At 74.6% G+C, this 55,370-nt stretch carries 59 protein-coding genes, 1 tRNA gene and 1 pseudogene (1 of these 61 running past the window's edge); 32 read left to right on the top strand and 29 right to left on the bottom strand.

Going from position 1 to position 55,370, the window contains the following annotated elements; translation table 11 throughout:
* The 6 genes in view from ACI799_RS16790 to coxB are tightly spaced (each overlapping or abutting the next) and all read right to left on the bottom strand, a layout consistent with a single transcriptional unit that may run on beyond the window.
* Nucleotides 1-704 carry the 5' portion of a c-type cytochrome gene (locus ACI799_RS16790; RefSeq protein ID WP_456613510.1) on the bottom strand. 130 nt of this gene lie to the left of the window's left edge, so 704 of the gene's 834 nt are visible here — the first part of the coding sequence; the start codon lies at nt 702-704; its stop codon lies beyond the left edge, outside the window.
* A complete protein-coding gene (locus tag ACI799_RS16785) occupies nt 701-1,087 on the bottom strand; it encodes a c-type cytochrome (protein WP_456589319.1) in 387 nt (128 codons plus the stop codon). Before ACI799_RS16785 ends, ACI799_RS16790 begins: the two co-directional genes overlap by 4 nt.
* Nucleotides 1,084-1,554, bottom strand: coding sequence for a hypothetical protein (locus ACI799_RS16780; RefSeq protein WP_456589318.1), 471 nt, complete (start codon nt 1,552-1,554; stop codon nt 1,084-1,086). Before ACI799_RS16780 ends, ACI799_RS16785 begins: the two co-directional genes overlap by 4 nt.
* Nucleotides 1,551-2,159 (bottom strand): cytochrome c oxidase subunit 3, encoded by a 609-nt coding sequence (locus tag ACI799_RS16775; protein ID WP_456589317.1) that lies wholly within the window; start codon nt 2,157-2,159, stop codon nt 1,551-1,553. The genes ACI799_RS16780 and ACI799_RS16775 overlap by 4 nt, the downstream gene beginning before the upstream one ends.
* Nucleotides 2,156-4,060 carry a cytochrome c oxidase subunit I gene (ctaD, locus tag ACI799_RS16770; protein ID WP_456613509.1) on the bottom strand — a complete coding sequence of 635 codons (1,905 nt, stop codon included), beginning with the start codon at nt 4,058-4,060 and terminating at the stop codon, nt 2,156-2,158. The genes ACI799_RS16775 and ctaD overlap by 4 nt, the downstream gene beginning before the upstream one ends.
* Nucleotides 4,057-5,013, bottom strand: a complete 957-nt coding sequence (gene coxB / locus ACI799_RS16765) for a cytochrome c oxidase subunit II (protein ID WP_456589315.1) — start codon at nt 5,011-5,013, stop codon at nt 4,057-4,059. Before coxB ends, ctaD begins: the two co-directional genes overlap by 4 nt.
* Before the next feature lie 146 nt (nt 5,014-5,159).
* Here coxB and ACI799_RS16760 point away from each other — a divergent pair, with 146 nt between their 5' ends.
* The 9 genes from ACI799_RS16760 to ACI799_RS16720 all read left to right on the top strand — a co-directional run bounded on the left by ACI799_RS16760 (nt 5,160) and on the right by ACI799_RS16720 (nt 12,851).
* Nucleotides 5,160-5,810: an ABC transporter ATP-binding protein gene (locus ACI799_RS16760; RefSeq protein WP_456589314.1), complete on the top strand. Its 651-nt coding sequence runs from the start codon at nt 5,160-5,162 to the stop codon at nt 5,808-5,810.
* A complete protein-coding gene (locus ACI799_RS16755) occupies nt 5,807-6,484 on the top strand; it encodes a heme exporter protein CcmB (RefSeq protein ID WP_456589313.1) in 678 nt (225 codons plus the stop codon). The genes ACI799_RS16760 and ACI799_RS16755 overlap by 4 nt, the downstream gene beginning before the upstream one ends.
* Before the next feature lie 77 nt (nt 6,485-6,561).
* The gene (gene ccsA / locus ACI799_RS16750; RefSeq protein WP_456613508.1) at nt 6,562-7,299 is read left to right on the top strand and encodes a cytochrome c biogenesis protein CcsA; all 738 of its coding nucleotides are present in this window, start codon (nt 6,562-6,564) and stop codon (nt 7,297-7,299) included.
* A gap of 91 nt (nt 7,300-7,390) precedes the next feature.
* Entirely contained in the window at nt 7,391-7,804 is a 414-nt protein-coding gene (locus tag ACI799_RS16745) for a cytochrome c maturation protein CcmE (protein ID WP_456589311.1), read from the top strand.
* Nucleotides 7,801-9,798, top strand: coding sequence for a heme lyase CcmF/NrfE family subunit (locus ACI799_RS16740; protein ID WP_456599523.1), 1,998 nt, complete (start codon nt 7,801-7,803; stop codon nt 9,796-9,798). The genes ACI799_RS16745 and ACI799_RS16740 overlap by 4 nt, the downstream gene beginning before the upstream one ends.
* A complete protein-coding gene (locus tag ACI799_RS16735) occupies nt 9,795-10,334 on the top strand; it encodes a TlpA family protein disulfide reductase (protein ID WP_456589309.1) in 540 nt (179 codons plus the stop codon). The genes ACI799_RS16740 and ACI799_RS16735 overlap by 4 nt, the downstream gene beginning before the upstream one ends.
* Nucleotides 10,331-11,533, top strand: a complete 1,203-nt coding sequence (locus ACI799_RS16730; protein ID WP_456613507.1) for a cytochrome c-type biogenesis protein CcmH — start codon at nt 10,331-10,333, stop codon at nt 11,531-11,533. The genes ACI799_RS16735 and ACI799_RS16730 overlap by 4 nt, the downstream gene beginning before the upstream one ends.
* Entirely contained in the window at nt 11,530-11,940 is a 411-nt protein-coding gene (locus ACI799_RS16725) for a hypothetical protein (RefSeq protein WP_456589307.1), read from the top strand. Before ACI799_RS16730 ends, ACI799_RS16725 begins: the two co-directional genes overlap by 4 nt.
* A complete protein-coding gene (locus ACI799_RS16720) occupies nt 11,937-12,851 on the top strand; it encodes a cytochrome c oxidase assembly protein (protein WP_456613506.1) in 915 nt (304 codons plus the stop codon). The genes ACI799_RS16725 and ACI799_RS16720 overlap by 4 nt, the downstream gene beginning before the upstream one ends.
* A 13-nt stretch (nt 12,852-12,864) precedes the next feature.
* Here ACI799_RS16720 and ACI799_RS16715 read toward each other — a convergent pair whose 3' ends face one another.
* Both ACI799_RS16715 and ACI799_RS16710 read right to left on the bottom strand, forming a co-directional pair.
* A complete protein-coding gene (locus ACI799_RS16715) occupies nt 12,865-13,269 on the bottom strand; it encodes a phage holin family protein (protein ID WP_456589305.1) in 405 nt (134 codons plus the stop codon).
* A 48-nt stretch (nt 13,270-13,317) separates the two neighbouring features.
* A complete protein-coding gene (locus ACI799_RS16710; protein ID WP_456613505.1) occupies nt 13,318-14,835 on the bottom strand; it encodes a phytoene desaturase family protein in 1,518 nt (505 codons plus the stop codon).
* A gap of 198 nt (nt 14,836-15,033) precedes the next feature.
* Here ACI799_RS16710 and fdh point away from each other — a divergent pair.
* From fdh to nrfD, 3 genes and pseudogenes are all read left to right on the top strand, one after another.
* A pseudogene (gene fdh / locus ACI799_RS16705) lies at nt 15,034-18,327 on the top strand (formate dehydrogenase).
* On the top strand, nt 18,324-19,361 hold the full coding sequence (locus ACI799_RS16700) for a 4Fe-4S dicluster domain-containing protein (protein ID WP_456589303.1): 1,038 nt from the start codon (nt 18,324-18,326) through the stop codon (nt 19,359-19,361). Before fdh ends, ACI799_RS16700 begins: the two are co-directional and overlap by 4 nt.
* 113 nt (nt 19,362-19,474) lie before the next feature.
* Nucleotides 19,475-20,407 (top strand): NrfD/PsrC family molybdoenzyme membrane anchor subunit, encoded by a 933-nt coding sequence (gene nrfD, locus ACI799_RS16695; protein ID WP_456613504.1) that lies wholly within the window; start codon nt 19,475-19,477, stop codon nt 20,405-20,407.
* A 309-nt stretch (nt 20,408-20,716) separates the two neighbouring features.
* On the opposite strand, the gene ACI799_RS16690 is transcribed toward nrfD, so the two are convergent.
* The 4 genes from ACI799_RS16690 to ACI799_RS16675 all read right to left on the bottom strand — a co-directional run bounded on the left by ACI799_RS16690 (nt 20,717) and on the right by ACI799_RS16675 (nt 24,037).
* Nucleotides 20,717-21,166, bottom strand: a complete 450-nt coding sequence (locus tag ACI799_RS16690; RefSeq protein WP_456589301.1) for an AAA family ATPase — start codon at nt 21,164-21,166, stop codon at nt 20,717-20,719.
* Between the two features lie 180 nt (nt 21,167-21,346).
* The gene (locus ACI799_RS16685) at nt 21,347-22,249 is read right to left on the bottom strand and encodes a glycoside hydrolase family 15 protein (RefSeq protein WP_456599526.1); all 903 of its coding nucleotides are present in this window, start codon (nt 22,247-22,249) and stop codon (nt 21,347-21,349) included.
* A 59-nt stretch (nt 22,250-22,308) separates the two neighbouring features.
* Nucleotides 22,309-23,334: an SDR family oxidoreductase gene (locus ACI799_RS16680; RefSeq protein WP_456613503.1), complete on the bottom strand. Its 1,026-nt coding sequence runs from the start codon at nt 23,332-23,334 to the stop codon at nt 22,309-22,311.
* A 166-nt stretch (nt 23,335-23,500) separates the two neighbouring features.
* A complete protein-coding gene (locus ACI799_RS16675; RefSeq protein WP_456589298.1) occupies nt 23,501-24,037 on the bottom strand; it encodes a hypothetical protein in 537 nt (178 codons plus the stop codon).
* 140 nt (nt 24,038-24,177) lie between these two features.
* Between ACI799_RS16675 and ACI799_RS16670 the strand changes: the two genes are divergently transcribed.
* From ACI799_RS16670 to ACI799_RS16650, 5 genes are all read left to right on the top strand, one after another.
* Nucleotides 24,178-24,254, top strand: a tRNA-Met gene (locus ACI799_RS16670).
* A 133-nt stretch (nt 24,255-24,387) separates the two neighbouring features.
* Nucleotides 24,388-25,701, top strand: coding sequence for a cytochrome P450 (locus tag ACI799_RS16665; RefSeq protein ID WP_456589297.1), 1,314 nt, complete (start codon nt 24,388-24,390; stop codon nt 25,699-25,701).
* A complete protein-coding gene (locus ACI799_RS16660) occupies nt 25,701-25,919 on the top strand; it encodes a ferredoxin (protein WP_456589296.1) in 219 nt (72 codons plus the stop codon). Before ACI799_RS16665 ends, ACI799_RS16660 begins: the two co-directional genes overlap by 1 nt.
* A gap of 8 nt (nt 25,920-25,927) precedes the next feature.
* A complete protein-coding gene (locus ACI799_RS16655) occupies nt 25,928-26,218 on the top strand; it encodes a GNAT family N-acetyltransferase (RefSeq protein ID WP_456589295.1) in 291 nt (96 codons plus the stop codon).
* Between the two features lie 72 nt (nt 26,219-26,290).
* Nucleotides 26,291-27,184, top strand: coding sequence for a polysaccharide pyruvyl transferase family protein (locus ACI799_RS16650; RefSeq protein WP_456589294.1), 894 nt, complete (start codon nt 26,291-26,293; stop codon nt 27,182-27,184).
* Here the strand turns inward: ACI799_RS16650 and ACI799_RS16645 are convergent.
* A complete protein-coding gene (locus ACI799_RS16645) occupies nt 27,141-28,022 on the bottom strand; it encodes a glycosyltransferase family 2 protein (RefSeq protein WP_456613502.1) in 882 nt (293 codons plus the stop codon). The genes ACI799_RS16650 and ACI799_RS16645 overlap by 44 nt on opposite strands.
* Before the next feature lie 22 nt (nt 28,023-28,044).
* Between ACI799_RS16645 and ACI799_RS16640 the strand changes: the two genes are divergently transcribed.
* Nucleotides 28,045-28,362 carry an antibiotic biosynthesis monooxygenase family protein gene (locus tag ACI799_RS16640; RefSeq protein WP_456589292.1) on the top strand — a complete coding sequence of 106 codons (318 nt, stop codon included), beginning with the start codon at nt 28,045-28,047 and terminating at the stop codon, nt 28,360-28,362.
* Nucleotides 28,359-29,129 carry a type I methionyl aminopeptidase gene (gene map, locus ACI799_RS16635; RefSeq protein WP_456589291.1) on the top strand — a complete coding sequence of 257 codons (771 nt, stop codon included), beginning with the start codon at nt 28,359-28,361 and terminating at the stop codon, nt 29,127-29,129. The genes ACI799_RS16640 and map overlap by 4 nt, the downstream gene beginning before the upstream one ends.
* Nucleotides 29,130-29,231: 102 nt before the next feature.
* Here the strand turns inward: map and ACI799_RS16630 are convergent, their stop codons facing one another.
* The 4 genes from ACI799_RS16630 to ACI799_RS16615 are packed head-to-tail and all read right to left on the bottom strand — an operon-like array spanning nt 29,232 to nt 33,994.
* Entirely contained in the window at nt 29,232-30,380 is a 1,149-nt protein-coding gene (locus ACI799_RS16630) for a cystathionine gamma-synthase (RefSeq protein ID WP_456613501.1), read from the bottom strand.
* Nucleotides 30,377-31,828 (bottom strand): cystathionine beta-synthase, encoded by a 1,452-nt coding sequence (locus ACI799_RS16625; RefSeq protein ID WP_456589289.1) that lies wholly within the window; start codon nt 31,826-31,828, stop codon nt 30,377-30,379. Before ACI799_RS16625 ends, ACI799_RS16630 begins: the two co-directional genes overlap by 4 nt.
* A gap of 16 nt (nt 31,829-31,844) precedes the next feature.
* Complete coding sequence (locus ACI799_RS16620; RefSeq protein WP_456613500.1) at nt 31,845-33,017, bottom strand: zinc-dependent alcohol dehydrogenase; 1,173 nt, start codon at nt 33,015-33,017, stop codon at nt 31,845-31,847.
* 29 nt (nt 33,018-33,046) lie between these two features.
* Nucleotides 33,047-33,994 (bottom strand): SRPBCC family protein, encoded by a 948-nt coding sequence (locus tag ACI799_RS16615; protein WP_456589287.1) that lies wholly within the window; start codon nt 33,992-33,994, stop codon nt 33,047-33,049.
* 300 nt (nt 33,995-34,294) lie between these two features.
* Here ACI799_RS16615 and ACI799_RS16610 point away from each other — a divergent pair, with 300 nt between their 5' ends.
* Genes ACI799_RS16610 through ACI799_RS16600 form a run of 3 tightly spaced genes read left to right on the top strand, consistent with a single transcriptional unit; the run spans nt 34,295 to nt 37,566 of the window.
* On the top strand, nt 34,295-35,104 hold the full coding sequence (locus ACI799_RS16610; RefSeq protein WP_456599531.1) for a phosphatase PAP2 family protein: 810 nt from the start codon (nt 34,295-34,297) through the stop codon (nt 35,102-35,104).
* Between the two features lie 40 nt (nt 35,105-35,144).
* Nucleotides 35,145-36,167: an aldo/keto reductase gene (locus tag ACI799_RS16605; protein WP_456613499.1), complete on the top strand. Its 1,023-nt coding sequence runs from the start codon at nt 35,145-35,147 to the stop codon at nt 36,165-36,167.
* Between the two features lie 52 nt (nt 36,168-36,219).
* Nucleotides 36,220-37,566 (top strand): FGGY family carbohydrate kinase, encoded by a 1,347-nt coding sequence (locus tag ACI799_RS16600; protein WP_456613498.1) that lies wholly within the window; start codon nt 36,220-36,222, stop codon nt 37,564-37,566.
* A 13-nt stretch (nt 37,567-37,579) separates the two neighbouring features.
* Here ACI799_RS16600 and hisN read toward each other — a convergent pair whose 3' ends face one another.
* Nucleotides 37,580-38,419: a histidinol-phosphatase gene (hisN, locus tag ACI799_RS16595; RefSeq protein ID WP_456589283.1), complete on the bottom strand. Its 840-nt coding sequence runs from the start codon at nt 38,417-38,419 to the stop codon at nt 37,580-37,582.
* Between the two features lie 22 nt (nt 38,420-38,441).
* A complete protein-coding gene (locus ACI799_RS16590) occupies nt 38,442-38,624 on the bottom strand; it encodes a DUF2795 domain-containing protein (RefSeq protein ID WP_456589282.1) in 183 nt (60 codons plus the stop codon).
* Between the two features lie 53 nt (nt 38,625-38,677).
* Here ACI799_RS16590 and ACI799_RS16585 point away from each other — a divergent pair, with 53 nt between their 5' ends.
* Both ACI799_RS16585 and ACI799_RS16580 read left to right on the top strand, forming a co-directional pair.
* Nucleotides 38,678-39,214 (top strand): DUF2087 domain-containing protein, encoded by a 537-nt coding sequence (locus ACI799_RS16585; RefSeq protein WP_456589281.1) that lies wholly within the window; start codon nt 38,678-38,680, stop codon nt 39,212-39,214.
* A 74-nt stretch (nt 39,215-39,288) separates the two neighbouring features.
* Nucleotides 39,289-40,008 (top strand): hypothetical protein, encoded by a 720-nt coding sequence (locus ACI799_RS16580; protein WP_456589280.1) that lies wholly within the window; start codon nt 39,289-39,291, stop codon nt 40,006-40,008.
* On the opposite strand, the gene rsgA is transcribed toward ACI799_RS16580, so the two are convergent.
* From rsgA to ACI799_RS16565, 3 genes are all read right to left on the bottom strand, one after another.
* The gene (gene rsgA, locus ACI799_RS16575) at nt 40,002-41,018 is read right to left on the bottom strand and encodes a ribosome small subunit-dependent GTPase A (RefSeq protein ID WP_456589279.1); all 1,017 of its coding nucleotides are present in this window, start codon (nt 41,016-41,018) and stop codon (nt 40,002-40,004) included. The genes ACI799_RS16580 and rsgA overlap by 7 nt on opposite strands.
* Complete coding sequence (aroA, locus tag ACI799_RS16570) at nt 41,015-42,298, bottom strand: 3-phosphoshikimate 1-carboxyvinyltransferase (protein WP_456589278.1); 1,284 nt, start codon at nt 42,296-42,298, stop codon at nt 41,015-41,017. Before aroA ends, rsgA begins: the two co-directional genes overlap by 4 nt.
* Nucleotides 42,299-42,392: 94 nt before the next feature.
* A complete protein-coding gene (locus tag ACI799_RS16565; protein ID WP_456589277.1) occupies nt 42,393-43,856 on the bottom strand; it encodes an NAD-dependent succinate-semialdehyde dehydrogenase in 1,464 nt (487 codons plus the stop codon).
* Nucleotides 43,857-43,995: 139 nt separating this feature from the next.
* Here ACI799_RS16565 and ACI799_RS16560 point away from each other — a divergent pair, with 139 nt between their 5' ends.
* Together ACI799_RS16560 and ACI799_RS16555 are read left to right on the top strand one after the other, a co-directional pair.
* Entirely contained in the window at nt 43,996-44,742 is a 747-nt protein-coding gene (locus tag ACI799_RS16560; RefSeq protein ID WP_456613497.1) for an SOS response-associated peptidase, read from the top strand.
* Nucleotide 44,743: 1 nt separating this feature from the next.
* Nucleotides 44,744-46,297 carry a fused MFS/spermidine synthase gene (locus ACI799_RS16555; protein ID WP_456613496.1) on the top strand — a complete coding sequence of 518 codons (1,554 nt, stop codon included), beginning with the start codon at nt 44,744-44,746 and terminating at the stop codon, nt 46,295-46,297.
* Between the two features lie 2 nt (nt 46,298-46,299).
* Here ACI799_RS16555 and ybaK read toward each other — a convergent pair whose 3' ends face one another.
* Entirely contained in the window at nt 46,300-46,773 is a 474-nt protein-coding gene (ybaK, locus tag ACI799_RS16550) for a Cys-tRNA(Pro) deacylase (RefSeq protein WP_456597171.1), read from the bottom strand.
* A gap of 197 nt (nt 46,774-46,970) precedes the next feature.
* Between ybaK and ACI799_RS16545 the strand changes: the two genes are divergently transcribed.
* Both ACI799_RS16545 and rsrA read left to right on the top strand, forming a co-directional pair.
* Entirely contained in the window at nt 46,971-47,666 is a 696-nt protein-coding gene (locus ACI799_RS16545; protein ID WP_456589273.1) for a sigma-70 family RNA polymerase sigma factor, read from the top strand.
* Complete coding sequence (rsrA, locus tag ACI799_RS16540) at nt 47,663-48,001, top strand: mycothiol system anti-sigma-R factor (RefSeq protein ID WP_456589272.1); 339 nt, start codon at nt 47,663-47,665, stop codon at nt 47,999-48,001. The genes ACI799_RS16545 and rsrA overlap by 4 nt, the downstream gene beginning before the upstream one ends.
* Before the next feature lie 115 nt (nt 48,002-48,116).
* Here rsrA and ACI799_RS16535 read toward each other — a convergent pair whose 3' ends face one another.
* Nucleotides 48,117-48,191: a 50S ribosomal protein bL37 gene (locus tag ACI799_RS16535; RefSeq protein WP_014377707.1), complete on the bottom strand. Its 75-nt coding sequence runs from the start codon at nt 48,189-48,191 to the stop codon at nt 48,117-48,119.
* A 175-nt stretch (nt 48,192-48,366) separates the two neighbouring features.
* Here ACI799_RS16535 and ACI799_RS16530 point away from each other — a divergent pair, with 175 nt between their 5' ends.
* Together ACI799_RS16530 and ACI799_RS16525 are read left to right on the top strand one after the other, a co-directional pair.
* Entirely contained in the window at nt 48,367-49,416 is a 1,050-nt protein-coding gene (locus tag ACI799_RS16530) for a biotin carboxylase N-terminal domain-containing protein (RefSeq protein WP_456613495.1), read from the top strand.
* A gap of 30 nt (nt 49,417-49,446) precedes the next feature.
* Nucleotides 49,447-49,698: a biotin/lipoyl-binding carrier protein gene (locus ACI799_RS16525; RefSeq protein ID WP_456599540.1), complete on the top strand. Its 252-nt coding sequence runs from the start codon at nt 49,447-49,449 to the stop codon at nt 49,696-49,698.
* 58 nt (nt 49,699-49,756) lie between these two features.
* On the opposite strand, the gene ACI799_RS16520 is transcribed toward ACI799_RS16525, so the two are convergent.
* Complete coding sequence (locus tag ACI799_RS16520) at nt 49,757-50,254, bottom strand: GNAT family N-acetyltransferase (RefSeq protein WP_456613494.1); 498 nt, start codon at nt 50,252-50,254, stop codon at nt 49,757-49,759.
* An 80-nt stretch (nt 50,255-50,334) separates the two neighbouring features.
* Between ACI799_RS16520 and ACI799_RS16515 the strand changes: the two genes are divergently transcribed.
* Nucleotides 50,335-51,816, top strand: coding sequence for a sensor histidine kinase (locus ACI799_RS16515; RefSeq protein ID WP_456589268.1), 1,482 nt, complete (start codon nt 50,335-50,337; stop codon nt 51,814-51,816).
* A 129-nt stretch (nt 51,817-51,945) separates the two neighbouring features.
* Here the strand turns inward: ACI799_RS16515 and ACI799_RS16510 are convergent, their stop codons facing one another.
* Both ACI799_RS16510 and ACI799_RS16505 read right to left on the bottom strand, forming a co-directional pair.
* Nucleotides 51,946-52,311 carry a WhiB family transcriptional regulator gene (locus ACI799_RS16510; protein ID WP_456613493.1) on the bottom strand — a complete coding sequence of 122 codons (366 nt, stop codon included), beginning with the start codon at nt 52,309-52,311 and terminating at the stop codon, nt 51,946-51,948.
* A 164-nt stretch (nt 52,312-52,475) separates the two neighbouring features.
* On the bottom strand, nt 52,476-53,501 hold the full coding sequence (locus tag ACI799_RS16505; RefSeq protein ID WP_456599542.1) for a diacylglycerol/lipid kinase family protein: 1,026 nt from the start codon (nt 53,499-53,501) through the stop codon (nt 52,476-52,478).
* A gap of 88 nt (nt 53,502-53,589) precedes the next feature.
* Here ACI799_RS16505 and ACI799_RS16500 point away from each other — a divergent pair, with 88 nt between their 5' ends.
* Complete coding sequence (locus ACI799_RS16500; protein ID WP_456597177.1) at nt 53,590-54,072, top strand: hypothetical protein; 483 nt, start codon at nt 53,590-53,592, stop codon at nt 54,070-54,072.
* 85 nt (nt 54,073-54,157) lie between these two features.
* Here ACI799_RS16500 and ACI799_RS16495 read toward each other — a convergent pair whose 3' ends face one another.
* Nucleotides 54,158-54,940, bottom strand: a complete 783-nt coding sequence (locus tag ACI799_RS16495; RefSeq protein ID WP_456589265.1) for an HAD-IIA family hydrolase — start codon at nt 54,938-54,940, stop codon at nt 54,158-54,160.
* Nucleotides 54,941-54,964: 24 nt separating this feature from the next.
* A partial coding sequence (locus ACI799_RS16490) for an N-acetyltransferase family protein (RefSeq protein WP_456613492.1) occupies nt 54,965-55,370 on the bottom strand: 406 nt, incomplete at its 5' end.

Genomic DNA, 55,370 nt, shown 5'->3' with positions numbered 1-55,370 from the left:
AAGACACCGCCGTAGACGCGACTGACGTCCGAGAGCCCCAGGGGTGTGGTCTCGGCGTCCGACAGGTCCTGCACGTAGGCGGCGATGTCGGCGGCGTCCTGCTCGCTGAGGACCTCGTCGCCGAACCGGGGCATCTCGAACGGGCCGACCCGGATCGCCTCCACGATGCCGGTGGGGTCGATGCCGGTGACCTCCGGGGCGACCGTCCCGTCGGCCGAGATGCCGCCGTTGCCCCCGGCGCTGTGGCAGGGCGCGCAGTTGGTCAGCCAGAGCGGCTGCCCGCGGCCCGGGTCGCCTGCCCCCACCTCCGGGATCCCGCCCTCCAGGTCGAACTCCTCGGCCATCCAGGTGACGACCGCTTCGCGCTGGGCGTCGGTGAGCTGTTCCTCCACGGCGCCGACCGGCCGGTGCAGGATCGGCATCCGGCCGGTGCGGATGACCAGGTCGACGTAGGCCACCGGCAATCCGCGCAGGTCCGGCCCCGCCTCGTCGCCGGTCCCGGGGATGCCGCTGCCGTCGTTGTTGTGGCAGATCCCGCAGTACCGCTGGTAGACGGTCCCGCCGTCGGCGACCTCCTCGGCGGGCGGCGCCGGGGCCGGGGCGGCCTCGACCGGTGCCGCCACCAGGGTGAGGGCGACGCAGGCCGCGACCAGCGCCAGCACCTGGAGCAGGCGCGCGGCCGTCGGGATCCGGCGGCGGCTCACGAGGGCTCCAGCGAGTACAGGTAGGCGACGATGGCGTCGACGTCCTCGTCGGTCACCCCGAGGTCGGGCATCAGGTTGCCGGGGTCCAGCTCCTGGGGGTCCTGGATCCAGCTCCGCAGGTTCTCGGGCGTGTGGGGGAGCTGCCCGGCGATCACCCGCCGCTCGACGAGCGTCCCGAGCGGCGGACCCACCCGGCCCTGCGGCCCGGTCACCCCCGGCACCTGGTGGCAGGCCGCGCAGCCGTACTCGCGCAGCAGCTCGCGCCCGCGGTCCGCGGACACCTGCGGCTCGCCGGTCGCGTCGGTGCAGGCGCTCAGCCCGGCCGCGGCGGCCACGAGCGCCGCCGCCAGCCGGGCCCGCATTCCCCGCCGTCCCCCGGTCACCAGCACGGTCCGTACACGAGGACGGGGGGCAGCGCCAGCACGATCAGGCCGACCGCCAGCAGGTTCATGGTGAGGCCGGTGAGCGCGAGCAGCCGGTTGCGCGCGGGGCTCGGCACCGGGTCCCAGGCGCCGGCCGGGGGCGCGTCCGCGGGGTCGCGCCGACGCCGCCAGGGCAGCAGCGGCCGGAGCTCGGGACCGGGGACGGCGGCGGACTCCGGCTGCGGTGGCAGGTGCCGCATCGACCACCAGGACGCCCAGGTCGCGGCCAGGGCCATGACCGTGAGGGCCACGGTCAGCACGACGAGGAAGACGGGGAGCGCCAGGCCCTCGGTGGGGCACCCGATCTCGATGAACCAGTAGCCGACCAGCAGGTGCAGCAGCCAGGCCGCGGTGCCACCGCCGACACCGAACCAGAACAGGACCGGCCGGCCGGCGGGGCGCTTGGTCTCCGGAGTCGCGGCGGTCACCAGAACCTCGGCGTCAGGTAGAGGGTGGCGGCGATGACGATCCAGGACCAGACCACGAAGTACCAGTAGTGCGCGGCGGTCACCGCCATCTCCTGCTCGCGGGGGGGCATGCTGCCGGTCCGCACGCGCAGTAGCACGATGCCCAGCCCGAGCAGGGCCAGGGCGGCGTTGACGTGGTGGAAGCCGGCGAGGGCGAGGAAGAGGGAGCCGTACACGTCGCGCTGCGGGTCGATGTCGTTGGCCGCGTAGTCGGCGAACTGCACGAGGAGGAACGCCACCCCGAGGACGACGGCGGCGGCCAGCGCGGCGGGGACCCGGCCGGCCGCCTTCCCGGCCCGCGCCGACAGGTGGACCGCGGCCACCGGGACGGCGCTGAGCAGCAGCAGCGCGGTGGCGACCGCGGTCAGCCCCAGCGCGGGGGCGGGCGCCGGCTCGGGCGGCCACGTGTCGAAGCCGTCGCGCAGGTAGAAGTAGGAGAACAGCAGCGCCGCGAGCATCGACACCAGGACGAGCTGGAGCAGCAGCATCCCCCACCACCCGGTGCCGCGGGCGATGTGCGGGGCCGGACGGGGGGCGGCGTCCCCGGCGTGTCCGCTGGTCCTCACAGCCGGTCCTGCCTGTTCCAGACCCAGGCCACACCGGTCACGACCGCGGCGAGCACACCGGTGAGGGCGACGGGGTAGACGTCGATCATCGTGCCGATCAGGGCGACGGTGAGCGAGGAGGCCATCAGCAGCGGCCACCACGACTTCTGCGGCAGGGTGACCAGCTCCTCGGGGGCGGCGTCGAGGATGCTGGTGAGCACGACCTGCCGCACGGGAGCGCGGGGCTCGCGCAGCTCGTCCTGCCAGGTGGCCGGGTCGTACTTCGGCCGGAAGGGCCGGGTGTCCCACAGCGGCGAGCGGCTGGCGACCTCCGGGATGCCGCGGAAGTTGTAGGCCGGCGGCGGCGAGGTCGCGTACCAGTCCAGGGTCTCCCCGCCCCACGGGTCGTCCCCGGCCCGCTCGCCGTACCGCGCCGACAGCACCACGTTGCCCAGCGTCATGAGCAGGCCCAGGGTGAGGACGACGGTGCCCGCGGTCGCGATCGCCTGCGTGAGCTCCCACCCCGTGTTCTCCGCGTAGGTGTAGAGGCGGCGCGGCATGCCCTGCAGCCCGGTGATGTGCAGCGGGAAGAACGTCACGTTGAAGCCGACGAAGGTCAGCCAGAACGCCGTCTTGCCGATGCGTTCGTCGAGCAGGCGGCCGCTCATCTTCGGCATCCAGAAGTGGACGGCGGCCAGCACCGGGAAGAGGATCCCGCCGATGAGCACGTAGTGGAAGTGCGCGACGACGAAGTAGCTGTCGTGCGCCTGCTGGTCGAACGGGACCGAGGCGACCATCACCCCGGTGACCCCGCCGAGGACGAAGATCACGATGAAGCCGACGACGTACATCATCGGCGTCTTCCACACCGCCCGGCCCTGCCAGATGGTGGCGATCCACGCCGAGACCTGGATGGCGCTCGGGATCGGGATGAACAGGCTCGCCACGGAGAAGAAGGCCAGCCCGAGCTGCGGGATCCCCGTCACGAACATGTGGTGCACCCACACGCCGAACGACAGGATGCCGATGGCGACCGTCGAGACGGCGATCAGGCTGTAGCCGACGATCCGGCTGCGGGCGAAGACCGGCACGATCGTGGAGACGATGCCCAGCCCCGGCAGCAGGATGATGTAGACCTCGGGGTGGCCGAAGAACCAGAACAGGTGCTGCCAGAGCAAGGACTCGCCACCGGCCGCCGGATCGTAGAAGTGCGTGCCGATCTTGCGGTCCAGCTCGAGGAGCACGCTGGCGACCACCAGCGGCGGGAACGCGAAGATGACGGCGATCCCGGTGACCAGCACGTTCCACGCCAGCAGCGGCATCTGGCTGATCTTCATGCCCGGCGCCCGGTACCGGAGGATCAGCACCACCAGCTCGACCGCCCCGGCGATCGTCGCGATCTCCACGAACGTCACGCCCAGCAGCCAGAAGTCCATCGAGTTGCTCGGGGAGTACTCGGGCCCGGTGAGCGGGGTGTAGGCGAACCAGCCGCCGTCGGGGACCTGGCCGAACAGGAAGCTGCTGTAGAGGAAGATCCCGCCGAGCACGTAGATGTACCAGCCGAAGGCGGTCAGCCGGGGGAACGGCAGGTCCCGGGTGCCGAGCATGAGCGGCAGGAAGTACATCGCGAAGGCTTCGCCCACCGGCACGGCGAACAGGAACATCATCGTCGTGCCGTGCATGGTGAACAGCTCGTTGTAGGTCTGCGCGTCGAGGAAGGTGCTCTCGGCGCTCCCGAGCTGCCAGCGCATCAGCACCGACTGGATGCCGCCCAGGGCGAAGAAGACGAACGCGGTGATGAGGAAGCGCTGGCCCACCTGCTTGTGGTTGAGGGCCGTGAACCAGCCGGCCAGGCCGGGTGGGGTGGCCCACGTGGCGGCGAGCCGGTCCTCTGTGGCCGGGGGATCCTGCAGCGCGGTCATTCGAGGCTCTCCAGATAGGCCAGCAGCGCTTGCAGGTCGTCGCCCGAGAGGTTGTTCGGCGGCATGCGGACCCCCGACTTGAGGCCCTGCGGGTCGAGGATCCAGCCCGCCAGGTTGCCCCGCGTGTTCTCGAGCATCCCCGCGGCGATCGTGTCCCGGGACGCGAGGTGGGTGAGGTCCGGGGCGAAGTCGTCCCCCTCGCTGACGTCCTCGATCCGGTGGCACTGCCCGCAGCCCGCGGCCAGGTACACCTCGCGGCCGGCCTCCTCGAGCTCGCCGTCCGGCTCCGCGGAGCCCGCCTGCAACGCGACCAGGTGGTCGGCGAACTCGTCCTCCTCCTGGGCGACGAGGACGAACTGCATGCGGGCGTGCTGGATGCCGCAGAACTCGGCGCACTCCCCGAGGTAGCGACCGGCCTCCTCGACCTGGAAGGACAGGACGTTGGTCTGCCCGGGGAGGAGGTCGAGCTTGCCGGCCACCGGCGGGATCCAGAGGCTGTGGATCACGTCCGCCGACGTCATCTCCAGCCGGACGGGGCGGCCGACCGGCACGTGGATCTCGTTGGCGGTCACCACGTCGGCGTCGGGGTAGCGCACCTCCCACCAGAACTGGTGGCCGACGACCTCGACGGTGAGCGCCTCGGGAGGGGCAGGCCGGGAGATGTCGACGCCCACCACGAGGCTGTAGGCGAAGACGGCGGGCAGGACGACGATCGGGACGACCACGCCCCACACGGCGATGAAGGCCTTCGCGCCCCGGTTCGCGGCCCGTGGCTCGCGGCGCGCGCGGTGCCGGAGGGCCAGCACCAGGAACACCACGGTGGCCAGCCACAGCAGACCGCCCAGGACGATCATGAACCAGGTGAGGCCGGCGATCTGCGCCGCCTCGGGGCCCACGGGATCGAGCACCGAGCCTGGCTCCGGTGCGGCCACCGGAGCGAGGTCGGCTGGCACGATCGCACCTCCGTGGCGGGCTGGTCGGGCTGCCCCTCCGGGGAGGGCTCCCGTGCGGTCCCGTCCGACCCTAGTGGCTGGCTTCGGCCGCACAACCGCAGCTGCTCGGCCCGGGCGCGGGCGGCGGTGGCACCATCCTCGGCACGATGACCCAGTCGAGGACCGGCCGCCCTGCCGCGGGGGAACCGCCGGTGCTGTGCCTGCAGGAGGTGGCCCGCCGCTACGGCGGGCGGACCGCGCTCGCCCCCCTGACGCTGCGGCTGTCGGCCGGCGCGGTCTGCGTCGTCGGCGGGGGGAACGGCGCCGGCAAGACCACGCTGCTGCGGATCGCGGCGGGGCTGGTGGAGCCGACGTCGGGCACCCGGTCGGTGACCGGGCACGCGCTGTACCTGCGCCCCGGGGCGGCCGCGCGCCGTCGGCAGCGGGCACTGGACGCCGTGACGTTCGCCGGCGCCCTGGCCGGCCGGGAGCAGCCGGCCGGTGCCGCTGCGGCGGCCCTCACCGCGTGCGGGCTCCCCGAGGAGTTGTGGGGACAGGAGGCCGGCCGCCTCTCGGCGGGGCAGCGGGCGCGGGTGACCCTCGCCGTGGCCCGCGTGGTGACCCCGGCGGTGGTGTGCCTCGACGAGCCCATGGAGCACCTCGACGCGACCGGACGCGAGGCAGTGCGCCGGACGGTCGAGGACCTGGCCGGTGACGGGGCGGCGGTGCTCGTCGCGGGCTCGGAGGTGGCCGCCGGCCTGGGCCCGGTCGACGCCCGCCTGGAGCTCGTCGGGGGAGCTGCGACGGTGCTCGGGTGAGCGGGGGAGGTGGACAGCGGCAGGGCCGCGCCGGCGTGCTGCGCACCGTTCCCCTGCTGGTCCGGCGGGATGCGCGGATCGCCCTGGGTGGCGTCGACGGCTTCGCCTCGGTGCTGCCGTTCGTCGCGGCCGGGGTCGTGCTGGGGGGTCTCGTGCTCGGCCCCGACCCCGTCGCGCTCCGGGCCGCCGCGCCCGGCCTGGTCTGGCTGCTCGTGCTCACCGCCGCGGTTCCGCTGGCCCGGCTGGTCGCGGCGGCGGAGCGCGACGAGGACTCCTGGGACCTGCTGCGCGGCCTGGTCCCGGCCGGGGCGCTGTTCCTCGCCAAGGCCGCCGTCCTCTGGACCGCGCTCGCGGTCACCTGGACCACGGGGACCGTCCTCGCCGTCCTGCTCCTCGACGGCCCCGTCTCCCTCGCCGGGTGCGCGGCGGCGGCGCTCGGCCTGGGCGGCGTCGCGGCGAGCACCACGGTGTTCGGCGCCCTGCTGGCGGCCTCGGCCCGCGGTGCGGGCCTGCTCGCGGCCCTGGTGCTCCCCGCCGGGCTGCCCGCCCTGCTGGCCGGGACGCAGGCCGGCGTCGTGGCGGAGCCGCTCCCGTGGCTGGTGCTGCTGGTCGCCTACGACCTGGTCGCCGGGGCGACCGCCTGGGCCGTCTTCCCCTTCCTCCTGGAGGAGTGAGAGGCTGGCCGGGTCCCCGCTGACCCAGCCGTCCCCGGGCCTTCCCGGGCGGGGACCGGTCGACAGGAGGAGCGAGCGTGCGTAGGACTCCGGTGCCCGGCGGTGCGCTCCTCCCCGCCGCCGCTGCCGGGGCGACCGCGGTCGCGCTGGTCCTGGCGCTCGTCGTCGCCCCCGAGGACGGGGTGCAAGGTCCGGCGCAGCGGTTGATGTACGTGCACGTCCCGGCCGCCTGGGTGGCCTACCTGGCGTTCGCGACCGTGCTGGTGTGCAGCGTGGGCTACCTGGTGCGCCGTGAGCTCGGCTTCGACCGGTACGCGCAGGCGGCCGCCGAGCTGGGCGTCGGGCTGACGGCGCTGGCGATCGCGCTGGGCATGCTGTGGGGCCGCCCGGTCTGGGGCGTCTGGTGGACGTGGGATGCCCGGCTGGTGACGACGGCGGTGCTCCTGCTGGTCTACGTCGCCTACCTCGGCGTCCGCCGGATGGCCGACGACCCGCACGTCGCCGCCCGCCGGTCCGCGGCCATCGGCATCGTCGCCTTCCTCAACGTGCCGGTCGTGCACTTCTCGGTCGTCTGGTGGCGGACGCTGCACCAGCCGCCCACCGTGCTCGGCCCCGAGGGCAGCCCACCGATCCACGCCACGATGGCGTGGGCGCTGGGCGCGGGCGTCCTCGCCTTCACCCTCCTCGCGGTGCTCGTCGTCCGCCGCCGGGTCGCCCGGCTGCGGGCGGAGGCGTCCGAGCCGGCCGGCGCGCCCGCCGGTGCCGGCGGCGAGGAGGCGCCGGTGATCACCGTCGTCCCCGGGGGCGGCCGGTGAGCGGGCAGCTGGCGGTGGTCCTCGGCTACCTGCTCACGCTGCTGGTGTGGGCCGGGTACCTGTGGGCCACCCGGCCCGGGCGGGGTGACCGGTGAGCCGGTCCACCGCGCGGCGGCGCACCCTGTCGCTCCGGCTGCTGGTGGTGGTCGGGGCGGTCTCCGGCGCGCTCGCCCTGCTGGGGGTCAGCGGGCTCGCCGACACCCTCGTCTACTACCGCACGCCGACGGAGGTCGTCGCGGAGCAGCCGGCGGAGGACGAGCGGCTGCGCCTCGGGGGTCTGGTGCAGGCCGGCTCCCTGGAGCGCGTCGGCGCGGAGGCCCGGTTCACCGTCACCGACGGCGTCGGGACCCTTCCCGTCGTCTACTCCGGGGCACTGCCGGCGGTGTTCGCCGAGGGGCAGGGCGCCGTCGTCGAGGGGTGGCTGCGCGCGGACGGCGTCTTCGTGGGCGACCTGGTCCTGGTCAAGCACTCCAACGAGTACCAGCCGATCGGGGAGACCGGGTGACGGCGCTGCTCGGGACCGCCTCGCTGGCCTCGGGACTCGTCCTCGCGCTCACGTCCGTGGCGGCCTGGGTGGGCGTCGCGACGGGCCGCGCGCCGGCCGGATCGGCGCGGCGGCTGACCTATGCCGTCCTCGGGACGGCGCTGGCGGCCGCCGCCGTGCTCGAGTGGGCGCTCCTCACCCACGACTTCGGCGTGCGGTACGTGGCGGAGAACGGCGGTCGCGCCGTGCCGCTGTACTACACGGTGACCAGCCTCTGGTCCGCCCTGGAGGGGTCGCTGCTGCTCTGGCTGGTGGTGCTCGCCGGCTACGCCGCCGCGGTCGCCCGCCGCCCGGACGCGCGGGCCGCCCGGCACCACCCCTGGGTGCTGGTGACGCTGTCGGTCGTCGCCGCCTTCTTCTTCGCGCTCGCGCTGTTCGGGGGCAACGCGTTCGAGCGGGTCTCCCCGGCGCCCACCGACGGCCCGGGCCCGAACCCGCTGCTGCAGGACAACCCGCTCATGGGGGCGCACCCCCCGCTGCTGTACCTGGGGTACGTCGGACTCGCGGTCCCCTTCGCCTACGCGGTCGCGGCCCTCGTCACCGGGGACACCGGGCGCGGCTGGCTGCTGGCCGTCCGCCGGTGGACCCTCGTGTCCTGGACCTTCCTGACGCTGGGGATCGTGCTCGGCGCCTGGTGGTCCTACGCGGTGCTGGGCTGGGGCGGCTACTGGGCGTGGGACCCGGTGGAGAACGCCTCCCTGCTGCCGTGGCTGACGGCCACGGCGCTGCTGCACTCCGCCATGGTGCAGGAGCGGCGGGCGACCCTGCGGGTGTGGAACGTCTGCCTGGCCGTCGCCTCCTTCGTGCTCGTGCTGGTCGGCACGTTCCTGACCCGCAGCGGCATCGTCGACAGCGTCCACGCCTTCAGCCGGTCGTCGCTGGGTGCGCTGCTCCTGGGGTTCGTCGCCGTCGTGCTGGTCGTCGTCGCGGTGCTGCTGGTGTGGCGGGCCGACCGGCTCGGGCCCGACGGGACCCTGTCCGCCCGGCTCTCCCGGGAGACGGTGTTCCTCGGGAACAACGTGCTGCTGGTCGGGCTGGCCTTCACCGTCCTGCTGGGCACCCTCTTCCCGGTGTTCGCCCAGCTGGCCGACGGCCGCCAGGTGTCGGTGGGCCCGCCCTACTACAACCAGATGGCGGTGCCGGTCGCGCTCGTCGTGCTGCTGCTGATGGCGCTGGGTCCGCTGGTGTCGTGGGGGAGCGACTCGGTGCCGGCGCTCGCCCGCCGGGTGGCGGTGCCGGTCGCCGTCGCCGTCGGGCTGGTCGCGCTGCTGGTGGTGCTGGGCGTCTCCGGCGCCGCGGCGCTGACCGCGTTCGGCCTGGCCGCCCTCGTCCTGGCCACGTCGGTGCAGCTGGTCGGCCAGGGGACGCGCGTCGTCCGGCGGGCCACCGGCCGGTCGTGGCCGCGGGCGCTGCTGGAGGCCGGCCGCCGCCGGCGCCGGTTGTACGGCGGGCTGGTCGTGCACGTCGGGGTGGCGCTGGCCGCCGTCGCCGTGGCGGCGTCCTCCTCCTTCGCGACGGCGACGGAGCAGCGCGTCGCGGTGGGGGACGCGGTGAGCGCGGCGGGCTGGACGGCGCGGCTGGAATCGGTGGAACGCGAGCGGACGGCGCAGGAGATGCGCGTGGTCGCGCGGCTGGAGCTGGAGGAGGCCGGCCGGGCGAGGGGCGCGGCCGCGCCCGAGCTGCGGACGTTCCCCGCGCACTCCATCACGGTGGCCTCGCCGGCGGTCCGGTCCACGCTCGCCGGTGACGTCTACCTGACCGTCACCGAGGTCGACCCGGACGGCGGGTGGGCGTTGGTCCGGATCGCGGTGAACCCGCTGGTCTCCTGGCTCTGGATCGCCGGCGGGGTGATGGCGCTGGGGGCCGCGGTGGCCGGCTGGCCCGCCCGCCGCGTCCGGCGGGGGCAGCAGGCGTCGGAGGAACCCGCGTCGAGCCTGTCGTCGGGGGAGCGGTGAGTGGCCGGCGGCGGTGGCTGCTGCTGGTCCCCGCCCTGCTCGTGGGTCTGGTGCTGACCGTGCCGCTCGCGCTCGCGCTGGACCGGCCCGAGGGGGCCCCCTCCACGGCGATCGTGGGGAGCCCGGCCCCGGCCCTGGCGGGTGCCACCCTGGACGGTGGGCACGTCGACCTCGCGGACCTGCGCGGTTCGGTGGTGCTCGTGAACGTCTGGGCTTCGTGGTGCGCGCCGTGCCGGGAGGAGATGCCGTTGCTGGTCGAGACGGCGCGGCAGTGGGGGCCGCAGGGCCTGCGGGTCGTCGGCATCGACGTGAACGACGACGACGACGCCGCCCGCGAGTTCCTCGCGGGCGTCGGCGGCACCCCGTTCCCGAGCGTGGCCGACGCCGACGGCCGGCTGGCCGTGGAGTGGGGGACGACGGGTGTGCCCGAGACCTTCGTCGTCGACCGGGACGGCACGGTCGTCGCCCGCCGGGTGGGCGCGGTCTCCGCCGCGTGGCTGGCGGACGAGGTGCTGCCGCGGCTGGAGGCGGGGTGAGCGGCCGGGCGCGGGTCCTGGCCGTCGTGCTCGCGGTGCTCGCCCTCGTCGCCGCGCTGTGGTGGCGCCAGGAGCCGGTCACGCAGCCCGATCCGGCGGCGACCGCGCGGGAGATCGCGGCCGGACTGCGGTGCCCCACCTGTGCGGGCGAGTCCGCGGCGGACTCGGCGGCGCCGGCGGCCCGGGGGATGCGGGCGGTCATCGCCGAGCAGGTGGCGGCGGGCGAGAGCCCCGAGGAGATCCGCGCCTGGTTCGTGGGGCGCTACGGCGAGTGGATCCTGCTCGACCCGCCCCGGGAGGGGGTGGGCTGGGCGCTGGTCGTCCTGCCGGGGGTGGCCCTGGTGGGCGGGGTGGTCGCGGTCGGCGTCCTGGTCTCCCGCCGGCGGCCGGGCAGCCGAATCACGTTGACCGACGCCGACCGCGCGGCGGCCGAGGCCGCCGTGGCCGCGGCCGCCGCGCGGCCGGACCGGCTGACCGGGTCGGGCGACGACGAGCGCCTGGAGGCGGCCCTGCAGCTGCTGGACGACGTCCGGTCCGGGCCGCGGACGACCGCGCAGGCGCGCGCCGCGGAGGACGAGCTGCTGGCCGAGATCCTGCGGCTGTCGGCCCCCCGGCGGGAGCCGGTCCCCGACGACCTCGGTGAGGGCGGCGCCCCGGCTCCGGAGGAGAGGCCGGTCCGGGTGCGGCGGACATGGCTGCCGCGACCGGCGGTCGTCGTCCCGGTGGTCGCCGTGGCCGCGGCCGGCGCCGTCGCCCTGGTCGCCGTCCCCCGCGCCGCGGCGCCCGCCGCCGCCGACGCCGCCGAAGAGGGATCCGCACCGGTGAGCGCCCCGGGCGCGGTCGGCGCCGACCCCGCCGACGAGCTGCTGCGGCAGGCGCGGGCGCTGGACGACGCCGGGCACTTCGCCGAGGCGGCGACCGGCTACCGGGCGGTGCTCGAGGAGCGGCCGGGCGACCCGGCGGTGGCGCTCTCGCTGGCGTTCGCCCTGCTCCGCGACGATCGGCCCGGCGAGGCCCGCCCCGTGGTGGAGACCGTGCTGGCCGAGCACCCCGAGCACCCGGAGGCGCTGCTCATGCTGGGGTCCGCGCAGCACGCGCTCGCCGACGACGCGGCGGCCGCCACGCTGCGGCGGTTCCTGGAGCTGGCCCCCGACCACCCGGCCGCCGACGCGGTCCGCGCCCTGCTGGAGGAGCCGTGACCGGGCGCCGGGCGCACCGGCGGCTGGTGCCGCTCGGGCTCGCGGTCCTCCTCAGCGGGTGCGCGGCCGGGGCCTCGTCCACGGCACCGGCGGCACCCGCGCCGCCGGCCGCCGACCAGCGCGTCGGGCTGACCGAGTGGGAGATCGTGACCGAGGGGCGTCCGCTGCTCCCGGGGGAGATCCGGCTCGTGGTGACCAACGCGGGAGCGGCGCCGCACGACCTCGCCGTCCGCGTCGACGGCGACCAACGTGCCGTCACCCCGGTGCTCGACCCGGGCGAGGCGCACGAGCTGGCGTTCGCGGTGGCGGCGGACGAGCGCGTGGAGCTGTGGTGCACCGTGACCGGCCACCACGCCGCGGGCATGCACACGGTCCTCGACGTGGTGGCCGGAGGGCCGGCGCGGTGAGGGGCGCCCCGGTCCCCGGCAGCACGCTGGCCCACCCGCTCGGCGGGGGCGGCGACTGGTCGTACGCGACGATCGCCTTCCTCGGGCTGGCCGCGCTCGGCTACGCCTGCCTGCTGGCCTGGACCGCGCCCCGTCGTCGCTCGCCCTGGGCGGCGGCCGGACCGGGGGCGGCCTGGCTGCTCGGCCTGACCGCGCTCGGCGCCGCCCTCGCCTCGCCGCTGGAGCGGCTGGCGGAGGACTCCCTCACCGCCCACATGACGCAGCACCTGCTGCTGACCATCGTCGCCGCGCCGCTGCTCGTGCTCGCCGATCCGGTGCCGCGCGTGCTCACCGCGCTGCCGCCCCGGGCCCGCGAGGTCCTCGCCCGCCCGTGGTCGGCGGTGGCCCGGGGTGCCCGTCGTCCCGCCGTGGTGCTCGGGGTGGCCGTCGGCTACCTGACCGTGGTCCTCCTCTGGCACCTGCCGGGGGCCTACGAGGCGGCGGTGCGCTCGGAGGCGGTGCACGTCGCCGAGCACCTGACGTTCCTCGCCGCGGGTGTCGTCTTCTGGTGGTGCGTGCTGCGCGTCCCGCGCCGACGGCTCGGCCAGCTCGTGGCGGGGCTGGTCGCCGTGCTCGTGCCGGCGTTCGGCGAGGCCGTGCTCGGTGGCGTCATGATGCTCTCGTCCAGCCCCTGGTACGGGGTGTACGTCGAGCGGGCCGCCGACCACGGCTTCGACCCCGTGGCCGACCAGCAGGTGGCCGGCGCCGTCCTGTGGGCCGCCGGCACCCCGGTCTACCTGCTGGCCGCCGTCGTGCTCGTCCTGCGCCTCGTCCGATCCGCGCCCGCGGACGACGCGCCGCAACCGGCGGTGCCCCCGATGCCCGACCGGTCGCGGTCGCCGCGCCCCGCTCTGGACGCCGCGCGGCGCTGAGCGCCGCGGTGCCTCAGCCCGCGGCCGGGCGGCGGGCTGAGGCGATGCGGACGTCGTCGCGCAGGCTCTCCACCGTCTCGTCCGGGACCAGCGGCCACGCACGGCGCAGCTCCGCGAGCGCACCCCCGAGGAGCGCGCCGGCGCCACCGGCGAGGAGCCCGGTCGCCAGCGCGGCGGAGGTGGCTGGGCTCACCCTGCGGTCCAGGGCGCGCAGCAGGAGGGCCGTCGCGCTGCCGACGGACATCGCGCCGAGGACGCCGGCGGCGCCGAGGAGTGCGCCGGCGCGACCGGCCTGCTTGGCCTTGCCGGCCAGCTCGGCCTGGGCGTGCTGCAGCTCCTGCCGGACCAGGGCCGAGAGGTCGGTGCTCAACGACTGAAGCAGGTCGCTGGTGGAGTTGCTCCGGGTCGGTTCGCTCATGGGTGCTCCTCGCGCTGTGGCGGGTGGACCGGTGCGGCACCACGTCCGCTACCCGCGGCCCCCGGGGTCCGAACCCGGGGCGCGCGAACCGGGGCGTCGGGCCGCGGGGGGCCGCAACGGGGGCCCGGTGCGCACGCCGAAGACCTCCCGCAGCGCCACCCGTGCCGCGTTGTCCCCGCACATGCCGTGGACGGCGGGTCCCGGTGGGGTGGCCGACGAGGCCAGGTAGGTGCCCGGCACGGGCGTCTTGTAGGTGTTCCACCGGGGCACCGGGCGGGCGAGCATCTGCCGGAGGGACGCCTCGCCGTTGGAGATCTCCCCGCCGACGTAGTTCGGGTTGTACGCCTCCATCTCGGGTGCGCGCATGGTGTGCCGGGCCAGGATCGTGTCGCGGAACCCCGGGGCGAACCGCTCCACCTGCGCCTCGATCCGGTCGGTCATGTCGACGTCGGACCCGTTCGGCACGTGCGCGTAGGCCCACAGCACGTGCCCCCCGGACGGTGCCCGCGTCGGGTCGGCCACGGTCGGCTGCACGGCGATCACGAACGGCCGGTCGGTGTCGCGTCCCGAGGAGGGGGCGGACTCGGCGGCAACGGTCTCGTCGAGGGTGCCCGACAGGTGCACGGTGCCGGCGCGGCGGACGTCGGCATGAGTCCAGGGCACCGGTTCCGACAGCGCCCAGTCGATCTTGAAGACGCCTGGGCCGTGGCGGTACCGGGAGACCCAGCGGCGGTACCCCTCGTGGACGCGGTCGCCGGCCAGCCGGACGAAGGCCTGCGGGGTGGTGTCCAGCAGGACCGCGGGGACGTCCTCGAACTCGCGCAGGTCGGTGACCTCGTGCCCGGTGACCACCTCACCTCCCTGTTCCCGGAGGGCGACGACCATCGCGTCGGCCAACCGCTGCGAGCCGCCCTCGACCACCGGCCAGCCGCTGTGGTGAGCCAGCATCCCCTGCAGCAGGCCGAGCCCGCCGGTGATCGCGCGGGTGAGGTCCAGCGTCCCGTGCGCGGCGGCCCCGGCGAGCAGTGCGCTCGGCTCCTCGGTGCGGAACCACCGGCGCGCCAGCCAGCGGACGTCGGGCAGGCCGTTGACGGCGAACGAGGCCATCGCCGGGAGGCTCCGGGTGGGGAACCGGCGCAGCGCGCTGCCGAGGAAGAACTCCACGAGGTCGTCGCCCGCGTCGACCAGCGGGCCGAGCAACCGGCGGTAGGCGGGGCCGTCGGACCCGAACCCGTCGGCCGTCTGCTCCAGCGACCGGTGGGCGACCGCGGCCCGGCCCTCGTCGAGGGGGTGGGCGTACGGGACCTCCGGGTGCAGGAGCCGCACGCCGCGGGACGGCAGGTCGAACTCGCGGAAGAACGGAGCGGCGGCCGCCATGGGGTGCACCGAGGCGCAGATGTCGGAGAGGAAGCCCGGCCGGGTCAGCTCGGCGGAGCGGATGCCTCCTCCGGGCCGGTCGTCGCGCTCGAGGACCTGCACCCGCAGCCCCGCGGCGGCCAGCCGCAGGGCCGCGGCCAGGCCGTTGGGCCCCGAGCCGACGACGACGGCATCCGGCTTCCCGCTCATCGTCCCCATGCTGGGCGACGAGCCCGGTGCGGGCGAGCCGGCGACCACGGCGCAGCGCGCGGACGTGCAGGCAGCGCGGGGGATGGCTAGGGTCGGATACGGCAGCTGAACGGGCCGAGGCGTGCGACCGAGACCGTGCCTGCACGCCCGGCGACCCGTCCGCCCCTCCCGGCGGCGCGGGCTCTGCAGGAGGGGCGCATGAAGACCTGGCTCGACGCCTGGCCGGTGGTCCGGCAGCTCACCGGGAACGATCCGCTCGGTCGTGGCGACGCCGTCCGGAGCAAGCGCACGAACTCCCTGACCCCCCGCACGGCCACCGCCGACCGGGTGGTGCAGAGCGTGTGCCCCTACTGCGCGGTGGGCTGCAGCCAGCGGGTGTTCGTCCAGGACGAGAAGGTCACCCAGATCGAGGGTGACCCCGACTCGCCGATCAGCCGCGGCCGGCTGTGCCCCAAGGGGGCGGCCAGCAAGAACCTGGTCACCAGTACGACCCGTCAGACCAAGGTCCGCTACCGCCGTCCGTACGGGACGGAGTGGGAGGACCTCGACCTCGACACCGCGATGGACATGATCGCCGACCGGGTGATCAGGACCCGCCGCGAGACCTGGCAGGACGAGGTCGACGGCAAGCGGGTCAACCGGACGATGGGGATAGCGAGCCTCGGAGGGGCGACCCTCGACAACGAGGAAAACTACCTCATGAAGAAGCTCTACACCGCCCTGGGCGCGGTCCAGGTCGAGAACCAGGCGCGCATATAGCACTCCTCCACGGTCCCCGGTCTGGGGACCACGTTCGGTCGCGGCGGCGCGACGATGCCGCAGCAGGACCTGGCCAACTCCGACTGCATCGTCATCCAGGGCTCCAACATGGCCGAGGCCCACCCCGTGGGCTTCCAGTGGGTGATGGAGGCCAAGGCGCGCGGCGCGACGGTCATCCACGTCGACCCGCGGTTCACCCGCACCAGCGCGCTCGCCGATCTGCACGTGCCGCTGCGGGCGGGCAGCGACATCGCCTTCCTCGGCGGGCTGATCAACCACGTGCTGTCCAACGGGCTGGAGTTCCGGGAGTACGTCGCCGCCTACACCAACGCGGCGGCCATCCTGCGGGAGGACTTCCAGGACACCGAGGACCTCGACGGCCTGTTCTCCGGCTACGACCCCGAGAAGGGGCAGTACGAGGAGAAGTCGTGGCAGTACGAGGGCGCTCCCGTGACCGCCGCGGCCGGTCAGCGCCAGGGGCCCAAGCCGGGGGCCTCCGGTTCCCGCGACGGTCGGCAGCCCGGGACGGCGCCCGACCCGGAGGAGCACGCGGAGGGCAGCTCGGAGGAGTCGGGCAGCGGCGGCCTGCCCGTCGGCGGCAAGCCGCAGCGGGACGAGACCCTCCAGCACCCGCGGTGCGTCTTCCAGGTGCTCAAGCGCCACTACGCGCGCTACACCCCCGAGCTGGTCCAGGAGGTCTGCGGCATCGAGCCGGCGGTCTTCCGCAAGGTCGCCGATGCGCTGACCAGCAACTCCGGCCGGGAGCGCACCAGCGCCTTCGTCTACTCGGTGGGGTGGACCCAGCACACCGTCGGCGTCCAGTACATCCGGGCCGCGAGCGTGCTGCAGGCCCTGCTGGGCAACATGGGGCGCCCCGGGGGCGGCATCCTGGCGCTGCGCGGGCACGCCAGCATCCAGGGGTCGACCGACATCCCGACGCTCTACAACCTGCTACCCGGGTACATCCCGATGCCGCACGCCCGCGAGGACCGTGACCTGGACGACTTCGTCGCCGAGGCCTCGGGCTCGGTCGGCTACTGGGGCAACATGCGGAAGTACGCGGTCAGCCTGCTCAAGGCGTGGTGGGGCGACGCCGCGCAGCCGGAGAACGACTTCTGCTTCGACCACCTGCCCCGGTTGACCGGCGACCACAGCAACTACTCGACGATCGCCGAGCAGATCCAGGGCACCGTCCCCGGGTACTTCCTGGTGGGGGAGAACCCGGTCGTCGGCAACGCGAACGGGAAGATGTCCCGCCTCGGCCTGGCCAACCTGGAATGGCTCGTCGTCCGCGACCTGCAGATGATCGAGTCCGCCACCTTCTGGGAGAACGGCCCGGAGATCGAGACCGGTGAGCTGATCACCGAGCAGATCCCCACCGAGGTCTTCTTCCTGCCCGCCGCGGCGCACGTGGAGAAGGACGGCTCGTTCACCAACACCCAGCGGCTTCTGCAGTGGCACTCCCAGGCCGTGGAGCCGCAGGGGGACTGCCGCAGCGACCTGTGGTTCTACTTCCACCTCGGCCGGATCATCCGCGAGAAGCTCGCCGGCTCCACCGACCCGCGGGACCGGCCGATCCTCGATCTCACCTGGGACTACCCGACCCACGGTCCGCTGCAGGAGCCCAGCGCGCACGCGGTGCTCCGCGAGATCAGCGGGACGGGGCCGGACGGCACGGCGGTGTCGGGGTACACCGAGCTGGCCGACGACGGCTCGACCAGCTGCGGCTGCTGGATCTACTCCGGTGTCTTCGCCGACGAGATCAACCAGGCCAACCGCAAGAAGCCGCACACCGAGCAGGACCTGGTGGCGCCGGAGTGGGGCTGGGCGTGGCCGATGAACCGCCGGGTGCTCTACAACCGTGCCTCGGCCGATCCCGAGGGCCGGCCGTGGAGCGAGCGGAAGAAGTACGTGTACTGGGACGAGGACGCGGGAAAGTGGACCGGGCCCGACGTCCCGGACTTCCAGGCCACCAAGCGGCCCGACTACACCCCGCCCGAGGGCGCCACGGCCGAGGACGCGCTGGCCGGCACGGACCCGTTCATCATGCAGGGTGACGGCAAGGCGTGGCTGTTCGTGCCCGCCGGGCTGGCCGACGGGCCGATGCCGACCCACTACGAGCCCGCCGAGTCGCCGGTGCCCAACCCGCTGTACGCGCGGCAGGCCAACCCGGCGCGCAAGGAGCTCAGAGGAGCGTGGAACCGGGCCAACCCCGCGATGAACGAGGTCTTCCCGTTCGTCGTCACCACCTACCGGCTCACCGAGCACCACACCGCCGGCGGGATGAGCCGCACCCTGGAGTACCTCGCCGAGCTGCAGCCCGAGTTCTTCTGCGAGGTCAGCCCCCAGCTGGCCGCCGAGCGCGGGCTGGAGCACATGGGCTGGGCCACGCTGGTCAGCGCCCGCAACGCCATCGAGGCACGGGTGCTCGTCACCGAGCGGATGCGCCCCCTGCGGGTCGCCGGCCGCGAGGTGCACCAGATCGGGATCCCGTACCACTGGGGCCAGAACGGCATCACCACCGGCGACTCGGCGAACGAGCTGCTCGGCGTGGTGATGGACCCGAACGTGCACATCCAGGAGTCCAAGGTCGCCACCTGCGACATCCGGCCCGGCCGCCGGCCCCGGGGGCCGGAGCTGGTCGAGTTCGTCGAGGACCACCGCCGCCGGGCCGGCGTCGCGAGCGGGCGGCTGGGACCGAACGGACGGGCCCCGATCGAGGAGCGGTCATGACGACCATCAGTTCAGCGAGCACCGCCTTCTCCGGGGACGACCCGCAGAACCGGTTGTTCGGCCCGGTCCCCGACGTCGCCGGCGAGCGCGGGTACGGCGACGACCACCCGCCCCGGGTCGGCTTCTTCACCGACACGTCGGTGTGCATCGGCTGCAAGGCGTGCGAGGTGGCGTGCAAGGAGTGGAACACGCTCCCGATGGACGACGCCGAGGGCAACCGGGCGCAGCTCGGGCTGACCGGGGCGTCGTACGACAACACCGGCATGCTCGGGGCCAACAGCTGGCGGCACGTGGCGTTCGTCGAGCAGAGCCGCGCGGTCGACCTCCCGATGCCGACGGTGGGAGCGCCGGGCGCGGTCGGCGGTCAGCGGCCGCTGCAGGACCCGCCCGTCGTCCACCCCCGGGTGCCGGCGTCGGCGACCACGGCCGAGCAGAGCGCGCCGCAGCAGACGCCGTCGGCGGACCGGGAGATCCGGTGGCTGATGAGCTCCGACGTCTGCAAGCACTGCACGCACGCCGCCTGCCTGGACGTCTGCCCGACCGGCTCGCTGTTCCGCACCGAGTTCGGCAGCGTCGTGGTGCAGGAGGACATCTGCAACGGCTGCGGCTACTGCGTGCCCGCCTGCCCCTACGGCGTCATCGACCAGCGGGAGGACGACGGGCGGGTGTTCAAGTGCACCCTCTGCTACGACCGGCTCACCGACGGGCTCCAGCCCGCGTGCGCGAGCGCCTGCCCGACCGAGTCGATCCAGTTCGGCGACCTGGACGAGCTCCGGGCCAGGGCCGACGCCCGGCTGGCGGCGCTGCAGGACAAGGGGGTCGAGGGCGTCCGGCTCTACGGGCGCGACGAGGACGACGGCGTCGGTGGCGCGGGCGCCTTCTTCCTGCTGCTGGACGAGCCGGAGGTGTACGGGCTCCCGCCGGACCCGGTGGTGACCACCCGCGACCTGCCGTCGATGTGGCGGCACGTCGCCGCGGGCGCGGCGATGGTGGTCGGCGTGGTGGCGTCGGCGTTCGTGGGGCGACGCCGGTGACGGCGGCCGACGGCGTCCCCGGGGCGGGCTGGCGCCGGGCGGACGGGCCACCGGCCGAGGACCGGGAGCGACGGCGTCGCGCTGGGGGCCGCCCGCCGCGTCCTGGCGAGTCGGTGGTCGGGGAGGCGGAGTTCACCTCCTACTACGGGCGGCCGGTGATCAAGCCGCCGGTGTGGAAGACCCCGGACGTGCCGCTGTACCTCTTCCTCGGCGGGGCGGCCGGGTCGTCGGCGCTGCTGGGGACGATGGCCGAGCTGACCGGCCGGCCGCAGCTCGCGCGGGTCGCGCACCTGACAGCCGGGGGCGGGGCGCTGTCGTCGGTGGCCTTCCTCATCCACGACCTGGGCCGGCCGGCGCGGTTCCTCTACATGCTGCGGGTGCTCAAGCCGACCTCGCCGCTGTCGGTGGGGTCCTGGATCCTGGCGCCGTTCAGCGCCCTGGCCACGGCGACGGCCGCCGCCCACCTGCTGGGTCGCTTCCCGCGCCTGCGGATGCTCACCGGGGTGGGGGCGGCCGTGCTCGGCGGACCGATGACCACCTACACGGCGGCGCTGCTGTCCGACACCGCGGTGCCCTCGTGGCACGAGGCGCACCGGGAGCTGCCGTTGGTCTTCGCCGGCTCGGCCATGGCCGCCGGGGGCGGCATCGCCACGGCGTGCACCACGGTCGCGGAGGCCGGGCCCGCCCGGAAGGTCGCGGTCGCCGGTGCCGCGATCGAGCTCGGGATGATGCACCGGGTGGAGCACGGCCACGGGCTGGTCAGCGAGCCCTACCGCGCCGGCCGCCCGGGTCGGCTGCTGAAGGCGGCCCGGGCCTGCACGGTCGTGGGGACGGCGCTGACGCTGGCCTCCGGCCGGCGCCGGCTGCCGGCGGTGCTCGGGGGAGCCCTCCTGGCGGCCGGCTCCGCGCTCACCCGGTTCGGTGTCTTCGACGCCGGCATGGCCAGCGCGAAGGACCCGAAGTACACCGTCGAACCGCAGCGGGCACGGGCTGCCGAACGGGACGCGGCGAACGCGAGCGCCGAGGAAGCGCACACGCCGTCCTGAGTCCGGCAGCACGGTGACTCCCGGGTGGGAGGGGCCCCGCCCGGCATGACGGCCCGCCCCTCTGAGGTGGGAGTTCGCCGTGCGAGGCCTGCCGCAGCCTGTCGGCACGCGGGTCGAGCCGAGCCATCGGACGTTGAACCGTGCCGTGACGTGGCTCAGCGTCCGGCGGAGCGGCCAGACGTGCCTTTCCTTCGCACCCCGGAGGCACCTGCTGCCGAACTCACGCCGTCCTGAGTTCGGCAGCAAGGTGAGATGTTCTGTGCGCAAGTCGCACGACAGCGCGTGACCTCCGCTGGGTCGAGCTGCAGGTCACGACCTGCCGGTGAGAAGGTCCTCCACCACATCGGCGAGTTCGGCTACCGGACGTCGCCCGTCGAGCTCCCGGCTGGCACCTCGGCGCAGGAGCGGCTCGACCTCGTCCAGGTAGCGGGCCATCTCGGCCTGCTGCTCCATCGTCTTGCCGTACGGGTTGTTCTGCCGGGTGCGCACCCGGTCCAGCAGCACGTCAAGAGGCGCGCTCAGGAGGACGACATGCTCGAAGCGGTCGTAGAAGCGGCCTTGGTTGTCCACCGTGCCGGAGATGACCACCTCAGGGTGCGTGGCCAGCAGCCGGTCCATGCGCTGTTCGTCCCAAGTGCCGTCGGGACGTTTCCACCCGCCGTAGTCGGTGTCAACGGTCAGGTGACCTCGGCGTCCCAGCTCGGCCAAGAGCGTCGTCTTCCCGGCGCCTGACATCCCCGTCACCAAGACTCGCGCCATCGCGAGCACCGTAGTCACTTGGCCGGTGAGCACGTATGGGGTCTGCGGGAAGCGCCGTCCTCCCGCCCCACGACGATGTCAGCACCGCCGCTGGGGACTTGCGCACATCTGTCACACCTTGCTGCCGGACTCACGCCGTCCTGAGGTCCGGACGGCCCGACTCCCACGGGACCAGCCGGCTCAGAGCCGGCCGGCTGTGTCCGATCCGGGTTGCTCGGCCGGGTGCGTCCCGCTGAGGTGCCGGGCGGCGTTGACCAGGCCGACGTGGCTGAACGCCTGCGGCACGTTGCCGAGCTGACGACCGAGCCGGGTGTCGTACTCCTCGCTCAGCAACCCGACGTCGTTGCGCAGCCCGAGCAACCGCTCGAACAACTCCGTCGCCTCGGTTCGGCGTCCCGTGCCGTTCAGCGCGTCGACCAGCCAGAAGCTGCAGGCGAGGAAGGCGCCCTCGGGACCGGGCAGCCCGTCGTCGGTGTCCTCGGCCTCCGGCCGGTACCGCAGCAGGAGGCCGTCCTCGTCCAGTTCGCGGCGGACGGCCTCGACGGTGCCCGTCACCCGGGGGTCGTCCCAGTCGAGGAACCCGAACCGCGGGATGAGCAGCAGGGCCGCGTCCAGACCCCGCGAGCCGTAGTACTGGGTGAACGTGCCGCGCTCGGCGTCGTAGCCCTTCGCGCACACGTCGGCGTGGATCTCCTCCCGCAGGGCCCGCCAGCGGTCCACCGGACCGTCGAGGCCCTGCTGTTCGACCGCCCGCACCGCGCTGTCGACGCCGGCCCAGGCCATGACCTTGCTGTGCACGAAGTGCCGACGCGTGGCGCGCACCTCCCACAGGCCGTTGCCGGGCTCGTGCCACGCGCCCTCCAGGTAGTCCAGGAGCTCCCGCTGCAGGGACCACGCGTCCGCGCTGTGCGGCATGCCGGTCTCGCGGGCCAGGTGCAGGCTGTCGAGCACCTCGCCCCAGACGTCGAGCTGGAACTGGTCGGCGGCGGCGTTCCCGATCCGTACCGGCGCGGAGCCCTCGTAGCCGGCGAGCCAGGGCAGCTCGTGCTCCGGCAGCCGCCGGGTGCTGTCGAGGCCGTACATGATCCGGAGGTCTGCAGGTCCCCGATCAGCGCGTAGTCCTCGATCCGCCCCGCCACTGGTCAGCGGTCGCGGCGCCAGGCGGCCACCGCCGTCGCCAGGAGCCCGGCACCGGCCGCGGCGAGGGTGCCGTGCTGGCGGGAGGCCCAGATCTGCGGATCCCGGTCGCGGGTCCGGTGCCGGAAGCTGCCGCGGGCGCCGAAGTCGCGGCCGTCGGGCCCGTCGGCCGGCTTCCAGAGGTTCACCGGGTCGTCCGGAGAGGCCGGCTCACCGCGCTGCTGGCCCTCGTACCCGTTGCGGGCGAGGTACCAGTCGAGGAACTGCGGCCAGACCTTGTTGCCGAGGATCGTCCAGACGGTCGGGTTGCCGACCCACCACGCACGGCGCCGCGGGTGCTCGCTCGCGTGCACGAGGGCCTCGGCCATCATGTCCACCGGGTAGATCGGCGGCACCGGCTGCGGCCGTTCGGGGAGCCTGTTGAGCACCCAGTCGAACTGCGGGGTGTTGACCCCGGGCAGGTTCACCATCGTGACGTGCACGTTGCTGCCGTCGTGCCGGAGCTCGGTCAGCAGGGACTCGGTGAAGCCCTTGATGGCGTGCTTGGCCCCGCAGTAGACGCTCTGCAGGGGGATGCCCCGGTACGCCAGGGCGGAGCCGGTCTGCACGATCACGCCGCGGTCCCGGGGCTTCATCCGCCGCAGCGCCGACATGGTGCCGTGCACGAACCCGAGGTAGGTGACCTGGGTGACGCGCTCCCACTCCTCGGCGGTGATCTCCTCGAAGGGCGCGAACACGGTGCTGAAGGCGACGTTGCACCAGACGTCGATCGGCCCGAACTCCTCCTCCACCTGGCTCGCCGCCGCGTCGACGGCCGCCGCGTCGGCGACGTCGACCGGGATCACCAGCGGGGTGCCGCCGGCGGCCCGCACGTCCGCTGCGGCCCCGGCCAGGCCGGTCTCGCCCCGGGCCAGCAGGGCTACCCGGTCCCCTCTGCGGGCGAAGGCGACGGCGGTGGCCCGCCCGATCCCCCCGCTCGCACCGGTCACGACGACGACCCGACCGGTCCCGGCTTCTCCCGTTGCGCGCACGGCAGCCCCTTCCGTGGTTGTCGCGGCGCGGGCGCGGCCCGGCCGCACGAACGCGGTGCCGCGACCGGGGAGGTGCGGCGACATCGGCCTCCTCCGGTGTGCACGACCCGCGGGGGCGGCAAACCCGTTCCGGCGGACGTTCCGGGCCCGCCGGGACCCGGAGGGGTCAGTCCGCCGCCCGGTCCGACGCGTGGTCGTTCCCGCCGAAGACCCGCGCGGCGACCTCGCGCCGGACCACGGTGGCCCACTCGTGCTGCCGGTTGGCCTGCTCGACCAGCCCGTCGAGCTGTTCCTTGTCGAGGCGGTCGTCGGCGTCGGCCACCTCCCGCAGGGTCTCGAATCCGCTGCGCTTGGCCCGGACCGCGGAGGCGAGGAACTCGAACTCCACCAGGTCGCTCAGCGGGGAGCGGGTCAGGAGGCGGCCGTTGAGCTTCAGCCGCGAGATCTTCTCGCCGATCCACAGCGCCACCTGCTTGTGCCGCTGGATCGGGAGGCCGAGGGCGTCCATGGTGGCGCTCAGCGCGGCCTTCTCCTCGTGCAGCTCGGCCAGCAGCTGCTCGAGCCTGGGTGCGTACTTCGTCCCCCGGTGCACGTCCAGCATCCGCCGGACCAGCTCGATGCCCCCGGTCGAGGCAGCCAGGTGGTCGTTGCAGTAGATGGCCAGCAGATCGACGTTGCGCAGGCCGGCGGACGGTTGGGACACGGGGGACCTCCAGGGGACGAGCGGCTGGTCACAGTGTCGTCGCGGGCGTGGCGTCGCGCGCGTCGCGGGACCGACACCGAGCTCCGGTGGCCGGCAGGTGTGACTCCGGTGCCCGGCAGGTGTACTGTAGGGATCACCGACGCGGGGTGGAGCAGCTCGGTAGCTCGCTGGGCTCATAACCCAGAGGTCGCAGGTTCGAATCCTGTCCCCGCTACCACGACGGAGGCCCGGTCACGCAGGTGACCGGGCCTCCGTGCGTCGGGCCCGGGGCATCCCGCGGGAGTGTGTTGTGTGTCACCCCGATTCTCTCTAGCGTGCGGGGCACGACCGCCGCCCAGGGAGGACCGCTCGTGTCCGTCGACGCCGCACCAGCACCGGGAACCGTGCCGCCCTCGCGCAAGGCGGGCGCCGCCGACCTCGGCATCGACCTGTCCGACCGCGACTTCTGGCTGCGCCCCCCGGCCGAGCGCCACGCCGTCTTCGACCGGCTCCGGGCCGAGCGACCGTTCGCGTTCTTCGCCGAGCCGGAGATCCCGAACATGCCGAGCGGTCCCGGCTACCACGCGGTCACCCGCTACGCCGACCTGGAGGCGATCAGCTGCCAGCCGGCCGTCTTCTGCTCGGGGGAGGGCGCGGTCTCCATCCAGGACATCCCGGCTGACCTGAACGAGTTCTACGGCTCGCTGATCAGCATGGACGACCCGCGGCACGCCAAGATCCGCCGGATCGTGGCGAAGACGTTCACCCCGCGGATGCTCGAGCGCGTGGTGGACTCCGTGGCCGGGATCGTCGACGACGTCCTGGCCGAGGTGCGGCGGAAGGCGGCCGCGGGGGACGGCACGTTCGACGTCGTGGCCGACCTCGCCGCACCCATCCCGCTGCGGGTCATCTGCGACATGATGGGCATCCCCGAGGCGGACCGGGCGATGGTGCTGGCGAAGTCCAACGTCATCCTCTCCGGCGGTGACCCGGAGCTCGTGGAGAACGAGGAGGACCCGCTCACCGGGGTGCTCATGGCCGGCATCGAACTGGCCGGGCTCATGGAGCGCCTGGCCGCCGAGCGGGTGGCGCGGCCCACCGACGACCTCACCACGGCCCTGGTCACCACCGACGTCGACGGCGAGCGCCTGACCCACCAGGAGATCGCCTCGTTCTTCATCCTGCTGCTGGTCGCGGGCAACGAGACCACCCGCAACGCCATCTCGCAGGGGCTGCTGGCGCTGCAGGAGCACCCGGACCAGCGGGCCCGCTGGCTCGCCGATCCGGGGCTCACCCGCACGGCCGTCGAGGAGATCGTGCGCTGGACCAGCCCGATCACCTGGATGCGCCGTACCGCGACCCGCGACGGGGAGCTCAACGGCTACCGGTTCGCCGCCGGTGACAAGTTCCTGCTCTTCTACGCCGCCGCCAACCGCGACCCCGAGGTGTTCGCCGAGCCGCACCGCTTCGACCTGGGGCGCGACCCCAACCCGCACGTCGGCTTCGGGTCGAAGGGGCCGCACTTCTGCCTGGGCGCCCACCTGGCCCGGCGCGAGCTGGCCATCACCTTCGCCCGGGTGTTCGAGCAGCTGCCGGACCTGGAGATCACCGGTCCGCCGGACCGGCTGCGGTCCTCGTTCGTCAACGGGCTCAAGCGGCTCCCGGCCCGGCTGGCGGGGAGCTGATGAGCCGGCTGGCGGCAGACCTGGAGCGCTGCGTGGGCGCCGGCGCCTGCGAGGCCCTCGCGCCGGACCTCTTCGAGGTCGGCGACGAGGGGACGGTGACGGTGCTGCGCCCGCACCCGGAAGGCGGCGAGCTCCGCGACGCCGAGGAGGCGGTGCGGCAGTGCCCGACCCGCGCCCTGCAGCTGGTCGAGGAACAGCCGGCCACCGCGGCCGGTTGACCGCTGACATGGAGACCACCGTCACCGACGTCCCCGAGTCCGACCGGTTCGAGATCCGCGACGGCGACCGCGTGCTGGGCGTGGCCGCCTACGAGCGCCGCGGCGACACCCTCGTGTTCACCCACACCGAGATCGACCCCGACGCCGGGCAGTCCGGGCTGGGCAGCACCCTCGTCCGCGCCGCCCTCGACGAGGTGCGCTCGCGGGGCGGTGCCGTGGTGCCGCGCTGCTCGTTCGTCGCCGGCTGGATCGAGCGGCACCCCGACTACGCCGACCTGGTGGCCGACACCGACCGCTGAGGCGCGGGACGGGGGCGAGGATCTCCTTTCCTCCGGATGCCCGGGCGACGTCCGGCTGCGAGGCTGGACGTCGTGCGTGTTCTGGTGGCGGGATGGTTCAGCTTCGACGAGGTGATCGCCACCGTCGGCGACGAACTGGGGGCCGACGCCGTCGCCGGGTGGCTGACCGAGCTGGGCATCGACCACGACGTGGCGTGGGCGCCCTACCTGGGGCGGGGCGTGCACTGGCGCGATGTCGACCCGGCGGACTACACGCACCTGGTCTTCACCACGGGACCGGTCGGGAGGGACCTCGCTCCGCTCCGGGAGCTGACGGCGACCTTCGCCACCGCCCGGCGGCTGGCGGTCAACGTCTCCGTCGTCGACGACGCCGTGCGGTCGATGTTCGACGAGGTCTGGGAGCGGGACGCCCCGGACATCACCCGGCCCGATCTCGCGGTGGAGGGCCCGGCACCGGAGGCGCCGGTGCTGGCGGTGGCGTTCGCGCCCGTGCAGGGCGAGTACGGCGACCGCAGCCGGGCCGACCGCGTCCGCGGCGTGATCGAGGAGTGGCTGGCTGCGCGCGCCCTGCCCTGGTTCCCCATCGACACCGACCTCTTCGACAAGCCCCACCCGCGGCGACCGGCGCAGGTCGAGGCGCTGCTCCGGCGTGCGGACGCCGTCGTGAGCATGCGGCTGCACGGCCTGGTCCTCGGTCTCAAGAACGACCGCCCGGTCATCGCCTGCGACCCGATCGCTGGCGGCGCCAAGGTGACCGGGCAGGCGCGGGCACTGGACTGGCCGCTGGTGCTGGACGCGGAGGAGGTCACCGCCGAGTCCCTGGACGAGGCGCTCGCCCGTTGCCTGTCCGGTGACCTCGCCGACGCGGTGACCCGGTCGCGCCTCCGGGGGGCCGCCGGGATCGAGGAGGCGCGGCGGTGGTTCAGCGCGCAGCTGGGGCGTCCAGCGGGCGCTGCGCACGGCTGAACCGGCGCTCGACGGCCGGAGGGACCGGTCGGCGTCGGCGCAGCACGGCCGGTAGCCGGCGCACCCACCCCAGGAGCGCTCGCCGGGCGGCCGGCTCGGTCACCGCCCGCCGGGCCAGCCGGGCGGTGGCGGCCAGCGCCACCGGGAGCGGCCGGCGCAGCCAGTCCACCAGCAGGTCGTTGCGCGTCTGCAGCGCCCAGCGATCAGCGGACACGGTGGCCGGCCCGGCGGGGTCGTGCCAGGCGACGACGTCGTCGGCGTAGACCTGCTGCCACCCGGCCGCGGCGAGGTCGAGCGCCAGCAGGTGCTCCTCCCCGCCGAAGAACAGCAGCGGCGAGAAGCCGCCGACCGACAGGTACGCGTCGCGGCGGACCACGGTGGCGAACGCCGGGTAGCTGAGCACGTCGGGGCCGGGGGCGCCCGGCGTCGTGCCCAGCACGGCGGCCCGGTGCTTGCGCGTGACCGCGTCGACCGACCCGTCGGCGGCCATCCGGACCTGCGCCGCGACGACGGCGACGCCGGGGTGGGCGTCCAGCAGGTCCGCCGCCCGGTCGAGGGCACCGGGCGCCCACCACGAGTCGTCATCGGCGAACGCGACGTAGGGCGTGGCGACCCGCTCGCCGCCGGTGGTGCGCGCCACCGCCCCGCGGTTCACGGGCAGCTCGACCACCTGCACGGCGGGGTGCAGCTCGCGCACCGCCTGCGCCGTGCCGTCGGTCGACGCGTTGTCCACGACCACGACCGGCACCCCGTCGCGGTCCAGCCGGCCGAGCGACCGCAGCAGCGACTCGCGGCGGTCCCGGGTGGCGATGACGACGCTGACGCGAGGGGGGAGCACCTGCCTCCCGTACCGTGCCGCCGTGGTCCTCGAACATGCACCGTTGACCGTCCGGGACGGCGAGCAGGCGGCGTTCGAGGCCGCGTTCGCGCGGGCCCGGCACCTCATCGCGTCGATCCCCGGGTTCCGGGGGTTGCGGCTGTCCCGCTGCCTGGAACGGGGTACCGGCTACCTGCTGCTGGTGGAGTGGGACCGTCTCGAGGACCACACCGAGGGGTTCCGCGGCTCGCCGGCCTACCAGGAGTGGCGGGCGCTGCTGCACCCCTTCTACGACCCGTTCCCCGTCGTCGAGCACTACACGACGGTGCTGACGGCCGACCCGCACGAGGAGAACCGTTGATCGAGCTGCGCACCCCCGGTGAGCTGGATGCCATGCGGGCCGCCGGCGCGGTCGTCGCCGACATGCACGCGGCGGTGCGGGCGCTCGCCGCGCCGGGCGTGCGGCTGAGCCAGCTGGACGCCGTCGCCCGCGACGTCCTGGCCGACGCCGGCGCCACTTCGCCGTTCCTCGGCTACGCGCCGCTGTCCACCACCCCGCCGTTCCCCGGCGTCGTCTGCCTGTCGGTGAACGACGTGGCCCTGCACGGGATCCCGACACCGCAGGTGCTGGAGGACGGCGACCTGTTGAGCGTGGACGCCGGCGCCGTCCTGGACGGTTGGGTCGGGGACGCGGCCATCACCTTCCCGGTGGGCACCCCGCGGCCCGAGGACCTCGAACTCGTGGCCACCACCGAGCGCGCGCTCGCCGCGGGCATCGCGGCGGCCGTCGTCGGCAACCGGGTCGGCGACATCTCCGCCGCCATCGGGGCCGTCGGGAGGGCCGGGGGCTGCGGGATCAACACCGACCAGGGCGGCCACGGGGTCGGGCGCTCCATGCACGAGGCGCCGTCCGTGCCCAACGAGGGCCGCGCCGGGCGGGGGGTGCCGCTGCGTCCGGGGCTGGTGATCGCCATCGAGCCGTGGTTCCTCGCCGGCGGCAGCGACGACTACCGGGTGGACGCCGACGGCTGGACCCTGCGCAGCGCCGACGGCAGCCGCGCCGCGCACGTCGAGCACACGGTCGCCGTCACCGAGGACGGGCCGAGGATCCTGACCCTCCCGAGGTGAATGCCGGTCGTGACGAGTGGGGGCCGGAGGCTCCCGCGAGGAACGACGCAGCGGCTCAGCGCGAGCGGGGGACGGCACGTGGCCGCGGTGTGATCCGGAGGGTCACGAGGTCATGGCCTGCCCGAGGTCGGCGAGCAGGTCGTCGACGTCCTCGATACCGACCGAGAGTCGCACGAGGTCGGCGGGCACCTCCAGCGGCGAGCCGGCGGCGCTGGCGTGGGTCATCCGGCCCGGGTGCTCGATCAGCGACTCGACCCCGCCGAGCGACTCCGCCAGCGTGAAGAGCTTCGTCCGCTCGCACACCGTCAGCGCCGCGTCCTCGCCGTCGCGGAGCCGGAACGAGATCATCCCGCCGAAGCCGGACATCTGCTTCGCTGCGATCTCGTGGCCCGGGTGGTTTGGCAGGCCCGGGTAGAGCACGGAGGTGACCTCGGGCCGGTCGGCGAGGAACTCCGCGATCCGGGCAGCGTTGGCGCAGTGCCGGTCCATCCGGACGCCGAGCGTCTTGAGGCTCCGGAGCACCATCCACGAGTCGAAGGGGCTCGCGACCGCACCCATCGCGTTGTGGTTGTAGGTCAGCTTCTCGCCGAGCGCGGAGTCCCGGGTGATGAGCGCGCCCCCGACGACGTCGGAGTGGCCGCCCAGGTACTTCGTCGTCGAGTGCACGACGACGTCGGCACCGAGCGTCAGCGGCCGCTGCAGGTAGGGCGAGGCGAAGGTGTTGTCGACGACGAGCAGCGCGCCGGCCTCGTGCGCGATCGTCGCCGTCGCCTCGATGTCGGTGATGTTGAGCAGCGGGTTGCTGGGCGTCTCGCACCAGACGACCCGCGTGGTCGGGCGGACCGCTGCCCGCAGCGCGTCGGCGTCGGCCAGGTCGACCGGCGTGTACTCCAGGCCCCACTCCGACAGCACCCGGGAGATCAGCCGGAACGTGCCGCCGTACGCGTCGCCACCCAGGACGACGTGGTCGCCGGCCCGGCAGGTGGTGCGCAGCAGGGTGTCCTCGGCGGCGAGCCCCGACGCGAACGCCAGCGCCGTCGTGCCCTCCTCCAGCGCGGCCAGTGCGGCGTGCAGCGTGTCGCGGGTCGGGTTGCCGCTGCGGCTGTACTCGTAGCCCCCGCGCAGCCCGCCGACGCCGTCCTGCTTGTAGGTGGTGGTGAGGTGCAGCGGGGGGATGACCGCGCCGGTGGCCGGGTCGGGGTCCTGCCCGGCGTGGATGGCGCGGGTGTTGAAGCCCGGGAGCTCGCTCATGCGCCGACCGTAGGCGTGATGCCGGCCAGGTGCCCGAGCACGTCCTGCCGGGTGACCACACCGGCCGGTTTGCCGTCGACGTGCACCAGCAGCGCGTCCGCCGAGCCGAGCTGGGCGACGGCGGCGCTGACCGCCTCCCCGGAGCCGACGATCGGCAGCGGGGGCGACATGTGCTTCTCCACCCGGTCGGCGAGCGAGGCCCGGCCGGCGAAGAGCGCGTCCAGCAGCGTCTTCTCGTCGATCGAGCCGACCACCTCCCCGGCGGTGACCGGTGGCTCCGCCCGGACCACCGGCAGCTGGCTGACCCCGTACTCGCGGAGGATGTCGATGGCGTCGCGCACGGTCTCGTTCGGGTGGGTGTGCACCAGGGTCGGCGTCTCGCCGGACTTGGTGTGCAGCAGCTCGCCGACGGTCTCGCCGCCGGTGGCCTCGACGAAGCCGTAGTCGGCCATCCACGCGTCGTTGAAGATCTTGTTCAGGTAGCCGCGGCCGCCGTCGGGCAGAAGCACGACCAGGACGTCGTCCTTCGTCAGGCGCTCGGCCACGCGCAGCGCCGCCACCACCGCCATCCCGCAGGAGCCGCCGACCAGCAGCCCCTCCTCGCGGGCCAGCCGGCGGGTCATGGCGAAGGAGTCGCCGTCGGAGACCGCGACGATCTCGTCGGCGACGGCCGGGTCGTAGGTCGTCGGCCAGAAGTCCTCGCCGACGCCCTCGACGAGGTAGGGGCGGCCGGTGCCGCCGGAGTACACCGAGCCCTCGGGGTCGGCGCCGATGATCTGCACCCGGCCGCCGGAGGCCTCCTTGAGGTAGCGGCCGACGCCGCTGATCGTCCCGCCGGTCCCCGCGCCGGTGACGAAGTGGGTGATCCGGCCCTCGGTCTGCGCCCAGATCTCCGGGCCGGTCGTCTCGTAGTGCGAGCGCGGGTTGTTGGGGTTGGAGTACTGGTCGGGCTTCCACGCGCCGGGGGTCTCCCGGCTGAGCCGGTCGGAGACCGAGTAGTACGACCGCGGGTCGGCCGGGTCCACGGCGGTCGGGCAGACGACCACCTCGGCGCCGTAGGCCTTGAGCACGTTGATCTTCTCCTGCCCGACCTTGTCGGGGCAGACGAAGATGCAGCGGTAGCCCCGCTGCTGGGCGACCAGGGCCAGGCCGATGCCGGTGTTGCCGCTGGTCGGCTCGACGATCGTCCCGCCCGGCTTCAGCAGGCCGTCGGCCTCCGCCGCGTCGACCATGCGCACGGCGATCCGGTCCTTCACCGAGCCGCCGGGGTTGAGGTACTCGACCTTGGCCAGCACCAGCGGCGCGTCGGGTCCCAGGTGGCGGGTCACCGACGACAGCTTGACCAGCGGGGTGTTGCCGACCAGGTCGACGACGGACTCGGCGTACTGCACGGTGGCGCCCTCCTTCCACCAGGGCGCGGCTCCGTCGCCGTGCCCGGTCGTGATCATCTCAGCAGATGGACGGTCAGGGCTTGAGGACGACCTTGGTGCAGTCGTCCTCCTTGTCCCGGAACATCCGGTAGCCCTGCGGCGCCTGCTCCAGCGGCAGCGTGTGGGAGATCAGGAACGTCGGGTCGATCTCGCCGTCGCGGATCTTCTCGTAGAGCGGCTTCAGGTAGCGGTGGACGTGCGCCTGGCCGGTCCGCACGGTCAGCGACCGGTTCATCAGCGAGCCGACCGGGAACTTGTCCATGAGCCCGCCGTAGACGCCGATGATCGAGACGGTGCCGCCGTTGCGGCAGGCCATGATCGCCTCGCGCAGCGCGTGCGGCCGTTCGGTCTCGGCCATGACCGCGGTCTTGGCCCGGTCGTAGGCGTCCACCACGGCGGTCGGGTGGGTGGCCTCCAGCCCGGCGGCGTCGATGCACCCGTCGGGTCCGCGGCCCGCGGTGAGCTCGTTGAGCGCGTCGAGGACGTCGACCTCCTCGTAGTTGAGGACATCGGTGGCGCCCGCCTCCCGCGCCTTCGCCAGCCGGTAGTCGAACCGGTCGATGGCGATGATCCGCTCGGCCCCGAGCATCTTCGCGCTCGCGACCGCGAACAACCCGACCGGCCCGGCGCCCCAGACCGCGACGACGTCGCCGCCGGAGATGTCGCACATCTCCGCGCCCATGTAGCCGGTCGGGAAGATGTCGGTCAGGAACAGCACCTGCTCGTCGGTCAGGTCGTCCTCGACCTTCAGCGGACCGACGTCGGCGAACGGCACGCGGGCGTACTCGGCCTGGCCGCCGGGGTACCCGCCGACCAGGTGGGAGTAGCCGTAGATCCCGCAGGGGGAGTGGCCCCACAGCTTCTCGGCCATCCCGGCGTTCGGGTTCGAGTTCTCGCAGACGGAGAAGAGCCCGCGCTCGCAGGCATTGCAGGCGCCGCAGGCGATGGGGAACGGGACGACGACCCGGTCGCCGACCCGGAGGTTCGACACGCCCTTGCCGACCTCGACGATCTCGCCCATGAACTCGTGGCCGAGGATGTCGCCTTTCTTCATCGTCGGGATGAAGCCGTCGTAGAGGTGCAGGTCGGAGCCGCAGATGGCGGTGGAGGTCACCTTCACGATCGCGTCCCGGTCGTTGAGGAGCTGCGGGTCGGGGACCTCGTTGACCTCGACGTGGTTCTTGCCCATCCACTGGGTGGCGCGCACGGGGGTGTCCTTCCGGAGACGGGGCGGGATCAGGAGCGGGGTGCGGCGGGCTGCTGCTTGGCCATCCGGCGGGCCAGCGGGCCCTCGGGCGTGCCCTCGGAGCGGACCACCTGCCCGGTCTCGAGGATCTGCTTGAAGCGGGCGAGGTCGTCGCGGATCTGCTGGTCGGGGGCCTCGCCGAAGAGCTTCGCGACCGCCTTGCCCAGCTTCCCGGCCGGCTGCGCGTAGGCCAGCCGGACCCGCACCTCGGTGCCCTGGCCGCCGGGGGCGGGGCGGAACTCGACCACGCCGGCGTTCTCGATGTCGGCCCCGGGCAGCGACCGCCAGCGGATCCGCTCGCCCGGGGACTCCTCGACCACCTCGGCGTCCCACGCCACGGTGCGCCGGCCCGGTGCCTCGGCGACCCAGTGCCAGCGCCCGATGCCGGCGGGGCGGACCTCGCGCACGTGGGCCATGAACTCCGGCAGCCGGGAGAAGTCGTGCCAGCGGGCGTAGACCTCCTGCGGCGGCTTGTTCACCGTGGCGGCCGCCGAGACGTCGATCGCGCTCGTCCAGGGCGGGGAGGCGGGCAGCAGCTCCCGCGCGGCGCTGCGGCCGCCCTGCCGCGCCGACCGCACCGCCGTGAGCAGGTCGAGCGCGGCCAGCCCGGCGACGGCGATCGTGGCGTTGCGGAGCCGCCGGTGGCGGTCGCCCTCGCGGTGCGACAGGGCGATGCCCAGAGCGGTGAGGTCCATCGCGTCGCCGGCCACGCGGGTCCAGGCCCAGCCCGGCCGGCCGGCCAGCAACCCGACGGCGTGCACCAGCTCGCGGGCCCCCACGGCGGGGATCAGCGACCGGGCGGTGGCGGAGTCGTCGACCCCGGAGAGCCGGGCGACGCCGTCGGGGTCGCGCAGCATCACCACGCCCAGGCCGGTGCTGGCCAGGCCGAGGGCGCGGGCGGTGCGGCGCAGGCCGGGCCGGCTGCGGTGGGAGCTCATGGGATCCTCCGGTTCGGTCGGTCCGTCCTCGGACGTTCGTCCGGCAGGTGGTCGCGCGGGTGACGTCGCGCGGGCCCGGGCGGCGGCCCCGGCGCCGGTGCAGCGCGGTGGGAGCACCCGGACGCCCTGCCCGCCTACCCCCGGCCCGCACCCGGAAACTCCCCGCGGCCGGCGACGGTGCGTGAGGACGTGGGCGCGGAGACGTGCCTCGGTACGCGCGTCGTGGGGGGCACGCGCCGAACGGCCCGCCGCCGCCGTCGTCGCGGGGCGCGGTCGGGCCGCCCCGCCTAGCCTGGACCCGTGGGGGTCCCGGGCGGCGGTGGGTCCTCGCCCTCCTCGCCGCGCCCCGGTCGTCGGTACCGCAAGGTCCTGCTGGCGGGGGTGCTGGTCGCCGTCTACGCCGCCCTGGCGGTCGCCGTCCGCACCGGATCGCCCCTGGTGGCGGTGGATGCCGCGGCCCTCCGCTGGCAGCCCGCGCTCCGCTGGCCGGAGTGGGAACCGCTGCTGTCGCACTGGGTCCTGCTCGGGCAGCGGATGGTCTGCCTGGTGGTCCTGGGCGGCTGGCTGGCCGTGCGGTTCCTCCGGGACCGCGATCCGCGCCCGCTGCTCGTGGTGGCTGCCGCGACGCTGCTGCTCAACGCCACGGTGGGCGCGGCCAAGATCGCCTTCGGGCGGCTCGGCCCGTTGCAGCTCGAGGAGGCCGCGCTCCGGCCCGGGGCCGCCGAGGTCTTCACCGACGGCATGGTGTTCCCGTCGGGGCACGCCGCCAACGCCGTCGTCATGTGGGGGCTCGTCGCGTACCTCGTCACGCGTCACCGGCGCCTGGCGGCGGTCGTCGCGGCGGTGCTCGCGGTCACGGTCGGCGCCACCACGGTCTACCTGGGCACCCACTGGGTCAGCGATGTCCTGGCGGGGTGGGCCGCCGGGGCGCTGGTGCTCCTCACGCTGCCCACGCTGTGGCGCCTCGCCGACCGTGCCTGCCGGCGCTGGTCCGCCGGTGCGCGGGTGCGGACGGTCCGCCCCGCCGGCGCGGTCCCGTCCGCGCGGCTGGGGCCCGCCCGCCCGCGACCTCCCGCTGCCGGGTCGGGGTGGGTGCGGGACGCCGCCTGAGCAGTGGCGGACGGCGCGACGCCCGGACGAGGATGCGGGCATGCCTGCCGCCACGCCGCCTGCCGTCGGTACCCGCACGCTCGGCCGCAACGGCCTGACCGTCTCCAGCGTCGGCCTGGGCTGCATGGGGATGAGCCAGATGTACGGCCCGGCCGACCGCGCCGAGTCGATCGCGACCATCCACCGGGCCCTCGAGCTGGGCGTGACGTTCCTCGACACCTCCGACGTCTACGGCAGCGGCCACAACGAGCAGCTGGTGGGCGAGGCGATCGCCGGGCGACGGGACGAGGTGCAGCTGGCGACCAAGTTCTCGCTGTCCCGCCGCCCGGACGGTGGGATGACCATCGACGGCCGGCCGGAGAACGTGCGGGCCTGCGCCGAGGCCAGCCTGCGCCGGCTGGGCGTCGAGGTGATCGACCTCTACTACCAGCACCGGGTCGACCCACGGGTGCCGATCGAGGACACCGTCGGTGCCATGGCCGGGCTGGTGACCGAGGGGAAGGTCCGTCACCTGGGCCTCTCCGAGGCGAGTGCGGCGTCGATCCGGCGCGCCGTCACCGTCCACCCGATCGCCGCGCTCCAGAGCGAGTGGTCGCTGTGGACACGCGACCTGGAGGAAGAGGTGCTGGGGGTCGCCCGCGAGCACGGCATCGGCATCGTGCCGTTCAGCCCGCTGGGCCGGGGGTTCCTCACCGGGGCGATCAGGGGCCCGGAGGACTTCGACGCCGACGACTGGCGGCGGGGCCACCCCCGCTTCACCGGGGAGGCGTTCGCGGCCAACCTGCGCCTGGTGGACGCCGTCCGCGAGCTCGCCGCGGAGAAGGGCGTGGCGCCCGGTCAGCTGGCGCTGGCGTGGGTGCTGGCCCAGGGCCACGACGTCGTCCCCATCCCGGGGACCAAGCGCCGGCGCTACCTGGAGGAGAACGTCGCCGCCGTCGGGGTCCAGCTCGACGACGACGACCTCGCCCGGCTGGACGCCATCGCGCCGCCGGGCGCTGCGGTCGGCGGGCGGTACGTGGACAGCAGCTACGCCTACGGGGACAGCCCGGAGCCGGCCGCGTGAGCGCGGCCGCCGACATGCCGGGCCCCGGCCCGCTGGGAACCGTCGGCAGCCGATGAGGACGGGCCTCTTCCTCGGGGCGGACCTCGGCACCAGCGGGCTGAAGGTGGTCGTGCTGCGCGACGACGGCGCCGTCGTGGCCGAGGCCGAGTCCCCGTACGCGTACGACCGGCCGGCGCCGGACCGGGCCGAGATCGACGTGGCGGTGTGGCGGGGCGCCCTGGACGCGGCCCTGGACGAGCTCTCGCCGGTCCTGCGGGGTTCCCGGGTGCGAGCGCTCGGGCTGTCGGGTCAGATGCACGGCACCGTCCTGGTGGACGACGCCGGTGCGCCGCTGCGGCCGGCGGTGCTCTGGCCGGACACCCGCGCGGTCGACGAGCTGGCCGGCTGGCGGCAGCTCGCCACGGCCGACCGGGCCGCGCTGGCCAACCCGCTCGTGCCCGGGATGACCGGGCCGGTGCTCGCCTGGCTGGCCCGGCACGAGCGGGAGGTGCTCGGGCGGGCGGCGGCCGTCCTGCTGCCCAAGGACGCGCTGCGGGCCGCGCTCGTGCCCGGCGGCTCGCCGGTCACCGACCGCAGCGACGCCTCCGGCACGCTGCTGTGGGACGTCCCGGCGGACGGGTGGTCGAGTGCCGCGACCGCTGCCGCCGGGGTGCCGGCACGGCTGCTCCCCATGGTCCGCCCCGGCACGGAGCTGGTCGGCGCGGCTGCCCTGCCCGTCGGGGAGGTGCCGGTCGTCGTCGGCGCGGCGGACACCCCGCTGGCCCTGCTGGCGGCGGGCACGGACACCGGCCTGCAGGTGAACCTGGGCACCGGTGCGCAGGTGCTGCGCCCGGGCTGGTCGCCGCATCCGGTGGTGGACCCCCTGGTGCACGGCTACGCCGACGCGCAGGGCGGCTGGTACGCGATGGCGGCCCTGCAGAACGGCGGCTCGGCCTGGGCCTGGGTGTGCGGTGTCCTGGGCCTGTCCTGGGCCGAGCTGTTCGCGGCGGCCGCGTCGGTGCCCGACGCCGGGGGAGCGGTCTTCCGGCCCTTCCTCACCGGCGAGCGGGGCGGGGTCGCCGGACCGGAGGACCGCGCCGGCTGGGACGGGCTGCACCCGGGAACCAGCCGGGCGCACCTGGCGCGTGCGGCGGTGGAGGGCGTCGTCGGGGCGGTGGCCGCCGCGACGGGGCTGCTCGAGCCACCCGACGACGACGTCCCGGTGGTGCTCACCGGTGGCGGGGTGCGGTCCGCTCCGGTGCCGCAGCTGCTCGCCGACGCCCTGCGGCGCCCGGTCCAGGTCGTGCACCTGCGCAGCGCCTCGGCCGTCGGTGCGGCGCTGCTGGCCGCGCGCGGTGTCGGGGTGGACGTCGTCCCGGTGCGCGAGGCCGGGCCGGTGGTCGATCCGTCGCGGTGCTGATCAGTGGAGCTGATCAGGAGGGCGGGACCGGCGGGGCGGAGGTCAGCGGGTGGACCGTCTCGCCCGCCCCCAGCCGCTCCAGGGCGGCGTCGTGCAGCTTGCCGTTGGTCGCCAGGGCGCTCCCGCCGGCCGGGCCCGGAGCGCCGGAGACGTCGGTGAACCGGCCGCCGGCCTCGCGCACGATCACGTCCAGCGCGGCGAGGTCCCAGATCGAGACCTCCGGCTCGCAGGCGATGTCCACCGCCCCCTCGGCCAGGAGGACGTAGCTCCAGAAATCGCCGTAGGCACGCGTGCGCCACACCGAGCGGGTGAGGTCGAGGAAGCCGTCGAGCTGCCCCCGCTCCTCCCAGCCCGAGAGGCTGGAGTAGCTGAGGCTGGCGTCACCGAGCCGGGCGACCTCCGACACGCGGCAGCGGGTGGCCGACTCCAGCCGGCGTCCGGTCCAGGCGCCGACGTCCTTCGCCGCCCACCACCGCCGGTTCAGCGCCGGCGCCGAGACCAGCCCGACGACCGGTTCGTCGCCGTCGAACAGCGCGATCAGCGTGGCCCACACCGGCACGCCGCGGACGAAGTTCTTCGTGCCGTCGATGGGGTCGAGCACCCAGCGGCGGGACCCGTGGCCGGTCGTGCCGAACTCCTCGCCCAGCACCGCGTCGCGGGTGCGTGCCCGGCTCAGCGTGATGCGCAGCATCTCCTCGACCGCCCGGTCGGCGTCGGTGACCGGGGTCAGGTCGGGCTTGGTGTCGACCGTCAGGTCCTGCGCCTTGAACCGCTCCATGCTGATCGAGTCGGCCTGGTCGGCCAGCACGTGTGCCAGCCGCATGTCCTCTGAGAAGCCCCGACCCGACGTCATGGGCACCCAACCTAGCGGGGAGTCAGTCGAAGACGGCGGAACTGACCCCGCTCGGGCCCTCGTACTCGCGGTCCTCGATGTTCCTCAGCGCGTCGAGGACATCCTTGTCGCCACCGTGCTGCTCGGCGTGCTTGACGATGTCGTCCTTGCCCGCGGGGTAGTCCATGCCGGACAGGGCCTTCTGGATGTCGATGGGGCTGACCATGGTCGGGGTCCTACCCCGCACCCGGGCACCGATGCACGGATACCGTCGGGTGCGTGGACGCAGCGACGATCGCGGGGCTGCTCGCCGACCCGGTGCGGCTGAAGGTCGTGGCCGCGCTGGCGCTGGGCGCCACGACCATCGAGGAGGTGGCCGCGGCGTCGGGGCTGTCGTTGAAGGAGGTCGCGCTCGCCGCCCGGCGGCTGGCCCGCGGAGGGCTCGTCGCCCGCGACGGGCACTCCCTGGCGCTGCGCACCGAGCGGTTCGGGGCAGCCGCCCGCGCCGCGGCGGAGGCCGCGCCGCCACCGGAGCCGCTGTCGGACGACCCCGCTGCCGACGCCGTCCTCACCGCGTTCGTCCGCGACGGCCGGCTGACATCGATCCCCGCCCAGCGCAGCAAGCGGCTGGTGGTCCTCGACCACCTGGTGCGCGTGTTCGAGCCCGGCGTCCGCTACCCCGAGCGCGAGGTGAACGCGCTGCTGGCGGTCTGGCACCCCGACGTCGCCGCGCTGCGCCGCTACCTGGTCGACGAGGGCCTGCTCAGCCGCGATGCGGGGGTCTACTGGCGCAGCGGCGGCTACGTGGAGGTCTGAGTCACCTCATCGACGTGTCGACCTGTCGACGAATCCGTTCGACGACCCGCTGCCGGCCCCCGCAGACTGCCGGCGTGGCCCCGACCCCGTCCGCCGATGCCTTCGCCGCCCTCGCGCGTTCCTCGCCGTGGCGGTGGACGACGCTCCGCTTCACGGTGTCCTGGCCGGGCGACCCGTGGCGGGCCACGCCCGTGCGGGCGTGGCTGCGCCGGCCCGACTCCCTGCGGGTGGAGGACCTCGACGGCGCGGTGCTGCAGGCCGGCCGTGATTCGCGCCTGACCGTGCCCGCTGCCGCACCGGTGTGGCGGGCCGACGGTCTGGTGGCGGAGCGGCCGTGGGGAGTGCTCCACGACGACCCGATGTACGAGAACTACTTCTGGATCGCGATGCTGGACCCGGCCGAGCTCGCCGACTCGCACACGGATGCGGAGCCCGGCGAGCCGCCCCTGCTGGTGGACACGGTGGTCACGACCGAGCACGGCGGACGCCCGGCGTGGGAGGCCGTCGCCCGGGTGACGCCGGCCTACGAGCCGCGCTGCGGGTGCTGCTCGCTGCTCCGCTCGCGGGACGTGGACGTCGTCGAGTACCGGGACCACCCCCAGCAGGTGCTGGCCACCTACCCCGAGGCGCACCGGGTCCGCCTGGACCTGCAGACCGGTGCCTGCGTGCTGACCGAGGCCCTCGGGGGCGACGTGGCGGGTCAGGGCCACGACCTGCAGATCGAGGCGGTCGACGAGCCGATGGCCGACGACCTGTTCACCGAGCCGCGGCGGAGCTGGTTCCGCCGTCAGTAACCGGGGCCGACCTGGCCCACCGCACCCAGCAGGACGCGCAGGGCGGCCAGCTGCTGCTCCCGGGCCGGCGGTCCCGCGGCGGCCCAGGCGTCGAGCGCGCACTCGGGGTCCTCGGCGGTGTGCCCGCAGCCCGGTGGGCACTCGGTGGCGGCCTCGGCGATGTCCTCGAAGGCGGCCAGGACGTCGTCGGCGGTGACGTGCGCCAGGCCGAAGGACCGGATGCCGGGGGTGTCGATGACGGTGCCCCCGCCGGGGAGGTCGAAGAGCACGGCCGACGACGACGTGTGCCGGCCCTTGCCGATCTTGCTCACGTCGCCGGTGGCGCGAAAGGCGTCGGGCACCAGCCGGTTGACCAGCGTCGACTTGCCGACGCCGGACTGCCCGACGAACACGCTCATCCGGTCCCGCAGCCGTTCGGTCAGGTCGTCCAGCGGCAGCTCCAGCGACATCGGGACGGCGTCCAGGCTCAGCCCGGCGTAGCGGTCCAGCAGCGGCTGCGGTGACGCCAGGTCGGTCTTGGTGAGGCACAGCAGCGGCTCGAGCCCGCCGGCGTACGCGGCGACCAGGCAGCGGTCGAGGAAGCCCAGCGCCGGCTCGGGGTCGGTGACCGAGGTGACGATGACGAGCAGGTCGGCGTTGGCCACCACCACGCGCTCGGTCGGGTCGGTGTCGTCGGCGGTGCGCCGCAGCGAGGTCGTGCGCTCCTCGATCGCGACGATGCGGGCAAGGCTGTCGGTGCGGCCGCTGGTGTCGCCGACCACCCGCACGCGGTCACCGACGACGACGCCGTGCTTGCCGAGCTCGCGGGCGCGCATGGTGGTCACGTCGACGGCGCCGTCGGGCCCGTCGACCCGCACCGTCATGCGTCCGCGGTCCACGGCGATCACCAGACCGGGCACGGCGTCGGCGTGCGTCGGGCGGGTACGCGTGCGGGGGCGGGAGCCACGGCGGCTCGGCCGGACCCGGACGTCGTCCTCGTCCATGCGCCGGGCGCCGCGCTGCGCGCTCACGAGAGGGCTCCGCCCGGCCCGCCCAGCAGCCTCGACCACCGCTCGCGGAAATCGGGCAGCGTCTTGGTGACCGCGCCCGGGTCGGCCACCCGGACCCCCTCGACGGCCAGGCCGAGGACGGCGGCCGCCATGACCATGCGGTGGTCGGCGTAGGAGTCCAGCAGGGCCGGCCGCTGCGGGCCGGGCGCGATCTCCAGCCCGTCGGGCAGCTGCCGCACCCGGGCGCCGACGGCGGTGAGCACCTCGTCGAGCGCCTGCAGCCGGTCGGTCTCGTGCCCGCGCAGGTGGGCGATCCCGGTCAGCCGGGAGGGGCCGTCGGCCAGGGCGCACAGCGCGGCCAGCACCGGCGTCAGCTCGCCCACCTCGCCGAGGTCGGCCACGAGCGGGCGGACGCCCGCCCCGCCGGTGACCCGCAGCGCGCCGTCGGGGGTCCGCTCGACGGAGGCGCCCATGGCGGCCAGCAGCCGGTCCAGCTGCGCGCCCGGCTGGGTGGTCACCGCCGGCCAGTCGCGCACCGTCACCCGCCCGCCGGTCACCAGCGCGGCGGCGAGGAACGGGGCGGCGTTGGAGAGGTCGGGCTCGACGACGCGGTCCAGCGCCGCGACCGGCCCGGGGACCACCCGCCAGCCGCTCCCGGTGCCGGTGACGTCGACGCCGTGCTCGCGCAGGGTCGTCACCGTCATCTCGACGTGCGGCATCGACGGCACCCCGCCGGTCAGGGCCAGGTCGATGCCCTCGTCGAACCGGGCCGCGGCGAGCAGCAGCCCGGAGACGATCTGCGAGGACTCGCTCGCGTCCACGGTGACCGCGCCCCCCCGCACCCGCCCCGTGCCGTGCACGGTGAACGGTGCCCGGCCCCGGCCGTCGTCGTCGACCTCGACCCCGAGTGCCCGCAGGGCGCCGATCAGCCCGGCGTTGGGGCGCTCACGCAGCCGCGGATCGCCGTCGACCGTCACGTCGCCGTCGGCGAGGGCGGCCACCGGCGGCAGGAACCGCAGGATGGTGCCGGCCAGGCCTGCGTCGACCGTCACCGGCCCCCGCAGCCCGCCCGGGGTGACCAGCCAGTCCTCGCCGTCCTCGTCGACCCGCACCCCCAGTGCCCGCAACGCCGCCGCCATCAGGTCGGTGTCCCGGGCGCGCAGCGGGCGGACCAGCCGGCTGGGGCCGTCGGCCAGGGCGGCCAGCACGAGCGCCCGCGCGGTGAGGGACTTGGAGCCGGGCAGCGTGACGACGGCGTCGACGGGAGCCGGGTGGTGCGGCGCGGACCAGACGTCTGACACGTGATCAGTCTGCCCGGTCACCCGCGCCGCACCGTGGCCCCGTCCCGAGGCTCGCGCCGAGCGTGCGAGGCGAGAGGAGGACGGGGTCCTTCCATCAGCCCGCCTGCGGCTTGTCGGCCTTCTTGACCGGCACGGTGCGCAGCAGCCGCCGGTTGGCGAACTCGAACATCGCCAGCTCGGAGAGCTCCCGGCCGTAGCCCGAGCGCTTGATGCCGCCGAACGGCAGCTCGGGGGAGGAGCCGGTGGGCTGGTTGATCCACACCATCCCGGCCTCCAGCCGCTCGGCCACCGCGCGGGCGCGGTCGAGGTCGCTGCTCATCACCGTGGCGCCGAGGCCGAAGGCGCTGTTGTTCGCCAGCTCGACCGCCTCGTCGGCGTCCTTCACCTTGTAGACGACGGCGGCCGGGCCGAACAGCTCCTCGCTGTAGGCGCGCATGTCCGGGGTGACGTCGGTGAGGATCGTGGCCTCGACGAACGCACCCGGGCGGTCGGGCCGCCGGCCGCCGGCGACCACGGTCGCCCCCTTGTCGATCGCGTCCTGGATCTGCGCGTGCAGGTCCTGCGCGGCCCGCTCGCTGGACAGCGGCGCCAGCGACGTCGAGGAGTCGGCCGGGTCGCCCGGGGAGAAGGTCGAGAACGCCTGCTTCAGCCCCTCGACGAACGGCTCGTACAGCTCCTCGGTGACGATCAGCCGCTTCGAGGCGGTGCACGCCTGCCCGGTGTTCTGCATCCGGCCCATCGTCGCGGCCTTGACCGTCGCGGCCATGTCGTCGGCGTCGAGCACGATGAACGGGTCGCTGCCGCCGAGCTCGAGCACCGACTTCTTGAGGTGCTTGCCCGCCAGCGCGCCGACCGCGCTGCCGGCGCGCTCGCTCCCGGTGAGGGTCACGCCCTGGATGCGGGGGTCGGCGATGACCTGCTCGACGTCGGAGATGCGCAGGAAGGTGTTGGTGAAGACGCCCTCGGGTGCACCGGCGTCGGCGAACAGCTGCTCGATCGCCACCGCGCACTGCGGGGTGATCTCGGCGTGCTTGAGGATGACGGTGTTGCCGAGCACCAGGTTCGGGCCGGCCACCCGGACCACCTGGTAGAAGGGGTAGTTCCACGGCTCGATGGCGAGCAGGACGCCGATCGGGCGGGTCTCGATGACCGCCTCGCCCTTGCCCATCAGCGGCTGGATCGGCGTCGGCTCCAGGAAGCCGGGGCCGTTGTCGGCGTAGTACTTGAGGATCATCGAGCAGAGGTACAGCTCACCGGTGGCCTCGTCGCGGCGCTTGCCCATCTCCGTGGTGATGAGCTTCGCCAGGTCCTCGCGGCGCTCGTCCATCAGCTCGGCGGCTCGGCGCACCACGGCGGCGCGGTCGGCGACCGGGAGCTCGCGCCACTGCTGGTAGGCGGCGTGCGCCCGCTCGATGATGCCGTCGATCGCCTCGGTCGGCGTGAAGTCGAACTCCTTCTCCGTCTCGCCGGTGAAGGGGTTGACCGTCGCGTAGCGCCGGTCGGCGCTGTCGCTGGCGGTCTTCGGGTGGTCGGTCGGTGGGTTCTGCGTCGCGGTCACGCGGTGATCCTCGTCTCTCGTCGAGCGTTCCGACAGGGGGCCCCTACCCGGTGGTCGCGGGCGCACGCACGGGCACCGGCTCGTCGGTGGCCGCACCTAGAGTGCTGGGGGAACAGCCCCGTGCCCTCGAGGAGGCGCCATGTGCGGTCGCTACGCGGCCAGCCGCAAGCCCGAGGACCTCGCGCTCGAGTTCGAGGCGGTCCCGGCCGGCGGGCAGCCCCCGCTGGCCGCCGACTACAACGTGGCGCCGACCAAGGACGTCTACGTCGTCCGGCACGCCCGCGAGCGCGACGCCGAGGGCGTGCCGACCGGTGGAGGGTTCCGCGAGCTGCGGGCGGTGCGCTGGGGGCTGGTGCCCTCGTGGGCCAAGGACGTGTCGGTCGGCAACCGGATGCTCAACGCCCGGGCGGAGTCGCTGACCGAGAAGCCGGCCTTCCGCAGCGCGGCGCGCTCGCGGCGGTGCCTGGTCCCGGCCGATGGCTGGTACGAGTGGGCCAAGCGCCTGGACTCCCCGGCCAAGCAGCCCTACTTCATCACCCCCGAGGACGGGTCGGTGCTCGCCATGGCCGGCCTCTGGGAGGTCTGGGGAAAGGGGGAGGACCGGCTCTACACGTGCACCGTGGCCACCGCCCCGGCCACCGGTGCGCTCGCCGAGATCCACGACCGGATGCCGCTGGTGCTCCCGCGGGAGCGCTGGGCGGAGTGGCTGGACCCCGCACGCGAGGACGTGGCGGAGCTCGCCCGGTCCACCCCGCCGGAGCTCGTCGCCGGCCTGGAGCTGCGGCCGGTGAGCCCGGCGGTCAACAGCGTGCGCAACAACGGGCCCGAGCTGCTGGCCCGGGCGGACGGCGTGGACGCCCCCGCCGACCAGCCGGCGCTGTTCTGACGTGGCAGCGGACGAGGCATCCGCCGGTGCTCCGGTCGACACGCCGCCGCCACCCCCACCACCGGGCGGCGCGCTGCCGGCCTGGGTCGCGGCGGGGCTGACCTTCCTCAGCTCCGGCGCGGTCCTCGTGCTGGAGATCGTCGGCCTTCGGCTGATCGCGCCCTACGTCGGCGTGACCGTCCAGACGAGCACCGCCGTGATCGGCTTCGCCCTCGCGGCGATCGCCGTCGGCGCGTGGCTGGGTGGTGCGACGGCCGACCGCACGGACCCGCGCCGGCTGCTGGCGCCGCTGCTGATCGCCGGCGGGGCCCTGGTCGTCGCCGTGCTGCCGCTGGTCCGGTTCACCGGCTCGCTGCTCAGCGGGGCCGACGCCGGGGGCGTGCTGCTGCTGGCCGCGGTCGCCGTGGTCGTGCCCGCGGCGCTGCTCTCCGCCGTCCCGCCGATGGTCGTGAAGCTCCAGCTCGCCAGCCTGGACGAGACCGGCGCGGTCGTCGGGCGGCTGTCGGGCATCGGCACGCTCGGGGGGATCGCGGCGACGTTCGCCACCGGGTTCGTGCTCGTGGCGGTCCTGCCCAGCAGCGTCATCCTCGTCGTCACCGGTGCGGTCACCGTGCTCACCGGCGTGGCGGTCGGCGTGGTCCTGCGGCGCGGTGGCGGGCCGCGCACCGTCCCGGCCGGCCTGCTCGTCCTGGCCGTCGTCGGCGCCGGCCTCGCCGCGGTCGCCCCCACCCCCTGCGAGGAGGAGACGGCCTACCACTGCGCGCGGGTGGTGGCTGATCCGGAGCGGCCCTCGGGCCGGGTGCTGATGCTCGACACCCTCCGGCACTCCTACGTCGACCTCGCCGACCCGACCCACCTGGAGTTCGCCTACATCCGGGCGGTCGCCGCGGTGACCGATGCCGTCTTCCCCACGGGCGAGCCCATCTCCGCACTGCACGTCGGGGGTGGTGGGCTCACGCTGCCGCGGTACCTCGCCGAGGTGCGGCCCGGCACCGAGAGCGTGGTGGTGGAGGTGGACCCCGGCGTGGTCGCGATGGACCGCGAGCAGCTCGGGCTGGAGACGTCGGCCGACCTGCGGGTGCGGGTCGCCGACGGCCGGGTCGGGCTGGCCGAGGAGCCGGCGGGGCAGCGCGACCTCGTCGTCGGCGACGCCTTCGGCGGGCTCTCCGTGCCCTGGCAGCTGACCACCCGGGAGGCGCTGGAGCTGGTCGACCGGGCGCTGGCCGACGACGGCGTCTACGCGGTCAACCTCATCGACCACCCACCGCTGTCGTTCGTGCGCGCCGAGCTGGCCACGATGCGCGAGGTGTTCGAGCACGTGGTCCTCCTGGCCCGCGCGCCGGTCCTGGCCGGGGAGGACGGCGGCAACGTCATCGCGGTGGGGTCGCAGCGGCCGCTGCCCGCCGAGGAGATCGCCGCCGCGCTGACCCGCCGGGACCTGGCCTGGCAGGTGGCGGAGGGGGAGGAGCTGACCCGGTTCATCGGGGACGCCCGCGTGCTGACCGACGACTTCGCCCCGGTCGACCAGCTCCTGACGCCGTACGCGGCGCCCTGACCTCAGCGTCCGATGGAGGCGGTGCGGGCGCGCGTCAGCCGCACCAGCTCGGCCGGGGGCAGCTCCAGCTGCAGCCCGCGCCTCCCGGCGCTGACCAGCACCGTCGGGAAGTCCAGGGCGGAGGCGTCGACGACCGTGGGCAGCGCCTTGCGCTGCCCCAGCGGGCTGATGCCGCCGAGGACGTAGCCGGTGGCCCGCTCGGCGTCGACCGGGTCGGCCATCGCCGCCTTGCGTCCACCGGCGGCGGTGGCCAGCGCCTTGAGGTCGAGGGTCCCGCTGACCGGCACCACGGCGACGGTGAGGACGCCGTCGACCCGGGTGACCAGGGTCTTGAACACCTGCCGCGGATCAGCCCCCAGTGCGGCGACCGCTGCCTCGCCGTGGCCCTGGTCGGCCGGGTGCTCGGGGTCGTACGGGTGCAGCGTGTGGGCCACCTTCGCCTGCTCCAGGACCCGTACCGCCGGGGTTGCCGCCACGGCGCCGCAGCGTAGCGAGCACCGGCCCGTCGGGAATGGCCGCGGCCGCCGGTGCCGTTGCACCGGCCGTGAGCAGCAGCGTCTCCACCACTCGCGCACGGGCTGTGCACCGGCGTCCCCCGGGCCGTCCGGACGCCGCACGGCTAGGATCGACCGACGTGGTGCCCCGCGTCCGGGGGCCCCGGAGAGGACGGTCGGTGCCTGAGGATTCCGTGGTCGACAACCCCGGTCAGCTGCCCGAGGGCGCGCCGGTGGAGGTGCCGGAGGCCCGCGAGGGCGGGAGTCGCACGGAGCTCGCCGAGACCCGCGCCGAGCGGGACGCCCGGTTCGAGCGCGACGCGCTGCCCTACCTGGACCAGCTCTACCCGGCGGCCCTGCGGATGACCCGCAACCCGGCCGACGCCGAGGACCTGGTGCAGGAGACCTTCGTGAAGGCCTACTCCGCGTTCCACCAGTTCGCCGAGGGCACCAACCTCAAGGCCTGGCTGTACCGGATCCTCACGAACACCTACATCAACAGCTACCGCAAGAAGCAGCGGCAGCCGCAGCAGTACCCCACCGACCAGGTGCAGGACTGGCAGCTCTACGCCGCCGAGGAGCACACCTCCTCGGGCCTGCGGTCGGCCGAGATCGAGGCGCTGGACCACCTGCCGGACTCCGACATCAAGGAGGCCCTGCAGCAGCTGCCGGAGGACTTCCGGCTCGCGGTCTACCTGGCCGACGTCGAGGGGTTCGCCTACAAGGAGATCGCCGAGATCATGGGCACGCCCATCGGCACGGTGATGTCCCGGCTGCACCGCGGTCGCCGAGGGCTGCAGAAGCTGCTGGCCGACTACGCCCGGGAGCGGGGCTTCGTCCGCGCCGGGGCCGGTGAGGAGGCGACCCGCCCGTGAGCGACCAGCAGGGGGCCGGTGAGCCCCTCGACATCAACTCGTGCGACGACGTCCTGACGCACGTCTTCGAGTTCCTCGACCACGAGACCTCCGACGAGCGCCGGGGCGTGATCGCCGAGCACCTCGACGAGTGCTCGCCCTGTCTGCGCCAGTTCGGCATCGAGCAGGAGTTCAAGGCGCTGGTCCGGCGACGCTGCGGTGGCGACAAGCCGCCGTCGGGTCTGCGCGACCGCATCAAGATGCAGCTGACGAGCGTCTCGTTCGAGGAGGACGGGACCCAGGTCAGCGTCGAGCGGCTGACGATCGAGCACTCGGAGGAGCGTCCCACCGCCTGAGAGGACGCGGCTAAACGTCAGAGGCCCAGAACCCGTCGGGTTCTGGGCCTCTGGCGTCCGGCCCCGTTCAGGGGCCCACCCTGAGCCTGCGAAGGGTGGGGAGGACGGGGTCCTTCTAGGCGTTGGGGCGCTTGCCGTGGTTGGCCTTGTTCCCCTTGCGGGAGCGACGCTTGCGTCCGCGCTTGGACATCGCTGCCCTCCTCTCATACTTGCTGGTGGGCCGGGCGGCCCGTGGGTTGTGCGGGGGGCCGGAGCCGGCGCACGCGGGGTGCGCCGCGCTGGCGGACCCGCCAAGCTGACCCGGCAAGCCTCTCACGGGGAGAGCCGGCCGTGCGCCGGGCAGGGCGAACGCAGGAGGAGCAGCAGTGCCGCAGCTGGGGATCGAGACCGTCCTCGTCGCCGGACGGGGACCCGCTGGGTGCGCCGTGGTCCGGGCGTGCCAGCGGCTCGGCCTCAAGGCGGTGGCGGTGCACAGCGAGACGGAGCGCTCGGCACGGCACGTCCGCCTGGCCGACGACGCAGTGCTGCTGGGGCCTGCGCCGGCCGCCGAGTCCTACCTGGCCGTCGACCGGATCGTGGAGGCGGCCCGGCGCAGCGGAGCCGACACGGTGCTCCCGGTTCCTCCCGCCCTGGCCGGCAACGCGCGACTGGCCGCCGAGGTGGTCCGGGCGGGGCTGCGCTGGGGCGGTCCCGATGCCGAGGTGCTGGAACGCCTCGGTGGTGACGGCGTGGAGCCGGCCAGCGAACGCGGCTTCCTCGCTTGGGTCACCGCCGACGGACTGCGTTTCGCCACCTCGGTGGCCCGGGATCGTGCCGCCGGCATCGCACGCGTGTCCTGGACCCCCGGCGAGCCCCGGCAGCTGCCCGCGGCCGCGCACCGCCTCGCCGAGGTGGGCTGGCGCGGGCTGGTCACCGTCGGCATCGCCCCCGACGGCGAGCTGGCCGAGGTCGCCGCGGGCTTCTCGCTGGACATGGCGGTGCTCGAGCGGTCGCACGGCGTCGACGCCGTCGAGCTGGCGCTGCGCAGCGCCGTCGGACCCCGGGTCCCCGGGCCGGGCCCCGTGGCCCGCACCGAGCCGCGGGCGGCGGTCGTCGCACAGCTGCGCGCCACGCTCCCGCCGGGGACCGCCGGCCGGATCAGCGGTCGCCTCCCCGGCTCCGGGCGACCGCCCGCGGCCGAGGGCGGCGTGGACCTGGTCGCGGTCAGCGGTTACGACCCCGGTGACCGGCTGGACGGCTGGTACGACGCGCTGCTGGCCACCGTGAGCGCCGGCGCGGACGACGTCGCGGCGGCGGCGCGTGCGGCCGGCCTGGCGCTGTCCGGGCTGGCCGGGGCCGGGGTGCCGCACGACGGCCCCGAGGTCTGCGCGGTGCTCGGCGGGCTGGCCGAGGGGCGCGCCTTCCCCGGAACCTGACGCCCGGGGCCCGTGCTTGGATGGGGGCTCATGATCGGGCGGGCGCGGGAGGTTCCGGTGGCGGTCGAGGAGATCCACGCGGAGATGGTCTCCAGTGTCTGGAAGGTCCTGGTGGAGCCCGGTGCGCGGGTGTCCGCCGGTGACACGCTGGTGATCCTGGAGTCCATGAAGATGGAGATCCCGGTGCTCACCGAGCGCGCGGGGACCGTGCAGGAGCTCCACGTGGTCGAGGGCGAGGTCCTCCAGGAGGGCGACCTCATCGCCACCGTCGCCGACGCCTGAGAAAGGACCCCGTCCTCCCCACCCCTCGCAGGCTCGGGGCGGTCCCCTGGACGGGGCCTCAGACGTCGCGGGTGTAGACGAGCAGGTCGACGCCGGGGGCGGGCGTCCAGTCGCGCGCCGGCAGCCGGGTGAAGCCCAGCCGCTCGTAGAGCCGGTGGGCCGCGCGCATGCGCGTGCCGGTGGAGATGACGACGCGCCGCCGGCCCGCCGCGCGGGCGCGGGTCAGGCACGCCTGCACCAGGGCGGCGCCCACTCCGCGGCCCTGCGCCCGCGGGTCGACCACGAGCATGCGGAAGCCGGCCTCGTCGGGGGACTCGAGCACCTCGCCGAACTCGCCGCCCGCCACGAACGCCACGCTGCCGATCAGCCGGCCGGCCTCGTCGCGGGCGACCAGCAGCTCGGCCAGCCGCGCACGACCGGCCACGTCGGCCAGCTCGGCGGCGTACCCCGCCGACGCCAGGCCGCCGCGCACGTACACGTCCACGGTGAGCGCGGCGATGCGGTCGTGGTCGGCGGGGACCGCCGGCTCGATGCGGACGGCGGGGAGGGGAGGCACGCGGTGCAGCGTAGGAGAGGACCCGGTCCCGCTCGCCCGCTCGGGGTGGGCCTCGGGACGGGCCATAGGCTCGGGGCACCATGAGCAGCCTCTCGGAGCGCCTCACCCGTGGCACGGCGTCCAGCCCCGCCCAGATCGACCACGCCCGGCGGCTGGTCGCCGACTGGCAGCTGCTGGCCGACCTCGCCTTCGCCGACCTGACGCTCTGGGTGCCGCTGTCCTCGGGATCGTGGTGGTGCGTCGCCCAGGTCCGCCCGCTCACCGCGCCGACCAGCCGGCCGGAGGACATGGTCGGCGTCGAGGTGGACGCCGACGCGGCGCGGTCGTTCACCGCGGCGCTCCGCGACGGGCGGCCGGTCACCGACGGGGAACCGGACCGGTCGGGGACGCCCCCGCGCCGGCGCGAGGTCATCCCCGTGCGGCACGAGGGCGTGGGGATCGCCGTCCTGGCCAAGGACACCAACCTCGCGGTGACGCGGGCGCCGTCGACGCTCGAGCTCACCTACCTCGACATCGCCGCCGACCTCTGCCTCATGGTGTCCGCGGGCACCTTCCCGCCGGTCAGGGCGCAGGACGCGGAGATGAGCCCGCGTGTGGGGGACGGGCTGGTTCGCCTCGACGGGGCGGGCAGGGTCACCTACGCCAGCCCGAACGCCCTCTCGGCCTACCGCCGGATCGGGGTGGTCGGCGACCTGGCCGGCGCCGTCCTCGCGGAGGTGACGTGCCGCGTGGTCACCGACCGCGTGGCGGGGGAGGCGGCGGCCGCCGGCATCACCGCGGCGATCGCGGGTCGCTACCTGGACCCCATGGACGTCGAGGCAGCCAGCGCGACGCTGCTCCTGCGGGCCCTGCCGCTGCACGCCCCCGGCGCCGAGCCCGGGGCGCTGGTGCTGGTCCGCGACGTGACCGACGTGCGGCGTCGGGACCGGGCGCTGCTCACCAAGGACGCGACCATCCGGGAGATCCACCACCGGGTGAAGAACAACCTGCAGACGGTCGCCGCGCTGTTGCGTCTGCAGGCCCGCCGGATGACCGAGCCCGCGGCCCGGGCGGCGCTGGAGGAGTCGGTGCGCCGCGTGGCGTCCATCGCGGTCGTGCACGAGACGCTCGCCGGCAGCCGGGAGGACGTCGTCGACGTCGACGACGTCCTGGACCAGGTGCTCCCGATGCTCGGTGACCTGACCTCCGTGGGGCCCGCGGCCCGCACCCGCCGCACCGGCTCGTTCGGCGAGCTGCCCGCGGCGGCGGCGACCCCGCTGGTCCTCGCCGTGACCGAGCTGCTGCACAACGCGGCCGAGCACGCGTTCCCCGAGGGGGAGCCGGGGGTCATCGAGCTGGTCGCCGAGCGCGAGGGGGACGACCTACGGGTCCGGGTCCGCGACGACGGGCAGGGCCTGCCACCGGACTTCGACCCGGCGACGAGCGACGGGCTCGGCCTGCAGATCGTGCGGACGCTGGTCACCAGCGAGCTGGGCGGGAGCCTGACGATGGGGACGCTGGAGGGCCGGTCGGGCACCGAGGTCGTGCTGACGTTGCCCTGCACCGCCCGGCCGCGGCGGTGAGAGCTGCACCGTCCCGGACGACGCCGAGGCCGGTCCGGGAGGACCCGGACCGGCCTCGTGGCGGTCGGTGCGTTCGCGGTGGTGCGGTGGGCCGCCGGTGAACCCCGGCGGCCGTCGTGGTGGTCCGGATCAGGCGGTGTGGACCCGGGTGCGAGCCTGACGCCGCTTCAGCGCGCGCCGCTCGTCCTCGGAGAGCCCACCCCAGACACCGGAGTCCTGGCCCGAGCGCAGGGCCCAGTCCAGGCACGACGAGACCACCGGGCAGCGCTGGCACACGGCCTTGGCCTGCTCGATCTGGACGAGAGCGGGGCCGGTCGTCCCGATCGGGAAGAACAGCTCCGGGTCCTCGTCCCGGCAGAGCGCGCGGTGGCGCCAGTCCATGGCGTTGTACTCCTCGATGTCGTCTGCGGTCGGTGCGTCAGTCGCCTTGCTCGGTCTGCGATCGCCGGGCCGACACCGGTCACCCAGCGTCTTGGCGGCAGCGACTGCCTGCATTGTTACCGGCAGGTTGCGTCCCAGCAGCGATGTTTTCACGTGCCGGACGCCTGTCAAGCGAATCGGGGTCGACGCTGACCCCCGCGTGAGCAACCTCACCACGCCCGTGCTAGGCCCGCCACCCGGCGGGGGGAAAAGCCGTGCCGATCACTCAAGAAGAGCCGTCAGGCGATCACGCGCAGGGCGTGCGGGACGTCCGTGATCCGGACGCCGGTGGCCGTGCCCAGGTGGTCGCCGTCGACCTGCCAACCCTGCGGCCGGACGGCGGTGATCGACAGCTCCCGGAGGTCGTGCCACCGGTGCAGACCGCGTCCGCGCAGATCCGGCTCGGGCCGCATGGTCTGCCGCAGGGCGCGCAGCATCCGGGCGGCACCCATGCGGCCCAGGGCGAAGACGTCCAGCCCGGTGTCGAAGGAGGCCTGCGGCGTCGGGTTGACCGGTCGCGCCCCCAGGTAGGTCCAGGGGCTGACGTTGGACACCAGGCAGAGGAACAGCTCCTCGACGGGTGGCTCGCCGGGCACCTGGAGCGTCATCGCGGGGCGTCGCCGCTCCCGCCCGAACAGGAAGGCGCTGGTGCCCTCCCGGACGTAGAGCGCGCCGGTCGACCGGCGCCCCCGGGCGCGATGGGCCTCCACCCGGGCGATCACCTCGGCGTCGAACCCGAAGCCGGCGGCGAACACGAACCACCGGGGGGCGGTCCACCCCGGGCCGTCGGCGTCGGCGTCGGCCCGGGCAACCGCCTCTGCCGCCTCCGGCGCGACCCCCGTGACCGCCGCGGTGCTCGTGCCGGTGGCGCTCGCGGTGCCCAGCGACACCGACCGCGTCCGGCCGGCGCGCAGCGAGGCGAGGATCTCGGCGGTCGCCTCCACCGGGTCGCGTGACCGGCCGAGGGCCCGGGAGAACACGTTGGTCGACCCGCCCGGCACGACCGCCAGCGTCGGCACGGCCGGTCCGGGCCCGTCGGTGAGCAGGCCGTTGACCACCTCGTTCACGGTGCCGTCGCCGCCGAGGGCGACGACGACGTCGATCCCCTCGGCGGTCGCCCGGGCGCCCAGTTCACGGCCGTGCCCCCGGTGCGTCGTCTCGGCGACGTCCACCTTCAGCTCGCTGGCCAGCGCGCCGACGAGCACGTTGCGCATCTTGGCGGTCGTGGTCGTGGCCGCAGGGTTGACGACCACGAGCGCGCGCATGCCGCCAGGCTATCCAGCGGCCCGGCGTGGATGCGGCAGGACGTCCGGTGGGCGACCGCAGCCCGGGCCCGGGCGTAATCTCGCCGTCGTGACCGAGGACCGCGGAGCGCCCACCCCGCCGCCCCGTCGCCTCGCCGACCGGCTGTTCGGTGCCACCGCCGCCCAGCCGGCGCCGCGCCCCGCCGGGCCGGCGACGGAGGCGCCGCCGTCACTGCGCCGGGCGGCCCTGGCGGTGGCCCTGGAGGCCGTGGCGTTCGCGGTGGGCGCGCTGGTGCTGCTCTACCTCACGTTGACCGGCGCCCCGCAGAGCGTGCCCCGCGCGCTCGCCGAGGTGGTGCTGGCCGCGCTGGCCGCCGGCGTGCTCGGGGCCGCCGCGCGAGGGCTGTGGCGGGTCGCCGGCTGGGCCCGGGCGCCGGTGGTGGCGATGCAGCTGTTCCTGGGGCTGACCGGCTTCACGTTCGCCTTCTCCGCGCAGCAGCCGCTGATCGGCCTGCCGATCCTGGCGCTGGTGGGCGCGGTGCTCTACCTGCTGGCCGCGCCCGACTCGCGGCTGGCGTACGACGGCCGCTGAACGAGGACCCCCTTCCCCCATCGCTCGCACGCTCGGGGCGGGCCCCTGAACGGGGCCGGTAGGGGGTGGGCGACGGGTTCCTTCTTCAGACCAGGTCGATCACGTCGGCGATGGAGTCGAGGACCCGGCTGGGCCGGAACGGGAAGCGGCTCACCTCGCTCGCGGAGGTGGACCCGGAGAGGACCAGCACCGTCTCCAGGCCCGCCTCGATACCGGCGACCACGTCGGTGTCCATGCGGTCGCCGACCATGATCGTCGACTCCGAGTGCGCCTCGATCCGGTTCATCGCGCTGCGGAACATCATCGGGTTGGGCTTGCCGACGAAGTACGGCTTGGCGCCGGTCGCCGCGGTGATCATCGCGGCCACCGAGCCGGTGGCCGGCAGCGGACCCTCCGGCGAGGGGCCGGTCACGTCCGGGTTGGTCGCGATGAACCGGGCGCCGCCCTCCACCAGCCGGATCGCCCGCGTGATCGCCTCGAACGAGTACGTGCGCGTCTCCCCGAGGACGACGTAGTCCGGATCGGTGTCGGTCATGACGTACCCGACCTCGTGCAGCGCGGTGGTCAGCCCCGCCTCGCCGATGACGTACGCCGAGCCGCCGGGCAGCTGGGTGGCGAGGAAGTCGGCGGTCGCGAGTGCCGAGGTCCAGATCGCCTCCTCGGGTACGAGCAGGCCGGTCCGGCTGAGCCGGGCCGCGAGGTCGCGGGGCGTGAAGATGGAGTTGTTGGTCAGGACGAGGAACCGGCGCCGTCGCTCGACCAGCCGGTCGAGGAACTCCTTGGCACCCGGCAGGGCGTTCCCCTCGTGGACGAGGACCCCGTCCATGTCGGTCAGCCAGCACTCGATCGGTCCGCGCTCGGTGGTCACGGGTCGAACGCTAGCGCCGCGCGGTCAGGTTCGGTCGTCGGAGGCGAACGACGCGAGCGCGTCGTCGGTCAGGCGGAACACCGTCCACTCGTCCATGGGGACGGCGCCGGCCGCCCGGTAGAAGTCGATCGACGGGGTGTTCCAGTCCAGCACCGACCACTCCAGCCGGGAGTAGCCGCGCTCGACGCAGACCGCGGCGAGCGTGCGGAGCAGCTCCTTGCCCAGGCCCGTGCCCCGGTGCCGCGGCTGGACGTAGAGGTCCTCGAGGTAGATGCCGTGGGTGCCGCGCCAGGTGGAGAAGTTGAGGAACCACAGGGCCATGCCCACGACCTGGCCGTCGCGGGGGGGGGCCGCGCCGCCCCCCCCCGCCGGGGGCCCCGCCCACGCCCTCCCGCGGGGGGGCGCGCCGCCCCGGGCGCCCGCCCCGGGG

Source organism: Blastococcus sp. SYSU DS0753, from assembly GCF_054051175.1.
The sequence above is the reverse complement of the archived record's forward strand: the minus strand, read 5'-3'. Positions and strand labels throughout refer to the sequence as shown.

What these genes read in the sequence shown, in the direction of transcription:
- ctaD (WP_456613509.1), bottom strand. Translation starts at nt 4,060, where the DNA reads ATGACCGCGCTGCAGGATCCCCCGGCCACAGAGGACCGGCTCGCCGCC.
- ACI799_RS16760 (WP_456589314.1), top strand. Translation starts at nt 5,160, where the DNA reads ATGACCCAGTCGAGGACCGGCCGCCCTGCCGCGGGGGAACCGCCGGTG.
- ACI799_RS16715 (WP_456589305.1), bottom strand. Translation starts at nt 13,269, where the DNA reads ATGAGCGAACCGACCCGGAGCAACTCCACCAGCGACCTGCTTCAGTCG.
- ACI799_RS16710 (WP_456613505.1), bottom strand. Translation starts at nt 14,835, where the DNA reads ATGAGCGGGAAGCCGGATGCCGTCGTCGTCGGCTCGGGGCCCAACGGC.
- ACI799_RS16700 (WP_456589303.1), top strand. Translation starts at nt 18,324, where the DNA reads ATGACGACCATCAGTTCAGCGAGCACCGCCTTCTCCGGGGACGACCCG.
- ACI799_RS16690 (WP_456589301.1), bottom strand. Translation starts at nt 21,166, where the DNA reads ATGGCGCGAGTCTTGGTGACGGGGATGTCAGGCGCCGGGAAGACGACG.
- ACI799_RS16685 (WP_456599526.1), bottom strand. Translation starts at nt 22,249, where the DNA reads ATGTACGGCCTCGACAGCACCCGGCGGCTGCCGGAGCACGAGCTGCCC.
- ACI799_RS16660 (WP_456589296.1), top strand. Translation starts at nt 25,701, where the DNA reads ATGAGCCGGCTGGCGGCAGACCTGGAGCGCTGCGTGGGCGCCGGCGCC.
- ACI799_RS16655 (WP_456589295.1), top strand. Translation starts at nt 25,928, where the DNA reads ATGGAGACCACCGTCACCGACGTCCCCGAGTCCGACCGGTTCGAGATC.
- ACI799_RS16630 (WP_456613501.1), bottom strand. Translation starts at nt 30,380, where the DNA reads ATGAGCGAGCTCCCGGGCTTCAACACCCGCGCCATCCACGCCGGGCAG.
- ACI799_RS16625 (WP_456589289.1), bottom strand. Translation starts at nt 31,828, where the DNA reads ATGATCACGACCGGGCACGGCGACGGAGCCGCGCCCTGGTGGAAGGAG.
- ACI799_RS16615 (WP_456589287.1), bottom strand. Translation starts at nt 33,994, where the DNA reads ATGAGCTCCCACCGCAGCCGGCCCGGCCTGCGCCGCACCGCCCGCGCC.
- ACI799_RS16605 (WP_456613499.1), top strand. Translation starts at nt 35,145, where the DNA reads ATGCCTGCCGCCACGCCGCCTGCCGTCGGTACCCGCACGCTCGGCCGC.
- ACI799_RS16600 (WP_456613498.1), top strand. Translation starts at nt 36,220, where the DNA reads ATGAGGACGGGCCTCTTCCTCGGGGCGGACCTCGGCACCAGCGGGCTG.
- hisN (WP_456589283.1), bottom strand. Translation starts at nt 38,419, where the DNA reads ATGACGTCGGGTCGGGGCTTCTCAGAGGACATGCGGCTGGCACACGTG.
- ACI799_RS16590 (WP_456589282.1), bottom strand. Translation starts at nt 38,624, where the DNA reads ATGGTCAGCCCCATCGACATCCAGAAGGCCCTGTCCGGCATGGACTAC.
- ACI799_RS16560 (WP_456613497.1), top strand. Translation starts at nt 43,996, where the DNA reads ATGTGCGGTCGCTACGCGGCCAGCCGCAAGCCCGAGGACCTCGCGCTC.
- ACI799_RS16525 (WP_456599540.1), top strand. Translation starts at nt 49,447, where the DNA reads ATGATCGGGCGGGCGCGGGAGGTTCCGGTGGCGGTCGAGGAGATCCAC.
- ACI799_RS16515 (WP_456589268.1), top strand. Translation starts at nt 50,335, where the DNA reads ATGAGCAGCCTCTCGGAGCGCCTCACCCGTGGCACGGCGTCCAGCCCC.
- ACI799_RS16510 (WP_456613493.1), bottom strand. Translation starts at nt 52,311, where the DNA reads ATGCAGGCAGTCGCTGCCGCCAAGACGCTGGGTGACCGGTGTCGGCCC.
- ACI799_RS16505 (WP_456599542.1), bottom strand. Translation starts at nt 53,501, where the DNA reads ATGCGCGCGCTCGTGGTCGTCAACCCTGCGGCCACGACCACGACCGCC.